Annotated in this window: 48 protein-coding genes and 1 pseudogene (1 of these 49 cut by a window edge); 3 read left to right on the top strand and 46 right to left on the bottom strand. The window is 61.9% G+C overall.

Annotated features, from left to right (window positions below; all coding sequences use genetic code 11):
• The 10 genes from GR212_RS22185 to GR212_RS22140 form a co-directional block, all read right to left on the bottom strand.
• Window positions 1–730, bottom strand: the 5' portion of a protein-coding gene (locus GR212_RS22185) for an NCS2 family permease (RefSeq protein WP_163989466.1). The gene continues 623 nt to the left of window position 1, outside the view; only the first 730 of its 1353 coding nucleotides appear in the window; the start codon lies at window positions 728–730; its stop codon lies off the left edge, out of view.
• Window positions 731–777: 47 nt separating this feature from the next.
• Complete coding sequence (locus GR212_RS22180; RefSeq protein ID WP_163989464.1) at window positions 778–2556, bottom strand: adenine deaminase; 1779 nt, start codon at window positions 2554–2556, stop codon at window positions 778–780.
• Complete coding sequence (locus GR212_RS22175) at window positions 2546–3544, bottom strand: LacI family DNA-binding transcriptional regulator (protein WP_163989462.1); 999 nt, start codon at window positions 3542–3544, stop codon at window positions 2546–2548. The genes GR212_RS22180 and GR212_RS22175 overlap by 11 nt, the downstream gene beginning before the upstream one ends.
• 181 nt (window positions 3545–3725) lie before the next feature.
• Entirely contained in the window at window positions 3726–4301 is a 576-nt protein-coding gene (locus GR212_RS22170) for a LutC/YkgG family protein (protein WP_163989460.1), read from the bottom strand.
• A complete protein-coding gene (locus GR212_RS22165) occupies window positions 4298–5878 on the bottom strand; it encodes a lactate utilization protein B (protein ID WP_163989458.1) in 1581 nt (526 codons plus the stop codon). Before GR212_RS22165 ends, GR212_RS22170 begins: the two co-directional genes overlap by 4 nt.
• Window positions 5875–6621 carry a (Fe-S)-binding protein gene (locus tag GR212_RS22160; RefSeq protein WP_163989456.1) on the bottom strand — a complete coding sequence of 249 codons (747 nt, stop codon included), beginning with the start codon at window positions 6619–6621 and terminating at the stop codon, window positions 5875–5877. Before GR212_RS22160 ends, GR212_RS22165 begins: the two co-directional genes overlap by 4 nt.
• A gap of 10 nt (window positions 6622–6631) precedes the next feature.
• Window positions 6632–8353 carry a ubiquinone-dependent pyruvate dehydrogenase gene (poxB, locus tag GR212_RS22155; protein ID WP_163989454.1) on the bottom strand — a complete coding sequence of 574 codons (1722 nt, stop codon included), beginning with the start codon at window positions 8351–8353 and terminating at the stop codon, window positions 6632–6634.
• A gap of 284 nt (window positions 8354–8637) precedes the next feature.
• Window positions 8638–9648 (bottom strand): zinc-binding alcohol dehydrogenase family protein, encoded by a 1011-nt coding sequence (locus GR212_RS22150; RefSeq protein WP_163989453.1) that lies wholly within the window; start codon window positions 9646–9648, stop codon window positions 8638–8640.
• Window positions 9649–10131: 483 nt separating this feature from the next.
• Window positions 10132–12231 (bottom strand): carboxy terminal-processing peptidase, encoded by a 2100-nt coding sequence (locus GR212_RS22145; RefSeq protein ID WP_163989451.1) that lies wholly within the window; start codon window positions 12229–12231, stop codon window positions 10132–10134.
• A 356-nt stretch (window positions 12232–12587) separates the two neighbouring features.
• Window positions 12588–14042 carry an MFS transporter gene (locus tag GR212_RS22140; RefSeq protein WP_163989449.1) on the bottom strand — a complete coding sequence of 485 codons (1455 nt, stop codon included), beginning with the start codon at window positions 14040–14042 and terminating at the stop codon, window positions 12588–12590.
• Window positions 14043–14154: 112 nt separating this feature from the next.
• Between GR212_RS22140 and GR212_RS22135 the strand changes: the two genes are divergently transcribed.
• Window positions 14155–15030, top strand: a complete 876-nt coding sequence (locus GR212_RS22135) for a helix-turn-helix transcriptional regulator (protein ID WP_163989447.1) — start codon at window positions 14155–14157, stop codon at window positions 15028–15030.
• A gap of 118 nt (window positions 15031–15148) precedes the next feature.
• Here the strand turns inward: GR212_RS22135 and GR212_RS22130 are convergent, their stop codons facing one another.
• The 9 genes from GR212_RS22130 to GR212_RS22090 all read right to left on the bottom strand — a co-directional run bounded on the left by GR212_RS22130 (window position 15149) and on the right by GR212_RS22090 (window position 26959).
• Window positions 15149–15889 carry a hypothetical protein gene (locus GR212_RS22130; protein WP_348643503.1) on the bottom strand — a complete coding sequence of 247 codons (741 nt, stop codon included), beginning with the start codon at window positions 15887–15889 and terminating at the stop codon, window positions 15149–15151.
• Window positions 15890–15981: 92 nt separating this feature from the next.
• Window positions 15982–16992 (bottom strand): helix-turn-helix domain-containing protein, encoded by a 1011-nt coding sequence (locus GR212_RS22125; RefSeq protein WP_204326705.1) that lies wholly within the window; start codon window positions 16990–16992, stop codon window positions 15982–15984.
• Window positions 16993–17014: 22 nt separating this feature from the next.
• A complete protein-coding gene (locus GR212_RS22120; RefSeq protein WP_163989445.1) occupies window positions 17015–17950 on the bottom strand; it encodes a 3-hydroxyacyl-CoA dehydrogenase NAD-binding domain-containing protein in 936 nt (311 codons plus the stop codon).
• A gap of 25 nt (window positions 17951–17975) precedes the next feature.
• Window positions 17976–19172, bottom strand: a complete 1197-nt coding sequence (locus tag GR212_RS22115) for an acyl-CoA dehydrogenase family protein (protein ID WP_163989443.1) — start codon at window positions 19170–19172, stop codon at window positions 17976–17978.
• Window positions 19169–19951, bottom strand: a complete 783-nt coding sequence (locus GR212_RS22110) for an acetoacetate decarboxylase (RefSeq protein WP_163989441.1) — start codon at window positions 19949–19951, stop codon at window positions 19169–19171. Before GR212_RS22110 ends, GR212_RS22115 begins: the two co-directional genes overlap by 4 nt.
• Window positions 19952–19973: 22 nt before the next feature.
• Window positions 19974–21194, bottom strand: a complete 1221-nt coding sequence (locus tag GR212_RS22105; protein WP_163989439.1) for a CaiB/BaiF CoA transferase family protein — start codon at window positions 21192–21194, stop codon at window positions 19974–19976.
• Between the two features lie 100 nt (window positions 21195–21294).
• Window positions 21295–22098 (bottom strand): enoyl-CoA hydratase/isomerase family protein, encoded by an 804-nt coding sequence (locus GR212_RS22100; RefSeq protein WP_163989437.1) that lies wholly within the window; start codon window positions 22096–22098, stop codon window positions 21295–21297.
• A gap of 304 nt (window positions 22099–22402) precedes the next feature.
• Window positions 22403–25408 carry an AAA family ATPase gene (locus tag GR212_RS22095; RefSeq protein ID WP_163989435.1) on the bottom strand — a complete coding sequence of 1002 codons (3006 nt, stop codon included), beginning with the start codon at window positions 25406–25408 and terminating at the stop codon, window positions 22403–22405.
• A 15-nt stretch (window positions 25409–25423) separates the two neighbouring features.
• Window positions 25424–26959 carry a helix-turn-helix transcriptional regulator gene (locus GR212_RS22090; RefSeq protein ID WP_163989433.1) on the bottom strand — a complete coding sequence of 512 codons (1536 nt, stop codon included), beginning with the start codon at window positions 26957–26959 and terminating at the stop codon, window positions 25424–25426.
• Window positions 26960–27509: 550 nt separating this feature from the next.
• Between GR212_RS22090 and GR212_RS22085 the strand changes: the two genes are divergently transcribed.
• A complete protein-coding gene (locus GR212_RS22085; RefSeq protein WP_163989431.1) occupies window positions 27510–27917 on the top strand; it encodes a MucR family transcriptional regulator in 408 nt (135 codons plus the stop codon).
• Between the two features lie 28 nt (window positions 27918–27945).
• On the opposite strand, the gene cyoD is transcribed toward GR212_RS22085, so the two are convergent.
• The 18 genes and pseudogenes from cyoD to GR212_RS22000 all read right to left on the bottom strand — a co-directional run bounded on the left by cyoD (window position 27946) and on the right by GR212_RS22000 (window position 47249).
• Entirely contained in the window at window positions 27946–28335 is a 390-nt protein-coding gene (cyoD, locus tag GR212_RS22080; protein ID WP_163989428.1) for a cytochrome o ubiquinol oxidase subunit IV, read from the bottom strand.
• On the bottom strand, window positions 28332–29042 hold the full coding sequence (gene cyoC / locus GR212_RS37185) for a cytochrome o ubiquinol oxidase subunit III (RefSeq protein ID WP_348643507.1): 711 nt from the start codon (window positions 29040–29042) through the stop codon (window positions 28332–28334). The genes cyoD and cyoC overlap by 4 nt, the downstream gene beginning before the upstream one ends.
• Window positions 29037–31007 (bottom strand): annotated as a pseudogene (cyoB, locus tag GR212_RS22075) (cytochrome o ubiquinol oxidase subunit I); the annotation flags it as partial. The pseudogene cyoB and the gene cyoC, both read right to left, overlap by 6 nt.
• A gap of 3 nt (window positions 31008–31010) precedes the next feature.
• A complete protein-coding gene (gene cyoA, locus GR212_RS22070) occupies window positions 31011–31904 on the bottom strand; it encodes a ubiquinol oxidase subunit II (RefSeq protein ID WP_163989425.1) in 894 nt (297 codons plus the stop codon).
• A 530-nt stretch (window positions 31905–32434) separates the two neighbouring features.
• On the bottom strand, window positions 32435–34741 hold the full coding sequence (locus GR212_RS22065) for an FdhF/YdeP family oxidoreductase (RefSeq protein WP_163989673.1): 2307 nt from the start codon (window positions 34739–34741) through the stop codon (window positions 32435–32437).
• Between the two features lie 90 nt (window positions 34742–34831).
• Window positions 34832–36469 (bottom strand): Na+/H+ antiporter, encoded by a 1638-nt coding sequence (locus GR212_RS22060; RefSeq protein WP_163989423.1) that lies wholly within the window; start codon window positions 36467–36469, stop codon window positions 34832–34834.
• Between the two features lie 119 nt (window positions 36470–36588).
• Window positions 36589–37266, bottom strand: coding sequence for an NrsF family protein (locus GR212_RS22055; protein WP_204326704.1), 678 nt, complete (start codon window positions 37264–37266; stop codon window positions 36589–36591).
• Window positions 37266–37868 carry a sigma-70 family RNA polymerase sigma factor gene (locus GR212_RS22050; protein ID WP_163989419.1) on the bottom strand — a complete coding sequence of 201 codons (603 nt, stop codon included), beginning with the start codon at window positions 37866–37868 and terminating at the stop codon, window positions 37266–37268. The genes GR212_RS22055 and GR212_RS22050 overlap by 1 nt, the downstream gene beginning before the upstream one ends.
• Window positions 37865–38377 (bottom strand): DoxX family protein, encoded by a 513-nt coding sequence (locus tag GR212_RS22045; RefSeq protein ID WP_163989417.1) that lies wholly within the window; start codon window positions 38375–38377, stop codon window positions 37865–37867. Before GR212_RS22045 ends, GR212_RS22050 begins: the two co-directional genes overlap by 4 nt.
• Window positions 38374–39186, bottom strand: coding sequence for an HvfC/BufC N-terminal domain-containing protein (locus GR212_RS22040; RefSeq protein WP_348643502.1), 813 nt, complete (start codon window positions 39184–39186; stop codon window positions 38374–38376). The genes GR212_RS22045 and GR212_RS22040 overlap by 4 nt, the downstream gene beginning before the upstream one ends.
• On the bottom strand, window positions 39186–40163 hold the full coding sequence (locus GR212_RS22035; protein WP_163989415.1) for a hypothetical protein: 978 nt from the start codon (window positions 40161–40163) through the stop codon (window positions 39186–39188). Before GR212_RS22035 ends, GR212_RS22040 begins: the two co-directional genes overlap by 1 nt.
• Before the next feature lie 42 nt (window positions 40164–40205).
• Complete coding sequence (bufB, locus tag GR212_RS22030) at window positions 40206–41093, bottom strand: MNIO family bufferin maturase (protein ID WP_163989413.1); 888 nt, start codon at window positions 41091–41093, stop codon at window positions 40206–40208.
• Between the two features lie 64 nt (window positions 41094–41157).
• A complete protein-coding gene (locus GR212_RS22025; RefSeq protein ID WP_163989411.1) occupies window positions 41158–41490 on the bottom strand; it encodes a BufA1 family periplasmic bufferin-type metallophore in 333 nt (110 codons plus the stop codon).
• Window positions 41491–41646: 156 nt separating this feature from the next.
• Window positions 41647–42138, bottom strand: coding sequence for a putative quinol monooxygenase (locus GR212_RS22020; RefSeq protein WP_163989409.1), 492 nt, complete (start codon window positions 42136–42138; stop codon window positions 41647–41649).
• Between the two features lie 216 nt (window positions 42139–42354).
• Window positions 42355–43530, bottom strand: a complete 1176-nt coding sequence (locus GR212_RS22015) for an ABC transporter permease (RefSeq protein ID WP_163989408.1) — start codon at window positions 43528–43530, stop codon at window positions 42355–42357.
• Window positions 43527–44744: an ABC transporter permease gene (locus tag GR212_RS22010; RefSeq protein WP_163989407.1), complete on the bottom strand. Its 1218-nt coding sequence runs from the start codon at window positions 44742–44744 to the stop codon at window positions 43527–43529. The genes GR212_RS22015 and GR212_RS22010 overlap by 4 nt, the downstream gene beginning before the upstream one ends.
• A 1-nt stretch (window position 44745) precedes the next feature.
• On the bottom strand, window positions 44746–45726 hold the full coding sequence (locus GR212_RS22005) for an HlyD family secretion protein (protein ID WP_163989405.1): 981 nt from the start codon (window positions 45724–45726) through the stop codon (window positions 44746–44748).
• A 113-nt stretch (window positions 45727–45839) separates the two neighbouring features.
• Complete coding sequence (locus tag GR212_RS22000; RefSeq protein WP_163989403.1) at window positions 45840–47249, bottom strand: adenylate/guanylate cyclase domain-containing protein; 1410 nt, start codon at window positions 47247–47249, stop codon at window positions 45840–45842.
• Window positions 47250–47395: 146 nt separating this feature from the next.
• On the opposite strand from GR212_RS22000, the gene GR212_RS21995 reads away from it, so the two are divergent.
• Window positions 47396–47887 (top strand): SRPBCC family protein, encoded by a 492-nt coding sequence (locus GR212_RS21995; RefSeq protein ID WP_163989401.1) that lies wholly within the window; start codon window positions 47396–47398, stop codon window positions 47885–47887.
• 60 nt (window positions 47888–47947) lie between these two features.
• On the opposite strand, the gene GR212_RS21990 is transcribed toward GR212_RS21995, so the two are convergent.
• From GR212_RS21990 to GR212_RS21950, 9 genes are all read right to left on the bottom strand, one after another.
• On the bottom strand, window positions 47948–48892 hold the full coding sequence (locus tag GR212_RS21990; RefSeq protein WP_163989399.1) for a helix-turn-helix domain-containing protein: 945 nt from the start codon (window positions 48890–48892) through the stop codon (window positions 47948–47950).
• Between the two features lie 425 nt (window positions 48893–49317).
• Window positions 49318–49803 carry a hypothetical protein gene (locus GR212_RS21985; RefSeq protein ID WP_163989397.1) on the bottom strand — a complete coding sequence of 162 codons (486 nt, stop codon included), beginning with the start codon at window positions 49801–49803 and terminating at the stop codon, window positions 49318–49320.
• A gap of 126 nt (window positions 49804–49929) precedes the next feature.
• Complete coding sequence (locus GR212_RS21980) at window positions 49930–50760, bottom strand: alpha/beta fold hydrolase (protein WP_204326713.1); 831 nt, start codon at window positions 50758–50760, stop codon at window positions 49930–49932.
• Window positions 50761–50944: 184 nt separating this feature from the next.
• On the bottom strand, window positions 50945–52543 hold the full coding sequence (locus GR212_RS21975; protein ID WP_163989395.1) for an MFS transporter: 1599 nt from the start codon (window positions 52541–52543) through the stop codon (window positions 50945–50947).
• A gap of 70 nt (window positions 52544–52613) precedes the next feature.
• A complete protein-coding gene (locus tag GR212_RS21970) occupies window positions 52614–54068 on the bottom strand; it encodes an alginate export family protein (RefSeq protein ID WP_163989393.1) in 1455 nt (484 codons plus the stop codon).
• A gap of 5 nt (window positions 54069–54073) precedes the next feature.
• A complete protein-coding gene (locus GR212_RS21965; protein WP_246725868.1) occupies window positions 54074–54973 on the bottom strand; it encodes a glyoxalase in 900 nt (299 codons plus the stop codon).
• 3 nt (window positions 54974–54976) lie between these two features.
• Complete coding sequence (locus GR212_RS21960) at window positions 54977–55423, bottom strand: DoxX family protein (RefSeq protein WP_163989392.1); 447 nt, start codon at window positions 55421–55423, stop codon at window positions 54977–54979.
• 10 nt (window positions 55424–55433) lie between these two features.
• Window positions 55434–57323 (bottom strand): amidohydrolase, encoded by a 1890-nt coding sequence (locus GR212_RS21955; protein ID WP_163989390.1) that lies wholly within the window; start codon window positions 57321–57323, stop codon window positions 55434–55436.
• Complete coding sequence (locus GR212_RS21950; protein WP_163989387.1) at window positions 57320–57598, bottom strand: XapX domain-containing protein; 279 nt, start codon at window positions 57596–57598, stop codon at window positions 57320–57322. Before GR212_RS21950 ends, GR212_RS21955 begins: the two co-directional genes overlap by 4 nt.
• Window positions 57599–57671: the final 73 nt, after the last annotated feature.

Raw genomic sequence — 57671 nt, 5'->3', positions numbered from 1 at the left:
TTTCCGCAATGCCGTGCGGTGCGCCGAACAGCGTCTCCGGCACCTTGGTAATTCCAAGCGGAATGCCGAGCAGCGTGCTGCCGAGAATGGCCCACAGGATCGGTCCGGGTACCTTGCGGCCGCGCAGAAACACCGCCAGGAAAATGCCGAAAATGGCGACGATTGCCTGTGAGGAGTTGATCGAACCGAGCATGAGCGCGTGGCTGCGGGCATTGACGTCGACCAGGCCGGCATTCTTGAAGCCGAGAAGCGCTATGAACAATCCGATAGCGGCCCCCAGGCCGAGCTTGATCTGCGCCGGAACCATGCGGGCGATGACCTGTCGCACGCCCAATACCGTCAATAGAACGAAGATGACGCTCGACCAGAAGGAAATGGCGAGACCGGTCTGCCAGGGGATGTGCTCCACAGCCGCCATTGTCGGACCCACCAGAACCGATCCCCCGATGCCCGGGCCGACCACGAAGGGCATGTTGGCATAGAGCGCCATGAACAGGGTTGCGCCGATGATGACCAGAATGGTTGCCGTCGTCGCGGCGGCGCGGTCGATGCCTCCTGCCGAAAGCAGGGACGGGATCACGACGAGAAGATATGCAGACGCAAGGAAGGAGGTGATGCCGGCAATGATCTCCGTCTTCGTATCGGTATTGCGTTCGCGCATGCGAAAATAGGTCTTCCACCGCGCTTCAGACGCGTCGCCCGGCTGCCCGACATTCATATTTGTGGCCATTGCATCTATCTCCTAAATCGGCAAACGCTGCCGCGCGGCGAGTGACATTAGTTTTGGCTTGCAGCCAGAAGCGGTCTGATTTCCTGAGTGGTTCCGTCGGTCAGTCCGAGATCGGTGACGTGCGGGCCGGGATTGCATGCAAGGCTGGCTCCGACGACTGCCTTGAACGTGCGAACCGGAGGCATCCAGTCGGCGATCGCATCGGCCGCCGCGCGCAACCTGGCGAAATCGTCGGCGACCTCGTGTGCCGGAGCATCCGAAAGCAACCCGCAGACGGGTAGCGCCAGCACCGCCGTGACCTTGCCGTCGGCTGCTGTCGCCATGCCGCCGCCTGCGTCGATGACGGCGTTGGCTGCGGCGGCCATGTCTTCCGGATCGCGGCCGAAGATGGTCAGGTTGTGGCTGTCATGCGATATCGTCGTCGCCAAGGCACCGCGCCAATGGCCCCAGTCTTCCAGGATGCCGATGACCGGCGAGGGGTCTTTTCTGCCATGGCGGTGGATGACCGCCATCAAAAGCATGCTGTCGGGCAGGACGAGCTTGTCGTCCTCGACCTTGACGGTCGCTTCTCCCCATTTCGTGAAGCGGGGGCTGACGACGGTATTGACGCGCGCCTTGGCCATGCCCGGTATTTCGATGCTAAAGTCGGCCGCAGAGAGCTTTCCAAGCTTTACGGTGTCGCGGTACGCATCCGTGGAGACGCGATCGGTGGTTCCGATGAGACTGCCGTCTCTGGCAACCTTGGCTCCCGAGGCATAGACACGGTCGACCACGATTTTGTCGAGATCGGACAGGATGACGATATCGGCGCGGCGGCCGGGCGCGATCAGCCCCAGATCGTAGCGGTTCAGCCACATGGCGGCGTTGAGCGTGGCGGCCCGAATGGCGTCGACCGGGTTCATGCCATAACCGATAAGACGCCGGAGAACGGACGACATCGCTCCATCGCGCACAAGGTCGTCGGGGAAGACGTCGTCGGTGCAGATCGTCAGTGTTTGCGGCAGATGCGGCAGTGTCTTCAGCGCCTCGATCACGCCGGGCAGGACATAGTCGTGGGAGCCGCGAAGCTCGACGGTGAGGCCGGCCCGTAATTTCGCGAGCAGGTCTTCGCCTGAGGTGATCTCGTGATCCGATTGAATCCCGGCAGAGGCAAAAGCCTGCAATTCCTCGCCTTCAAGGCCGCGGGCGTGGCCGCAGACACGCTTGCCGCTGGCAAGTCCGGCCTCGACGATGCCGCGCATCGGCTCGCTTCGCTCAAGCACACCGCGCATGTTCATCACTTCGGCAACGCCGGCAATCTCCGGCCAGCTCAGCATGGTCGTCATCTCGCCAGCCCTGAATTCCGCGCCGGCGAGTTCAAGGCCGGGCGCCGAAGGCACGCAGGAGGGGGCCAGGGTCAGAAAGCGTAGCGGCAGGCTTCGGGTTTCTTCCAGCGCCCACCGAATGCCGTCGAGGCCGGCGACGTTGCCGATTTCATGCGGATCCCAGCAGACTGTTGTCGTTCCCTGGGGGACGGCGGTTTCCGCATACCGTCTCGGCGTCACCATCGAGCTTTCGACGTGCATATGCGTGTCGATAAATCCGGGAGCGATGAAGCGCCCCGTGGCATCGATCGTCTCTCTGGCATCCGTCCTGCCTGCCGGCGCATGCACGCTGGCTATCAGGGGGCCGACAAGGCCGATATCGGCCGCTCTCATCTCCGAGGTCGCGACATCGACAAGCGTTCCGCCGACGATGAGCACATCGAACGGTTCGAGGCCGCGCGCGGCCCGGACGGCACGATCGCGCAGTTCGGAGGAGTTGAGATCATGGGGTTCATTCGGCATGTAAGCCTCCCTTAGCGAGAGCCGATGGGCGCGCGGTTGATTGCCTCACAACGAGGTCTGTCGGGAAAATTCTGCTGGTGTCGGATTCGCCGACCACGAAGGAGAGCGCATGGTTTGCCACCGATTCGAGATCCTGCCGGACGGTGGTCAGAGGAGGCGAGACGATTTGCGCCCACATCAGATCGTCGAAACCGGTGAGCGATATGTCTGCCGGTATGCTGAAACCCCTGTTTTGGGCAGCGATGGCAAAGCCGACGGCGAGGGCGTCGTAGGCGGCTGCACAGGCCGTGAAGCGATGGAGATCGAGCTCGCGGCCGAGGATGCCGCCTGCTTCGAAGGTTGCGTCGCTATATTTCAAGGCCGGCTCGATCCCGGCCGGCCGGAAGACCTCGCACATGCCTTCGACGCGCTCGCGCGCCACCTGCGAATTCTCCGGGCCGGCGAGGACAAGAAGCCTGTCGTGACCAAGCTCGATCAGATGGCGCGCGATCATGCGCCCGCCCTCGCGATGGTCGCTGGCTGCAATGTTGCCGGCGGTGACGGCGCTGTCGATGACGGCAACCGGGACTGAAACGCTCTCCGGCGCAATCGTCGTGCCGCGCGTCGGTATGACGATCAGGGCATCGACGCCGCGGGCGATCATGTTTCGGATTTCGAAATCCTGCTGTTGGGGATCGCTCTGGCTGTCGCCGATCAGGACCGCAAGGCCCCGCTGCTTGGCCGCGCGCTCGATGGCCTGGGCAAAGGCAGGAAACAACGGCTGTCCGATGTTCGGGACCAGCAGCCCGACGGTATTGCTTTTGCCGGTGCGCAGGGCGCGCGCCGTATGATCCGGCACATAGCCCAGCATATCCGCTTCCCGGCGAATCTGCGCGGCCAGGGTCGACGACACCCGCCCCTTGCCGCGCAGGGCATTGGAAACGGTTGCGGTGGACACACCCAGCTTGTCTGCAATTTCGCGAATGGAAGAAGGGCGGGTCTGGCTCATTAGACGATGCGCTCGGATTGGATTGATTAATCGATTAATCAATATTGCGTGCTTTTGCAAGCGGATCTTTTCGGTTCCGCAAACAAGGGCGCGGCCGTTGCGATACCGCCGGCCGCCTTGTTTACCCATCAGCGATGAGAAGAGACGGGAGCGCCATAAGCCGGCATGACAGCTATGTTGTTCAGACCAGCAGGACCGTCAGCGAGCGCACGCCCTGGGCACCGTGGATCAAAACGCCTTCGATATCGGCAGTTGCCGAAGGTCCGGTGTGGAAACTGGCATAGCGGTGATGCCTGAATTCCTCCCGCAGGTAGGCATCCTGAACGGTCGGGACGATATCCGATGGCGACAGCAGGACGATAAGATGTTGGGCGAGATAGGCGACCGCGTTGCACAGGAGCTTCTCATCCGCCAAAAGCACCGAGCCGGTCTCGGCTATGCCGAAGCTCGCGCGAACGATGGCGACATCGACATCGGCAAGATCGCGCGGGTGAGCGACGCTCGCGAGATCGCGGTTGCCGAGAAATTCCGGAACCGCCGACGCGATGACCGCCGCGCCGGGAAATTTGTCGCCGAGAACGGAGGCGATATCGGTCCGTCCGTCGCTAAGGCCGCCCATCGCCTCGAGGTTTTTCAGGAAGACGGCGACAAGATCGCCGCTCTCCGCAAGCGGAAAGTGCGGCAGTTCGGGAAGCGGGTGGTCGCCTTGCGGCCGGTTCGTACGCACCGCCGTCAGGATGGCGTCTCGTGCACTCATTCTCCCTCCTCCTTGCCGCCGTCGGTCCGTTTGAACCATTGGTGGAAGGTCTCCTTCGGCGCATCGGGCATATCACGGCCGCGTGCCGTCCAGCTGTTGAGCGGATTGGCGAGTGCGAAGTTGGGGAGCGTCCGGAGCGCCGAGTCGGCCGTCGCAATCGCGGTTCGATAGAGCTGCGGATGCGACAGGACCGTACCTGCCGCCTTCATCAGCGCCTGCTTGGTCCAGCCGATATCGTGGCTTTCGGAAAGCGCCTTGCGCCAGGCGAAGATCTGCTCGTGAATATTGATCTTGACCGGACAGACATTGCTGCAGGATCCATTCAGCGTCGATGCGAAGGGAAGTGTCGAGTAGCGCTTCCGATCGAAGGTCGGGTCGAGAATGAGGCCGATCGGCCCCGAATAGGTGGCCCCATAGGAGAGCCCGCCCGAGCGGCGATAGACCGGACAGGTGTTCATGCAGGCGCCGCAGCGGATGCATTTCAGGCTTTGCCAGAATTCCGGCTCGGCGAGCCGCGCCGAGCGGCCGTTGTCGACCAGTACGATATGCATCTCGCCGCCCACGCGCGGGGCACGGAAATGCGACGTGTACTGCGTCATCGGCGATCCGAGGGCGGAGCGCGAAAGAAGCCGGATGAAGACGCCGAGATCGGCAATGCGCGGGATCAGCTTTTCGATGCCGATCGAGGCGATATGGAGCGGCGGCACGTTTGACGACAGGTCGGCATTTCCCTCGTTGGTGCAGACCACGAAGCTGCCGGTTTCGGCGACGGCGAAGTTGGCACCGGTCATGCCCGCATCGGCTTCAAGGATGAGGGGCCGGGTCTTCTCGCGCTGTTGCTCTGCCAGGTAATGGACATCGTCGTTGCCGGCATCCGTGCCCAATGTTCTTGCAAACACGTCGGCGACATCGGTCCGCAACTTATGCACGGCAGGCACGACGATATGGCTCGGCGCCTCGTCGTCGAGCTGCTGGATGCGCTCGCCCAGATCGGTTTCGATCACTTCGATGCCGACCCCCGCCATATAGTGCCGGAACCCGGTTTCCTCGGTGAGCATCGATTTCGACTTTATGAGCCGCTTGGCTCCGTGATCGGAGAGAATGCCATGGACGATGCGATTATGCTCGGCGCCATCCTGCGCCCAATGGACATGGACGCCATTGGCCAGCGCCTGGGCTTCGAATTGCTCAAGATAGTCGCCGAGATGAGAAAGCGTGTGCTGCTTGATGGAAGAGGCGAGGTCGCGAAGCTCCTCCCATTCCGGGATGGCACTCATCTGCCTGTCGCGCTTCTGGCGTAGATCCCACAGCCGCTCGTCATGCATCTTCTCATGCCGCTCGGCGTTGATGAAGCGCTGCGCTGCTTCGTCATGGTCGACAGGATGCCGGTGGCTCGGTCTGGCGCCGCGCGGCTGTATTTCCGGCGGCGCTCGCAGCGGTCGGGAGGAGGCTTCTCCGTGATTCAGCCGGCTGCCGTCCGGCCCTCTTGCACCATCATCCTCATTGGCGTGCAGTTCCTCGTGAAGAAGTGCCGGAAGTCCATCCTTCCCGCGGCGGGATTCGATCGGCGTGCTCATACCGGGTCTCCGTTCAGCACCTGAGCGATATGACGGAACTTCAGCGGCAGGCCGAGCCGTCCGGCGCAGCCCTTCTGATGCAGCATGCAGGAACTGTCGGCCGAGACCACGTATTCGGCGCCGGCCGCCGTATGGTCGCGGACCTTGTCCTGCCCCATCTTCACCGAGACCGCGGGTTCGAACACGCTGAAGGTGCCGCCGAAACCGCAGCATTCGTCCGGACGAGCCTTTTCGACGAGTTCGACGCCTTTGACGAGCCGCAGCAGATCGAGCGGTTTGGAATAATGCACGGTGTCCCGGCGCTCCGACATGCTGGCGTGGAAGATCCCCCGAAGCGCATTGCAATTGTTGTGATAGCTCACCTTGTGCGGGAACTCGGCCCAGGGGAGGGCATCGACCTTGAGGATATCGTGCAGGAACTCCACGAGGTCATAGGTCCGCTCGCGCACCTGACGCGTTTCCTCGGTCTGCTCCGCGGCGGTCATATGACATCGTATCTGATGGGTGCAACTGCCTGAGGGCACGACGATATAATCGTAGCCGGCGAAATTGCGCACGAACAGTTCCTCGGTTGCCTTCGCTTCGGCATGACAGCCGGAATTGACCATGGGCTGACCGCAGCAGGTCTGGTCGAACGGGTATTCCGGATCGATGCCGAAACGTCGCAAAAGCCTGAGCGTGGCGATGCCGACCTCGGGTTCGAAAGCATCCATGTAGCAAGGGACGAAAAGAGCGACACGCATGACAAACACCTCAATGCAGGAGGTTGACCGTTGCGAGCTCGACCACCTCGTCGCCACGCCCGGAGAGGATGGCGCGCAGCATGTAGAGGCTGAAGCCCTTCGCTTGCGCCGCCTGGATGCGCGGCGGCACGGAAAGCTCGTGCCGTGCCGTCACGACGTCGACAAGCGCCGGTCCGTCATGGGCGAGCGCCTCGATGAGGGCCGGCTCCAGCGCCTCTGAATCCTCCACCCGAATGCCCTTCAATCCGATCGCCTCCGCAACCTCCGCGAAGTTTGGATTTTGAAGTTCAACGTTCGTGCCGGGATGACCGGATGCCTTCATCTCCATCTCGACGAAGCCGAGCGTGCCATTGTTGATGACGACGATCTTGACCGGCAGCTTCAGCTGAATGGTCGTCAGAAGCTCTCCCATCAACATGGCAAGGCCGCCGTCGCCCGACAGCGATATGACCTGCCGCCCGGGGAACGCAGCCTGCGCGCCGAGGGATTGCGGCATGGCATTGGCCATCGAGCCGTGATTGAAGGAGCCGAGCAGACGCCTGCGGCCGTTCATGTGAAGATAGCGTGCCGCCCAGATCACCGGCGTTCCGACATCGGCCGTGAAGATCGCGTCATCCGCCGCGACCTTGTCCAGCACGGCCGCGACATATTGCGGATGCAGCGGCTCACCGGCCGGGCGAGGCTTGGCAAGCTCATCCAATCCCTTGCGAGCGGATGCGTAATGCCGGACCGCATTGTCCAGGAACGAACGGTCGCGCCCTTCCTCGATCGTCGGGATCAGTGCCGTCGCGAAGACCCCGGCGTCGGCGACGACGGCAAGATCGAGCGGCGTGCGCCGGCCCAGCGCCGCCGGATCGACATCCACCTGGATGATCTTGGCGTGCTCCGGATAGAAATCACGATAGGGGAAATCCGTCCCGAGCATGAGCAGCGCGTCGCATTCCTTCAGCGCATGATAGCCCGACGAAAAGCCGATCAGCCCCGTCATCCCCACATCGAATGGATTGTCCCATTCGACATGTTCCTTTCCACGGAAGGCATGGACGACCGGTGCGGCCAGTCGGTCGGCCAGCGCGACGACGGCATCGTGCGCGCCGGCGCAGCCGGAACCTGCAAGGATGGCGACGCGACCCGCGCTGGAAAGGATCGCCGCTGCTTTTTCGATATCTCCCGGCACGGGCGCCGGAGCGGCGGCCGAGGGCGGCGCAAAGGCCGGCACATTGCCGGGCACCTCGAGCAGGGACACGTCCCCGGGCAACACGATGACGGCGACGCCTTTCTTGCCAATCGCCGTGCGCATGGCGCGGTGCAGAAGCTCCGGCATCTGCCGCGGGTTGGTTACCATCTCGCAGAAATGGCTGCACTCGCGAAACAGCTCCGTCGGATGGGTTTCCTGGAAATAGCCAAGGCCAATTTCGCTGGAGGGGATGTGGCTGGCGATGGCAAGCACGGGGACGTGGTTGCGATGGCAGTCGAACAGCCCGTTGATCAGATGAAGATTGCCAGGACCGCAGCTCCCCGCGCAGACGCCGAGCTGTCCCGTCACGGCGGCGTCCGCTCCGGCAGCGAAGGCGCCCGCTTCCTCATGGCGGACATGCATGAAGGCGATGCGGCCGTCCTTTGCAAGCTGCCAGTTGACGGCGTTCAGGCTGTCGCCCGTCACGCCCCAAATTCGTTCAACGCCGGCATCGGCGAGGGTCTGCACCAGAAGTTCTGCGATTGTCTTTGGCATGGCGTCACCGTTCAATAGATCTGTATCGATTTTTGAAATTCACCTTGAGCCTGGCCAGGTGAGCCACCCGGCACGGCGATGGCAAAACAGTCTACGCGTCGTCGCACAGCATTCTGTGCTTCGACCAACGTGTCACAAAATTAGCTCGGCGTCATGTTCAGGCCCGATCTTTTCGAGTTCTGTTGCCGAGGGTCACCACGGCAGAAAGGCGGAATGGATAGCGCCTCCGCGAAAATGCGATGCCGGCGTGCAGCATTGCTGAACCCCGACATGGCTCGGCAACCTCAAGACCATCCTTCAAGCACGATCTTGCCGCGCGCCGTGCCGGCTTCGACACGCGCATGGGCCTCGCGCAGTGTCGCAGCCGAGATGGGCGACAATCGCTCCGTCATGGTGCTGACCACCCTGCCGGCATCCACCAGCGCCGCCACTTCGTTCAGCAGGCGGTGCTGTTCGATCATGTCGGCGGTCTGATACATGGCTCGGCCGAACATGAATTCCCAATGGACGGACAGCATTTTCGACTTGAGTTCGACGATATCGAGCATGTCCGGATCATCGATGCAGGCAATGCGCCCCTGTGGACCGATGAGCCTTCCGATCTCCGGAAGATGCTCCTTCGTATGGGTGGTCGAAAAGACAAACCCCGGCGCCCCGACGCCGAGGGCCGCATAAGCCTTGTCGAGCGGCTGGCGATAGTCGATGACATGGTGGGCGCCGAGCGAGCGGGCGCGTGCCTCCCCTTCCGGAAGCGAGGCGGTCGTGACGATGGTCAACTCGGTCATGGCCTTGGCCAACTGGATCGCGATCGAGCCGACGCCGCCGCTGCCAACGATAAGGATGGCATTGGCGCCGGGGACCGGTCTGTGAACGTCCAGCCGATCGAAGAGAGCCTCCCAGGCCGTGATGGATGTGAGGGGCAGTGCTGCTGCGGCGGCCCAATCGAGCGACGCCGGCTTTCGGCCGGCAAGGCGTTCGTCGACCGCGTGCAGCTCGGCGTTGGTGCCCGGCCGGGTAATGTCTCCGGCGTAAAACACCTCGTCGCCGGGCTTGAAGAGAGTTGCCTCCGGCCCGACGGCCTCGACGATGCCTGCGGCGTCGTAGCCGAGGATCTTGGCACCCCCATCCTTCGGCTCCACGCCCATGCGGACTTTCGTATCGACCGGATTGACCGATATCGCATGGACGCGCACGAGGAGATCGTGCGGCTGCAAAGAAGGGGGCGGTATTGTCAGGTCGACGAGAGAATCCGAGTTCCGGATCGGTCCAGCGCGATAGTAACCGACGGCCTTCATGCGGTTCTCCTGCAAAAAGCGATGGTGATCTGCGTCCGTTGCCGGCAATCATCGATCAGTTTCGGATGACTGCAGCTGGAACGGCCGTGCTCGGAAAGTCCCAAGCCGGTCAGTAGCTTTTTGCGGCATGCCGTTGATAGCAGCGTCTTGCGATTTATTGTTTCTGCTTGCTCCGGCGATCCGTGCGACGGGAAGGGGGATTCCGGGCAGGTTTGCGTCCGTGCCAACAGAGAGACAGCGGCCGACGCTGCGCGTCTTTACTATGACGGCAGGCAATCACCCCGAATCTGTCGTATTGTGGTTATCCCCGAACCATATGAGCGGCGAGGCCGCTCCGGTCAGCGATGGCAGGCTGGTAAGCCCACCTGGCGGCGTAGCGGCAAGCTCCGGCGCCGTCCGGGTACGACTATAGGGTTGGGATGCCGCATCGCGACCCCTTCGAGACTACCGGCCAAAACGGGCGCAACGTCGCCGGATTCCGGATTATTGTGCCGCCGTCTTCTTGGGGGCGCTTGCCTGCAGATCCGCTTCGTCGGCCAGAATGGCGGCTGCCTCGTTCAGCAGCACGTCTTTCGCATTCTTGCGCGCTTTCTCCAGGGCGATATCGGCGCTCAGGCTACGCTCGTTGGCCTGAAGACCGTCGTCTTCACCGGTGTCGACGCCATCGTTGATCTGGTTTCGCGATTTGAGCCGATCGGCCTGCTCCGCCAGTTCCTTGCGGCGCTCCGCTTCGTTGAGCGAAATGGCCTTCTTCTCGCGCTGCTCCTTCAGGACCGCAATGTCTTCCACAAAGCGCTGGAAATCCGGATCCTTTTGCACACGAGCGTCGTGACGGCTCTGCAACTGCGGCAGCAATGCCTTTATGTCGCCGGCAGGCTCATAATTGGCAGGCTTCACCTGTGTCCACGGCAAGGCGTTGTCGTAGCTCGATTCTCCGAAAGTCGCGAGATCGGAAAGGCCCGGCAGGCTGATATCCGGGGTCACGCCGCGCAACTGCGTCGTGCCGCCGTCGACACGGAAGAACTGGGCGACCGTCAACTTCAGCTCGCCGAATTTCGGCTTGAGATTGTGAGCCACCTGATCAAGGTTGACGACGGTCTGCACCGTGCCCTTGCCGAAGCTGGGTTCTCCGACGATCACGCCTCGGCCATAGTCCTGTATGGCAGCTGCGAAAATTTCGGAAGCCGACGCCGAGCCGCGGTTGATGAGCACGCCGACGGGGCCGGTCCAGGCCGGTGCGGAGAGATCGTCGCTCTCCACCTCCACGGCACCACCTGCATCGCGTTGCTGCACCACCGGGCCCTTGCCGACAAACAGGCCCGTCAGATCGATCGCTTCGGACAGCGATCCGCCGCCATTGTTGCGCAGGTCGATCAACACGCCGTCGACCTTGTCCTGCTTCAGTTCGCCGAGGAGCTTGGCGACGTCGCGGCTGGCGCTGCGGTAATCCTTGTCGCCTTTTCGCCGCGCGTCGAAATCCTCATAGAAAGCCGGCAGGGTAATCACCCCGATCTTGCGCGTGGCGTCGCCATCCTTCACCGAAAGGACCGTCTTCTTGGCAGCCTGCTTCTCCAGGCTGATCTTGTCGCGCACCAGGCTGATGAGGCTATGCTTGCCATCCGGCCCCGCATCCGCCGGCAAGATGTCCAGCCGCACCACCGACCCCTTCGCGCCGCGGATCATCTGCACGATTTCGTCGAGGCGCGTCCCCACGACTTCCTTGATCGGGCCGCTCTCGCCCTGACCGACGCCGATGATGCGGTCGCCGACGGCAAGCTTGCCAGACAGCTGCGCCGGGCCGCCGGCCACGAGCTCGCGGATCGTCGTGTAGTCGTCTCTCTCCTGCAGCACCGCGCCGATGCCAACCAGCGAGAGCTTCATCGAGATATCGAATTCAGCCGAGGCGGTGGCGCCGAAATAATCGGAATGCGGATCGACCGACGTTGTGTAGGCGTCCATGAACGACTGGAACACATCGTCGCTCTTGTACTTGTAGGCGCGCTCGAGCGAGTTTTGATAACGCTTGTCGAGCGTATCGCGAATGGAGGCATCGTCCTTGCCCGCCAGCTTCAGGCGCAGCCAGTCGTTCTTGACGCGCTTGCGCCACAGATCGTTGCTTTCCGCTACAGACTGGGGCCAGGGGCCCTTGTCGCGCACCAGCGGATAGTCCTCCTGGACGCTGAAGTCGAACTTCTGCTTGAGCAGGCTGCGCGCGTAGCTCATGCGATCGACGACACGCTGCTCATAAAGGTTGAAAATGGCAAACGGGATATTCAGGTCTTCCTGCTCGATGGCGTCATCGATCTTGGTGCTGCCGGCCATGAACTTGTCGATATCGGCCTGCAGGAAGAGGACACGGTCCGGATCCAGAGACTTGATGAACCGATCCATGATCTTCACCGAAAGGGCATCGTCCAGGGGAACCGGCTTGTAGTGAAAGCGCGTCAGAAATTGCGATGTCAGGTGAGCAGCTTGCGCCTGCTGCGGCAGCGGTGTCAAAACTGGCGGTGAGCCGGCGTCCAGAGCATATGCCGAGGGAGCAATTGCCAGGAACATCCAGAGGAAACCATATTTCATACGCATCAAGCTCTGACCCGATTCTCAACGTTAACTGTTCAATCTATAATCTAGGTGGAACAATTATGGTTTTTTGGCAACCAGACAGATGCATTCCTTGAGGAAAGATTTCCGGAAGGGGCAGCGTTGGCCGGGCGCGAAGCGATGGCTTCGATGCACCGGTGCTCGGCTTCGAAGCCGAAAAACATCATAGAAATCACCCGCATCGTTCCGTCGCGCAAGCGCGGGGCCGGATCGGTGCGGCTGCAAGATCCTTTGCTCCTGCAGCCGGGATGGCGGTCTTCAAAAAGACGCTACCGAGCGACTTTTGCCACTCGGCAGGTCCCGATCCTGCGCATGACGGGAAGCGCCGATCGGCGGGATCAATCCGGCGCCACGATCAGCGTCTCATCGATTTCGACGTTCTCTTCCGGACGGCCACGCTGGCGGACCAGGCGCACAAGCGTGGCCAGCAGCAGGATGGCCATCAGCCCGAGTTCCACGGTGATGGCCGTGACTCCGGCCGCAAGATAGAGGCCCGAATATTGCAGGACCTGGGCGAACACGGCACCCAGGATCGCCGGTCCGAGGCCCAGTGAAACCTGCTGCATGGTCGCGAGCATGGCGCTGCCTGCGCCGGCATGTTCGTGCGGCACGTCCGCAAGCCCCAAGCGGTAGAAGCAGTTGACGATCAGCGCCTGGCCGAACCCGATCAGGATGGTGGACGGGATGAGGTTGATGACGCCCGGCTGCGGCCAGACCATCTTCAGCGTCACGATGAGCAGCACGAGCCCGGTCATCTGGATCAGGCAGCCCGTCACCAGCATGGCCTCGCGGCGGATGCCGGCAAGCCGGCGCGTGGCGAAGACGGCGGAGACGAAATAGGAGCCGCCGAGCGCGATCAGGGCATTGCCCGATTGCAGCGGCGTCAGGCCGGCGCCGGCCTGCAGCGTCAGGGCCAGGATGAACATGAAGCCGCTCCAGCAGGTGAAGAAGATGATCGCGATCAGCCCGCCGAAACGCATGCTGGAAATGCGGGTCAGCGAGGGCGGCAGGATCGGGAAGGCGCCGCGCGCCTCCTTTGCCCGCTGGATGCGCCAGAGGAGCGCCATCAGCGGCAGGATCGGCACGAAGCCGAGAAGGCACAGCCAGTTCCAATGCAGGGACGGGCCAAGCGCCGTCGGGAGCAGCACTGAAAGCGTCAGGAGCGCCAGCGTCACCATACCGGACCAGTCAACCGGGACTTTGCCGTGGCCACGCGTCTCGGGAACGTAGCGCCACATGCTCAAGAGAATCAGGATGCAGATCGGCAGGTTGATGAGGAAGATGCTGCGCCAGCCGGAGCCGGCGATATCGGCGGAGATCAGGAAGCCGCCGAGAACCTGGCCGACAATGAAGGCAATGCCGCCGATCGCGCCATAGAGCGCAACGGCACGCGCATGGTCGCGCCCGGTCAGGCTGACATGGATGGTCGCCAGCACCTGCGGCACCATCAATGCCGCCGCGATCCCCTGCAATGCGCGGGCAACGATGAGGAAGGTGACGGATGTGGCCACCCCGCACAGCAGAGACGCAAGGCAAAACATCAGGACCGCCAGGCCGAACATGCGCCTCCGGCCGAAATTGTCGCCGAGACGCGCGCCCATTGCCAGGCAGACGGCAAAGGCGACGCCATAGGCGGCAACGAAGAGTTCGAGTTCCGTCTCGCCGGCGTGCAGCGAGGTGGAGATGGCGGCAAGGCCGACATTGATGATGGAAAAATCGAGCTGCAGCAGCAATTGCCCGGCAAGCAGAATCATCAGGCCGACTTGGCCGAGCCGGATTGGTGCGGATGACATGGGGACCTCAGAGCATTTCCGAAATAAGTTTCACACCCTTCTACACCCATGATAAACTGGTACAAGACATCTATTTAGACTGGTATAAAAAGTGATAGGCTGGAGAGAGGACATGCACGGCACGCCCGATATCGTCACCAACCACTCGCCATCGCGGGCGCAGGAACTCGGCGAGATGTTGCGCCGACGGCGGGAAACGCTGGATCCCAAGCGACTCGGCCTTGGCCGCGCTGGTCGGGTTCGTACACCGGGATTGCGACGGGAAGAAGTGGCGGCGCGTGCCGATATCGGCATCACCTGGTACACGAAGCTTGAACAGGGCCGGCCGATCCGCGTCTCGCCGCGCGTCCTTCTCTCCGTCGCCCAGGTTCTCGAATTCAATGAGGTCGAGACGGAACACCTGTTCAAGCTGGCCAGCCTGCCGGCCCCGCTGCGACCTGAGAATTCGCGCGTCTGCGAGCCGCTCACCGCGGCAAGCCAGCAAATTCTCGACCAGCTCTGTCCCTATCCCGCCCTGATCCAGACGAAGCGCTACAACATACGCGGCTTCAACGAAGCCTACCGCCGCCTGGTCGGCGTCGATCTACATGCGGTTCCACCCGAGGACCGGAACTGTATCTACCTGTCTCTCGTCAACCCCGCCTGGCGCGCAAGCCAGGCCGATCCCGACGAGATGCTGGCAAACATGGCCGCCTTGTTCCGTGCCTCCATGGCCGAGCATCTCGACGATCCGGCCTGGGAGCGGCAGCTCGAGCGCTACATGAGCGCCTCGGACCAGTTCCGCATCGTCTGGGATCGCTACCAGCTCAAAGGCATAGAGAATATCGTGAAGCGGTTCCGTCTGGCGGACGGCACGATCCTTGCTCTGCAATCCAACAACTGGTGGGCAAGCCCCAGCAACGACGACCGGATGATCGTCTACACGCCGACCGACGAAGCCGGCGCGGAGCGTCTGAAGGCCATGATGAAACGCCAGCGGATCTGTTGAAAGGCCGAGACGGGCTCGGCCTCCTCGGTAAAGCTTAGGGCGTGGCGCTCATGACGCCCGGAGGCCAGCCACGATGTCGTGATCGTCGATGCCAGTATTTATGTGAAACGAGAGCTGTTCAATCCGGCCGGGCGCGAACCACGCGCGCCGCGCGCCGCTGCCGGGTTTCTTCGAGCGCGCATTGAAAGTTCGCGTCGGTCTGGGCGTGGCGGGCGAGATCGTCGAGGAACTCGGCGACGGCTTGAACGGTTTCGACCACAACATATCGCAGCCCTGCTCCGGCATCGATGGAATCACGGCCGATATTGACCCCGAAACCACCCGCTACCTTGCGAAACCATGCTGACCGCCAGCCGCGGAAGGCGGCCGGATCCGATCGAAATTCATCAAGCAGGGTCTTTTGCCGATCGATCCGGGCAAGGAAAATCGCAACCACATCCGTCGCTTTCGCTTGCGGCTTTTCAGCCATCTTGGCCGACCATTTCTGGAAGAACAGGGGCGCGGTTGGCGGGGTTTCCGCCTCGTCCTCATCAATCACGCTTGTCGCAGGCAGATCCGGGACCGGTGCATCGGGCTGCGGCGCAGGCGAACCGAACGATGGTTCCCGCTCTTCCGCCAAATTCTGCTGCAGTTCGAAGGTCAGGTTGCCCCAGATCGATTTCGGTTGCTCGGGAGCTTTTGTTCTCTTCCGGCGGGTTGTTTTGATTTCGACGATGAAGGGCTTGGGCTGTTTAGGCATGGGTTCCGGGGCGTGGTGTCGACGGTGAGTTGCTGCTTGCGGGTGATCACCGAGGAATGCCAGAGGGGACTGGCGCCCGAGATCGCTGAATATTGATTGCTTATGGTTAACGCAGTGCACGCCTACACGAAACGGCTACGCCGGGCAATGCCAAGATTCCATGCAAGCCGGCGGCGCCGGAAACATGGTCTATCGCCATTTCACCATGGACCTTATCGTCTCGGCTGCAGTCTAAGTCCCATATTTCGCGCATAGGCCGCCGGCGTGCATCCCATATGGCGATGAAACCGCCGGGTAAAGTGGCTCTGATCGGCAAAGCCGACCGTCAGCGCGACATCGACAAGGGAAAGCCGGCCCTGTTGAATAAGCCCCTTTGCCCGTTCGATGCGCATTCGTTCGACATAGCTCATCGGCGTTTCGCCGAGGCTGTTTTTGAACAGGCGCGCGAAGTGGAAGCGGCTGACGCCCGCTATCGCGGCCAGTTCGAGCAATCCGATCGTCGATTGCATGTTGTCTTCGATGTAGCTCATGATCTTGCCGATCGTCCTTGCGGTCAGCGAAGGCGGACCGGTGTCGATCGCGGCATCGAAGGCATTGTAGTTGCGCAGGAGATGGACGACGACCGCGCACGACACGGCATCGACGATCAGGCGTTGCGCCGGATGCGGCGGCTTGCCGAGTTCGTCCGCGAACAGCCGGGCGAAGCACTCGATATTCGTATCCCTGGCGCCGAAATTGTTCAGAAGCTCGATGTCGCCGCCGACCTCTTCCGCTGCCCGCGCGATCAGTTCCGTCGGGATACGAATGCGTGTCGAGGCCGGGAAGTCGCCTTCCCAGCTTGCTTCATGACCGGCGGGCATCAGAACCGACATTCCGATCGAAAGGCGGCCGTCATGGACCCTGCCAGCGCGTTTCTGGATGAGGCGTCCGCCGACCGTCGTGCAATAGGCGAGCACATGATGGTCGTATGCGGGCACATTCTTCATGTTCACCTGCATGCGCTCGTAGGTGTCGATCGTCGCACCCGACCAGCCGCGGTTGCGGCTCGTCGCGAGGGGGGCTTCCGTTACCCTGTCGATAACCGAAGCAATCGTTATCCTGTCCGCCGACACCGGCCGCGCCGCTTCGCCATGCTCCGCTTCCGGCCGAACATCATCCAGGCTCTGGGCCATCAGGCGGGCAGCGACATGCAACCTGTCGCTTTCCACCCTTTCGTTCGTCAAATGGCAGCGCATCCCTCTGCACTCAGTCTTCGCTGCGTCGCAGGGAAAGCAGGCCGGCAAGCACATCGTCCCGATAGGTCTCGAGCTCGCCGATCGAGCGGGCCTGCACCATCTCGTGAACGCCATCGATGACCTTCGCACGCACCTCCGGCGTCAGCTCCGGCTGGCCGAGAACGCCCCACCAAGCGGTCATCGGTCCGGTGAACTGCTCGAAGAAATGCTCGATCCCGCCATGGCCGCCGCCGAGATGGTAGAGCAGGCTCGGCCCCATGATGCCCCAGCGCAGGCCGGGGCCCCAGCTGACAGCGGCATCCGCATCGGCGACGCTGACGACATCCTGGGAGATCAGATAGACAATCTCGCGATAAAGGGCCGCCTGCAGCCGGTTCGCGACATGGCCGGGTACTTCCTTGCGGAGACGGATCGTCCGCTTGCCGAGGCCGCGATAAAATGCCGTCGCGCGCGCAATCGTCTCCTCGGAGGTGGCTGCCCCGCCGACGATTTCGACGAGCGGGATGAGATGGGGCGGATTGAAGGGATGGCCGATGACGCAACGCTCGGGATGCCGTTCGCAGGCCGACTGGATGGTGCTCGCCGTCAATCCCGACGAACTCGATGCGATCACGACATCGGCGGGAAGGATCTCGTCGAGATGGTGATAGAGTTCCTTCTTGAATTCGATCCGTTCCGGGCCGTTCTCCTGGATGAAGTCGGCCCCGGCGACCGCGTCGTCGAGTACCGCGGTGAATTGCAGTTTCGACGGGACTGCGCCGGGCGCCAGGCCTGATTGCTCCAGCGCCGGCCATGCGGCCTCGACGAAGTCCCGAAGCCGCTTCTCCGCATCGGGCGCGATGTCGGTTGCGATCACGTCCAGCCCTTTGGCGAGAAACAACGCCGCCCAGCTGGCGCCGATGACACCGGTGCCGATGATGGCGACACGACGAATCTCTTTGCTCATGGTCTTTGGTCCTTCGGATCTGCGGTTAAACAAATGCACTGAAGCCGCTGACCGCCTTGCCGACGATCAGCGAGTTCATTTCGCGCGTACCTTCATAGGAATAGAGCGCCTCGGAATCGGCGAAGAAGCGTGCGACGTTGTAGTCGAGCACGATGCCGTTGCCGCCGAGAATTTCTCGCGCCCAGGCGACGGTCTCCCGCATTCGCACGGTGCAGAATGCCTTTGCCAACGAGGCATGCTGGTCCAGCAGCTTGCCCTGGTCCTGCAACTGCGCGAGCCGGACGACCATGCATTGCGAGGCGGTGATGTTGCCGAGCATTTTCGCCAGCAGGTCCTGGATCAGCTGGAATGAGGCGATGGGCTTGCCGAACTGCTCGCGGGTCTGGGCATAGTGCAGCGCATGTTCATAGGCGCCCATGCTGCAACCCACGGCCTCCCACGCGACATATTGCCGTGTCAGCTTCAGAACTCGCGCCGTATCCCGGAACGAGCGGTCGCCCTGCAGGCGGTTCTCTTCGGGCACGCGGCAATTATCGAGCGTGATGACGCCGTTCTGCACGACGCGCAGCGCAATCTTGTGCTCGATCTTCTCGACCGAGAAACCAGGCGTCGTCTTGTTCTCGACGACGAATCCCTTGACCTGGTCGTCGTCGACATCGCGGGCCCAGATAATCGACAGGTCGCACCAGGGCGCATTGCCGATCCAGCGTTTCTGGCCGTTGAGAACCCAGGTGTCGCCCTCGCGCTTGGCCGTCGTCAGAAGCCCGCCGCCGGTGCCGGAGCCGACGAGTGGTTCCGTCAGGCCGAAGCAGCCGATCTGCTCCATGCGGGCCATGGCAGGCAGCCAGCGCTGTTTCTGCTCTTCCGAGCCGCCGAGATAGATCGACCCCATGGCAAGACCGCTGTGAACGCCATAGAAGGTGGCGATCGAGGAATCGACGCGAGCGATTTCCATGGCGACGAAACCATCGAGCAACGTGCTGCCGCCAGGGCAGCCATAGCCCTCAAATCCGATCCCGACGATGCCGAGGTCGCGGATCCCGGGAATGAGTTCGAAGGGGAAAGCGTCCTCGGCCCAGTATTTGTTGATGACGGGCGCAACCGTCGTCTCCATGAAGGAGCGGACACCTTTCAGGAGCGTCTGCTCGGCATCGCTCAGCAGCTCATGGATCATGTAGAAGTCGCTGTCGCAGGCAGGAAGCGGCTTTCGATCGGCGGTCATGACGGTCTCCCGGAGGCATGTGATGAGGAAAGGGTTGGCTGCGGTGCCAGGTAATCGTGGACGACCTCGCCGCCGGCGATGGTCAAATCGGTGAGGATATGTATCGCGGAGACGACTTCGAGGACGGGCAGCTTGGCGACGGGCGCAAAGCAGTGCGGATGCAGTTCGAGGGAGGCGGGACCGGTCCAGGCGCCCTTCACGGTGACGTCGGAGACGTGGTATTTGACCAGCTCGCAAATGCGGGCCGAACCATCGACATGCGGCAGGATCTTGAGCAGAAAGCCGGGTGCGGCAAGCGTCTTTTCGACCGCCTTGGGATCGAGAGCGTTGTACTTGTACGCCATCGTCGCGGTAGCGACGCGCACGCCGTTGTAGTCGAGCGTTCCCACCAGCGCGTCGTTGCGGACTTCCAGTTTCGGCTGGGCCAGGACTTTCGGAAATCCCAGCAGTTCGCGGCCGGAGGCGATACCGGCTTCGCTATCGAGATACATGGCATGGGTGTAGCCGCCGGCTGCTCCCTGGAAGCTGACGGGGATGACCTGACCGGACTCCGTATAAGAGCCGAGGCCGCTTGAATCGGGCATCTTGATGAATTCATACTTGACGATCGGCTCGACCGGCATCAGCGGCGCGGGAACGATCTTGGCGAGCGCGTCGGGATCGGTCCGATACGCGATGATGATGAATTCGCGATCGACAAACCGGAAGGGCGGCTTCGGATAGGCCGGGCTTGCGATCGGCATCGCATAGGCGGAATTGCGGACTTCGTCTTCTGTCATGGTGTTCTCCGGCGGTCTCGGGTCAATCCTGGAAGCGCGCCACAGCGCCGGTTTCGTTGAGGTGCTCGATGTCGGTGTCGTTGAAACCCAGTTCTTTCAGGATTTCGGCGGCATGTTCGCTGAGTGCCGGGGCCGGCCGTGGCTTGACCTTCTCGGTTCCAAGAATCTGGATCGGGCTGCTGACGGTGCGCGTGGTCGACTTGCCCGGTATGTCGAGCGGTACGACGATGTCATTGGCGGCTAGCTGCGGATCGTTGATGATCTCATGGGCGACCTGCACCACGCCGAAGATGACGCGGTTGGCAGTCAGCACGTCTTTCCAGTCCGCCAATGGCCGGCTCGCGAAGACGGGGTCGAGGATATCGACCAGCGCGGCGGCATTTTCGGCGCGCTTGTTGTCGGCAAAACGCGGATCGTCGAGCAGGTCCTGTTTGCCGATCGCCTTGGCGAAGCTCGGCCAGTCCTTCCTCTGCGCGGCGACGAGCAGGATCCACCGCCCATCGGAGGTCTGGTATGGATTGAGCAGCGCGTTGGGCGGGTTCTTGCGATCATGCTGCGGGAAGAAGTGCGCGCCGTTCAGGCCGCCCTCGACCCATGCGGCCGCCGCCCAGATGCCGTTTGCGATCAATGAGGTCGAGACGTGGCTGCCTTTGCCTGTCGTGGAGCGGACATAGAGCGCGGTGACGATTGCGGCATACAGCGTTGTTGCCGTCGCATGATCGCCGATGCCCGGGATGGGCAGCGTCGGCGGGCTGCCGGCGTCGTGGGTTACTTCCATCAACCCGGATCGCGCCCAGTAAGCCGTCACGTCGAAGCCGGGCGTATCCGCTTCCGGACCTTCGGAACCGTAGCCGGTGATATCGGCATAGATCAGCCTTGGATTGAGCGGTGAAAGCATCTCGTAGGTGACGCCGAGGGCCGCCTTCACCCGCGGCGGGAAATTGACCACGATGACATCGGCCCAGCGCACAAGCCGTTCGAGAACCTCTCTGGATTCGCCGGCTTTAAGATTGATCGCGATGCTGCGCTTGTTCCGGTTGGTGAGCTGCCACGCGTAGTTGACGTCGCTGACCGGATTGGGGGGCGTTTGCGAGAAATAGCGGTAGACGTCCCCGGTTTCCGGCGGCTCCACCTTGATGACGTCGGCGCCGAAATCAGCGAGGATCGTGGTCGCGGCCGGCCCGGCGATGTAGCTCGCAAGATCGAGGACCTTCAGTCCGGAGAAGATGTAACTGCCGTTCATGAGCTTCATTCCTGTATGCGGGCCTGTATGCGGGAAAGATCGATGGTCGCGGCGGCACCGGGAGCCGTTCCGGGGAAGTGGGAGGAGCTGCCCGAGAACATCATCGTCCCTCGAACTTTGGCTGGCGTTTTTCCAGGAAGGCGGCGACGCCCTCCTTCTTGTCCTCGGTGGCGGCGCATAGCGCAAAAAGCTTGCCCTCGAGCGCCAAGCCCTCCTGCAGCGAGCCATCGAGGCCGCGATTGACCGCTTCGATGGCAAAGCCGATGGCAAGCGCCGAGTTTCTGGTGATGTCCGCCAGCAGGGCCTCCGCCCTTGCGATCAGTTCGGCAGGTTCGACGACGGCGTTGACGAGGCCGATCCGATGAGCCTCCTCCGCCGGGATCATCGCGCCGGTGAGGATGAGCTGCATCGCGCGGCCTTTGCCGATCAGGCGAGCCAGCCGCTGCGTTCCGCCGAAACCGGGAATAAGGCCCAGCCTGATTTCGGGCTGGCCGAATTGCGCGTGGGCCGTGGCGATACGGAGCGTGCAGGCCATCGCCGTTTCGCAGCCGCCGCCGAGCGCCAGGCCGTTTACGGCGGCGATCACCGGCTTGCCGAGGTCTTCGATGAGGTTGAGCAGCTCCTGGCCGGCGCGCGTCTGGCGCTCGGCGTCGATGGGGGTCGCCTTGGCCAGTTCGGTGATGTCGGCGCCGGCGATGAAAGCTCGATCGCCGGCGCCGGTGAGGATGACGCCGCGGACCTCGGCGTCATCTCGGGCATCTTCGAACGCCTTTTTCAGCTCCCGGATCGTCCTTTGGCTGAGGGCGTTCATTACTTCGGGACGGTTCAACGTCACGTAGGCGGTCGTATCCCGCTTCTCGTAGAGGATGGTTTCGAAAGGTGCCGGAGGAGAAATTTGCGTCATCGGATCGAACATTCCTCATTTTTGACGACGCACCCGATAGCCTTGGGCGTGCCGTCAGGAGATCGGGGCCTGGGCCGCTGTCGCGAATCTCGCGCGAAGGCGGCAGCCCTGACTAATTTCAGTGGATGAGCGCGGAAAACTTCCGTCCCTTGGGCACTCGGTCGATGTCAATGTGCCCCTTGCGGCCCCTCAACTCTATCCCCCGGTTGGGGGTGAAGGCGCCACGTTTTGGGGGATGGGGAAGATGAAGCCCTTTGCCTGCGGAGGCACGGCCGACCGCAGGCAGCCGGGCCTCCTGCGGGCTTTATTCCACCAGCGCCAACCGTGCGGAAGCGCTCAATTCGGTGGATTTCGCGGCGTTTTCCGCATCGTCGAGCGCCGCATAGGCGGCGGCGGCAGTCTCATGCACCTGCCATGTCGCAAGCGGCGTTTCAAAACCTTTGCTGACGTCAAGTGCGGAGGCGACGTGACGCAGGCTTTCGGCCGGCGCGCCACGGGCAATGGCGACCCGCGCCAGCGCGTCCCAGGCCAAAGCGCGCCAAGTTCGCTCGTCTGTCTGCTCCGCCAAGCCCACCAGCTCCTCGGCATGCTCCTGTGCCGCAACAACGTTGCCTTCGGCAAGCGAGAGGTTTACCCAGCCGAATTCCATCGCAAGCCGCCAATACCAGTCCAGCAGGACGGCCTGCCTGTTCATTTCGTCTTCGGCCGCGGTCAGATAGCCACGAGCGGCGGCATGATGTCCAACTGCGATTTCGGCAAGCGCGCACAAAACAAGCGATAGCCGGCGCTCGATCGGCAGCATGTCGGCGATGGCGGGATCGGCGACCTGTTGTTCCCTGACGGCGTCGGCGATGACGCGGCATGTGTCGAAGACGGCGTCCACCTTGCCGGTGAAGAGATAGACGAGCGCACGATAGACTTTCAGGCCGCGCGACTCGCTATGGTTGCCGTTTGCCTCGTATCTAGCGACCGCCTCGTCGAAGGCTGCGAGCGAACCGGCGAAATCGCCGAGAAACAGCAGGCAGACCGGCACCCCGATATCATGCATCCAGAGCGCGCGCGGAATATCCGGCTCGTCGCGGTAATTGGCATGATCGATGATGTATTGATAGTCGACGCGCAGGCTTTGACAGACTTCCCGGTAGCGTGACGCAAAGACACCGATCATGCCGAAATCGATCATCGCGCGCGCGGTGGTAAGGCTTTCGCCCTCGGCTCTCAGGAACGCAACCGTCTCCTCGCAAAGACGCACATCCTCACCGTTCCAGCCGTCTATCCAGATGCGGCGGATCAGGACGTTGAGCCGGGTGAGCGCGCGTACCGTCGGGCTCTGCTGGCGCGCGCTCAACGCCTCGATGTCTTTGAGAAGACGAAGGCATAACGCCTTGTCCCGCCAGCTTGCGACCTGCGCCTGGCGCAGCAGGCAGCGCGCCTGCATATCGACGTCTCCCAGCTCTGTTGCCCGCCTGAGCAACGCGGCATGGGCCTCTGCGGCACGACGATCATGGGTTGCGACATAGATGGCCGCACGGCGATCCAGAAATTCGATTTCCGTCGCGGCCTTTATTTCCGCAGGCAGGCCCGCCGTCAGATCGTCGGCGCGATCAAGCATCGCCAGCGCGTCGCTGTAGGCGAAGCGGCGGATGGCGATGCGCAACGCTATGCGGAAATATGTCAGAGCCTTCTGCCACTCGGCTGCTCTCGCGAAATGACCGGCAAGCTCTCCCGCAACCGGATCCCGCTCATCCGGCGGGTAGACGGCTTCCAGCCGGCTGCCGATCGCCGCATGAAGCCGCGAAAGGCGGGCAGGACCCAACAGGTCATAGAGAACCTGGCGGTAGATGTCATGCCGGAAGCGATATTGCCGCAACTGCCGGCCGCCCGGCAGCAGGCGCAAGCCGTCGTGCTGAATGAACAACATGCGGCGGCAGAGGCTTTCGCATGCATCCTCGAAGGCATAGAAATCGAGATCCGTGGCGGCCACGGCGACCGACGCGCAGAATTGAAGGCCAGTGACGCTCGCAGCCTCCAGGATTTGTCTCTCGGTCTCGGGAAGCCATTCGAAGCGCGTTTCGATCAGCCGGCCAAGCGTCGGCGGCGTCTCGCGCTTGATGCTTTCGGCCGGCGTCTGCAGATGCCAGGAGCCATCCGGCCTTCGTGCCACGAGACCACGTTCTGCAAGATGATCGAGCGTGGCCTGCATGAACAGCGGATTGCCGCCGGACCATTCCCGAAGGAGATGTGCGAATGCCTTCGAGGCGTTCGCGTGCGGATCGTCACCGATAAATGCCGCGACCGCGCTTTCGGTCAGTGGTTGCAAGGCGATTTCCGAACCGTAGCGGTTCAACACGAGATCATGCACCAGGCCGCGCAACGGATGGCGGCCGTCCACGTCTTCGGGCCTGTACGTGGCGATGATCAGCAGCCTTGCCGAAGACCGCCGGCGCGATATGGCGGAGAGAAAATCGAGCGTCGCGTAATCGGACCAATGAATGTTTTCGAGGACAAGGATGATGGTGCGCTGCGAGGCGAGACGCTCCAGCAATTCGCAACCTTCGCGCAACATGCGTTCCCGCCCGGAGACGGCCAGGAGCGGCTGCAGGGCAAGGCGCTGTTCGTGGGAAACATGCGCCGGCATCTGCACCGCCCAGCTCGGCGCAAGCGTTATCAGCGAGCGCAGGACGGTTGTTCCAAGCGCTCCCGTGCAGAGCCCCGCAAGCGCTTCCAATATCGGATAGTAGGGTTCGGTTCCGGCAAGTCCTTCGACGCACTGTCCGAAGCCCACGACGGGACTGGAGGATACGGAAAGCTGCGCAAGGAATTTCCGCACGACCGTCGATTTCCCGAGGCCTGGCTCGCCGCTGAGAAACACGAGCTGCAAACTGCCGGATTGTGCTTGCCGAAATCTGGACATCAGGGCTTCAAGCGGCGTGTCGCGCCCGACAAACAATGGATCGCCCGACTGCGAAGCCTCCAGAGGAAATGCCGAAACGTCGCCGATGGAGCCGATGAAGCGATATCCGCGACCGCGCACGGTTTCGATGAAACGCGGCTTCTCCGAGCGATCGTGGAGTGCGTTGCGGATGGCCAGGATATGGGTTTTTACCACCTCGGGCTGGACATGCACGCCCTGCCATAGCGCATCGAGCAATTCGTCGGAGCCGATCGCGCGTCCTTTGTTGGCCAGAAGATATCGCAATAGCTGGAATGTCTTCGGCGGCAGGTCCAGGCGCTCGTTTTCGCCCGGCACATCGGTGCGCCACAAGCACTCATTCGAAAGATCGATCCGGAAGGACGGCAGATCGGCCATGCGGCGCAGCTCCCCTCATTGCGTAGAGACTATAAGTAAACCGAGTGCGTCGGCCCGTGCTACGGCTTCGGCCCGTGTTTTTACCGCGAGCTTCGAAAAAATTCGCTTGATATGCGATTTTACGGTTTCCGGCGCAATTTTCAGCGACTGTGCAATCCGTTTGTTGGATAAACCCTGACTGACGAGCCTGAGAATGTCCTGCTCGCGCGTGCTGAGGCAATCGTAGCTCTTGGGTTTTGATTTTGATTTCGAGGGGACAGGCGCAACAGTGTCGCCATGGCTGATGAGGCCGCCGGCATAGACCAGGATGTCTGCCGCATCGCCTCCCGGCTTCAGCGCGTTTTCATAGACGCGCCGCACGATCCCGCCGACTGCCGTTCCTTCATCAATGAAGATCTGGAAGAGGCCGAGAATAGCGCCGAGCCGCAGGGCTCTGAGAACCAGAGTTTCGGCTTGCGCGGGACGGCCGAGCATTTCGAGCGCGGCGGCCTTCTGCAATCCCAATCGCAAGGCCAGAAGAAGGTCGTGGCGTTGAATGGCTTCCGCATGCAGTCGTTGCAGCTCGGCGAGCGCCGCCGCCGCCTGTTCCGCTGCGAGATCCAGACGAACATGGGCGATATCCCGATGGCGCCTGATGGTGATGGCGGGTTCGCTTCCCCGCGGTTCGAACCCGGCTGCAAAGCGATCAAGCCGGGCGGCGTACAGCTCTGCTTCCTTGGCACGCCCGGCGCGCAGAAGCAGGTTCAGGCGCTCCTCGAAACAGGCCGCGATCAGCCGGCTCCACCCGCGCTTCTGGCCGATGGTTTCTGCCTGTCGCAGGAGCAGCAGAGCGAAATCGTATTGTTCTCTTTGCGCGGCAATGCGGGAGAGAATGAAGTGGGTTCGCCAGACGCTGTCGAGCAGGCCTGTCGCCTTGATCGTCTCCAGCCGGCGGAGGAGCAGTTCCTCGGCCTCCTCCAGAAGCCCCTCTTCGTAAAGCGCCTGCGCCGCGACGCTTGCGGCCAGTGCGGCAAGCGCAGGCTCCGGCCTGTCGAGCCGCTCCGCAAGACCGAGCGCCTCCATTGCCGTCCGACGGGCGGCCGACAAGCGCAGTTGCTGCAGCTCGATCGCCGCGTCGACGATCAGAGACAGAATGTCCGCCGGCATGCGATGTCCCGCAAGCGCCGTATTCCGCCCGCCCCAGACGGACGCATCGACATGGCCGAGATGCCCGAGTTGCCAATGCGCGAACCGGCAGAGTGCCGCTGCGGCGGCGTTGTCGGTATGTGATGCGTTCTTTCCAAGAAGGGCGGAGGCGGTGGCGAAGGCAGCATGGCAACTGTCTTGCATGGCAAGCGCCATCGTCCGAAGCAGACCGACGTCCTTCCTGAACACATCGGCTTTGCCCGGGCGCAGATGGACGAGCGCGCGCTCGATCCTGGCGATCAGCTCGAGCCCTTCATCGATGCGCAACTGCGAAAGCAGACGTCGTGCGCGCCAGATGCTGCGCCCGATATGGATCGACGGCACGGTTTCCGTTTCCGTGTCGGGCCGGCCAAGTTGTTTCACCATGAAGAAGACCTGGTCGCTGTCGGCTACGGCGGGGTCTTCGTCCGCGGATCGTCGTTCGGCTGAAGGCGTCGGATGCTGCCGCAATGTACCATGGTCTTTCCGAGAGCCGGGAGCTTGCTGCCGAATGGATGAGAGATCGATCTCACTATCCAGTCTGGTCGAGCCGCCGCCGTCTCTCATATCGTGGTCGTGGGTCACAGCGGATGCGAACTCCGGCTGCCGTGAATCTATCGAAACGGCAGACTAGCACCGGCCACGCCCCCCGGTCGTGATGCCAAGGTAATGGTCGGGTAATGTTTCGGTGTTCTTCCGGTAATCATGGCATGCCATGCAGCCGTGACGCGCTTCCGGTCGCTTCTCCCCCTATGTTTTTGCCGGGATTCCCCCGGAAGGGGGATTGAGAATGACGGCGTCCGGAGACACCATCGATATAACGGGAGAGTGTTCATGCCAAGCAGACATATTGCCGGCATGGCGTAGAGCGGCGCAGCCTGCCACCGTGGTTCATATTCGTCCCCAAGTTCGCATTCCACCACATGGAGAGCCGCCGATGGCGAAGGGAAGCGATCTGACGGAGCTGACAACATGGATCGTGGCGAGTTTCGTCGCCAACAACCGGATAACGACTGAGGAAATACCTGCCTTGATAGCATCCACGCATGCGGCGCTGCTGCGTGTGCAGGGGGAGGACGAATTGCGGCCGCTTCAACCGTCCCCAGCCGTTGCGATCGAGGAATCCGTCACATACGATCACATCGTCTGCCTGAACGACGGCCGCAAGCTGAAGTCCCTGAAGCGCTACATCAAGCGCAAATATGCGCTGACGCCCGAGAAATACCGGGAGATGTGGCATCTTCCAGACGATTATCCGATGGTTGCTCCGGCTTACAGCGAATACCGATCGCGAATTGCCAAGGGCAAGCGCGCGATCGGCGATGATGCCGGTCATGCCGGCTGATGTAAGGCGGAAATGGCTTGGGCCGGCTTCAGAACGGCATGGCGATCGGTTGGTCCATCGGCATCATGTTCTGGCTCACATTCGCCATGATCCATAGCGATCCGGCGAGGATCAGGAACACGATCAGGATGCCGAACGCCAGCGCAAGGACGTTATTGGTATTATCCGGCCCGGTCGTGATGTGCAGGAAGAAGACCAGTTGCACCCCCATCTGGGCGATCGCGAGGACGAACAGTCCGATCGGGATGCCGGGGCCCCAGAGCACGCCCGCCGACGCCACCCAGAAGGAAATGCCTGTCAGCGCCAGAGACAGCACGAGCCCGATGGCATAGGTGGTGAAGCCGGAGAGAAAGCTATCGCTTTCCTCGCCGGGGGCGGCATCACCGTGGGGCAGGGGAGAGGAGTGAGGATCGCTCATGACAATGTTCCGAACAGATAGACGACGGTGAAAACGGCCACCCAGATGATATCCAGCGCGTGCCAGAACAGGCTGAAACACATCAGGCGGCGCAGAATATTGGGCTGGAAGCCCCGAACCGAGAGCTGCACCGTCAGGATGGTCAGCCACACGAGGCCGGAGGCGACGTGGAGGCCATGGCAGCCGACGATGGCGAAGAAGCTGGACAGGAAAGCGGATCGCCCAGGGCCGGCGCCCTGCGCAATCAAGTCGCTGAACTCATGGAGCTCGATTCCGAGGAAGATGAGACCGAGGAGCCCGGTGACCACGAGGAAGATCCGGGTGAGCCCGGCATGACCCCTTCGGGAGGCAAGCGTGGCGAGGCCGCAGGTGAAGCTCGACAGCACAAGACAGACGGTTTCGACGCCGACCGTGGAGACGCGGAACAGCTCCATGCCGCCCGGTCCGCCGTTCGTCGCCTTGTGCAGGACGGCATAGGCGGCGAACAGGGCCGAGAACATGATGATGTCGGATAAGAGGAAGAGCCAGAAACCGAAGCCGGCGACGATGCGCTTGTCGGTGGGCGCCCATGGCGGTTGAGTACCGTCATCGTCCGCACCGCCCCTATGGCCCAGGCGATTGGGATCGGCCTTGCTGGTGCCGGCCGCAACCTCGAGGGACGTTGCAATCTGCCTGTTGTCGGCCCTGAGGAGAGCTTGCGTACGCACTTCCCGCCGCTCGCGATCAAGCCGGGCAACGTCCGTCGCGGAAATCATGTGCTCCGCCTCCCGCCGCCACGAGAATTCGACAACTGCCGCGAAGCTGCCCACCAGCCCCACCACGGCCAGCCACCAGATATGCCATATGAGAGCAAAGCCCGCGATGGAGGCGAAGAAGGCGACGATAATGCCGATCGGCGTGTTCATCGGCAGATAGATCGGCCGATAATCGGGTTCCGCGGTCAGCTGCTGCTGCGCGATCGCCCGTTGCTTGATCCCCCAATAGGCTTCCTCGCCATGGACATTCGGCAGCACTGCGAAGTTGAACGCCGGCGGCGGGGATGTGGTCGCCCATTCGAGCGACCGGCCGTCCCAGGGATCGCCCGCCTCATCGCGCAGGCTCTGTCTGTTGCGAATGGATACCACGAGCTGGGCCACCTGGCACAGCACGCCGCAGAGGATCAGCAGCGCGCCGGCCAGCGCAACCACCATGTAAGGCTGCCAGGTCGGATCATCATAGTACTGCATGCGCCGCGTCGCGCCCATGAGACCGAGCATATAGAGCGGCATGAAGGCGAGATAGAAGCCGATAAGCCAGCACCAGAAGGCAGCCTTGCCGAGGCCATCATGGAGGCGAAACCCGAAGGCCTTCGGAAACCAGTAGTTATATGCGGCGAAGATACCGAACACGACGCCGCCGATAATGACATTGTGAAAATGGGCGATGAGAAACAGAGAGTTATGCAGCTGGAAGTCCACCGGCGGGACTGCAAGCAGAACACCGGTCATGCCGCCGATGACGAAGGTGACCATGAAGCCGATCGACCAGAGCATCGGCACCTCGAACCGCACCCGACCGCCATACATCGTAAACAGCCAGTTGAAGATTTTCGCGCCGGTAGGAACCGCGATAATCATCGTCATGATACCGAAGAAGCCGTTCACATCGGCGCTGGCGCCCATGGTGAAGAAATGATGCAGCCATACCATGCAGGACAGGATGCAGATGGCCATCGTGGCGATCACCATGGTCCGATAGCCGAACAGCGGTTTGCCGGAGAAGGTGGAAACGACTTCGGAATAGACGCCGAAGGCGGGAAGGATGAGGATGTAGACCTCGGGATGCCCCCAAATCCAGATGAGATTCACGAACATCATGGCGCTGCCGCCGCCGTCATTGGTGAAGAAATGGAAGCCCAGATACCGATCCAACGTCAGCATCGCCAGAGTGGCGGTGAGGACCGGAAACACGGCGATGATGACGAGATTCGCGGCCAGCGCCGTCCAGCAGAAAACGGGCATCCGCGTGAGCGTCATGCCGGGCGCACGCAGCTTCAGGATCGTCGTCACCAGGTTTATGCCCGACATCAGCGTTCCGATGCCGGCGATCTGGACGGACCAGAGATAATAGTCGACGCCGACGTCGGGAGAAAACTGAAGCTCGCTCAACGGAGGATAGACGAGCCATCCGGTCCTTGCGAAATTGCCGATGAAGAGACTGACATTGATCAGCAGCGCGCCCGTCGCCGTCAGCCAGAAGCTTGCGGAATTCAGCGTCGGGAACGCGACGTCGCGGATGCCGAGCTGGAGCGGGACGACGAAATTCATCAGGCCCACCACCAGCGGCATGGCCACGAAGAAGATCATGATCGCCCCATGGGCGGAGAAGATCTGGTTATAGTGATCCGGTGGCAGATACCCTTCGCCAGGGCCTGTCGCCACGGCCATGTGGGATCGCATGAGCAGAGCATCGGAGAAGCCGCGCAGCAGCATGATCAGCCCGAGCAGGCAATACATGACGCCGATGCGCTTGTGGTCGACGGATGTGATCCATTCCTCCCAGAGATAGGGAAGATATCCTTTCAAGACGATCCATGCGAGCACGGACACGATGACGAGGATGACAACCAGCGAGGTGAACAGCGGAAGCGGTTCGGTGAAGGGAATAGCGTTCCAGGTGAGTCTGCCGAACATGCGTCACTTACCTCTGCATAGGGGGTCTATTGCGGCCATAAAGGCGGTATCGTTGTCGGAGCGCGGGGTCGTGGATGCCGAAAGCTTCATTCCGACGATGGCGTCGAAAAGGCCGGGGTCGATGCCATCGTAGACGGTCGGCGCCACGCGCTGGCTCGGCCTGGCAAGTTCAAGATAGCTTTCGGCATTCAGGGGATGGTTCTTGCCGCGCGCGGCCGAGGCCCAGGCTTCGAACTCCTGCTGCGGAACGGCATCGACAGTAAAGCGCATCGCCGAGAAGCCGTCGCCGCTGAACTGCGCGGACAGTCCGCGAAACTGGCCCGGATGGTCCGCAAGCAGGTTGAGCCGTGTCGTCATTCCCGGCATGGTGTAGATCTGGCTGCCGAGCTGGGGAACGAAGAAATTGTTCATGACGGTGGCCGACGTCAATTTCAGGGAGATCGGCGTGCCCGCCGGCACCACCATGTGGTTGACGCTTGCCACACCCTGTTCGGGGTAGAGAAAGAGCCACTTCCAATCGAGAGAGACGACTTCGATCGTCAGCGTCTTTGCATCGGCCCGGATCGGTCTCGGCGGATCGAGGTCGTGGCTGCCGATCCAGGCGATGCCTCCCAGCAGCAGGATCACCATTGCGGGTATCGACCAGACGACGATCTCTATCTTGCCCGAATAGCTCCAGTCCGGGGCATAGCGTGCCGCCGAATTGGAGGCCCGGTACCACCAGGCGACGCCGAGCGTTGCGACGATGACCGGTATGACGATGGCAAGCATGATGCCGACCGAGTTGAGAAGGATGGTCTTCTCGGCGGCCGTTATCGGACCATGCGGGTCGAGGACGCCACCTCGCGTACAGCCTGTCGCCAGCAGACAGGCGGCGACCCATGCAGCACGGGCCATCGAACGGCCAATCGTCCGCAGCCCGTCGTTCGAACGCTCATGGCCATACGGCGATAATCTGCGCCATGACCGTGGAACACTATTCTTGGCAAGATGACGTCTGGATGGCGTTGGCAAGAATATCCCTCCGGTCATGCGCTAGGACACACATCTTTCCCGAGGCGGATTCCCATCCGTCAGAAGGCCTCGCCGGAAATATTGTTGAGCCAGAACTGATGTTCGCCACCAGGGCGACCGCATAATGGGTATGTCCCGTCGCGATGGATTGATAGAAGTTTCATGCGCCGAATTGATCCTGATTGCGCTTGTCGCACATGACCGTGATCCCGCGTGGAAGAATACCGAAGTTACCTCCGGCCGTTTGGTAAGGAAAATCTTACCGGCTTGCGAAGTCAGTGCGGGATCATACGCAGAAGCCCGCCAGATGGCGGGCTTCCGGTAACGGTGTGAGCAGGCTTGGTCCCTAGGGACAGCCCACCGTCGTGTCCTCGAGCGCTATGCCGGCCAATCGGCGAGGCGCGTTTCCGGTCCTATTGATCGGCGGATTTGACGACGCGGACCGGCACCCCCTTGTAGGCAGGTGTGCCCGACTTCCTGTCATAGTGGCTGAGAGCCACCACGACGTTCAGTTCTGGATAGTAGCCAGCGATCGCACCGGAAGGAATGTCGTATTCGACGGCCGTGAAACCGCGCGCCGATTTTTGCGGCATGGCAATATCCGCCGGTTCGGCGAGGGCGTGGAGGTCGATCCTGTCACCTTCCGCAAGCCCCCTTGCGGCAAGGTCGTCGCGGTTCATGAGGACGATGTCGCGGCGCCCGAACACGCCGCGATAGCGATCGTCGAGGCTGTAGACCGTCGTATTGTATTGATCGTGGCTGCGGATCGTCATCAGGACGAGTGCATCGGGTGCGCGCAGCCGGGGGTCTTCATCGATGCCTTGGCAGGTAAGGAAGGTAGCCTTGCCGTCTGCCGTATTCCAGTGCCGCTGCGAGGCGGCGACCGTCAGGCGGAAACCGCCCTTGACGCGCACGCGCGCATTGAAATCCCGAAAGTCCGGAAACACGATCTCGATCTTGTCGCGAATGCGGTCATAATTCGCGACAAGTCCCTCCCAGTCTATTCCGTGGCGCGTGCCCAGCGTTGCCCTGGCGATGCCGGCAATGATGGCAGGCTCCGAGCGCAGCGCCTCGCTGGGTGGCTTCAGGAAGCCGCGCGAGGCATGAACCATGGACATGGAGTCCTCGACCGTCACGACCTGCGGTCCTTCTTTCTGGATGTCCAGGTCGGTGCGGCCCAGGACCGGGAGAATGAGCGAGGTCCTGGCGGTCATCAGATGCGACCTGTTGAGCTTGGTCGAGAGATGGACCGCGAGTTCGAGCTTGCGCATGCCGGCGAAGGTCGCCTCCGGATCGGCCATCGCCACGGCGAAATTGCCGCCGAGCGCAATAAACGCTTTCGAGCGGCCATCTATGATTGCTTCCACGGCTTCGACGGCATTGTGCCCCTTTGCATCGGATGGGCGAAAGCCGAAGGCTTTCTCCATTCCGTCCAGCAGCGCCTTGTTCGGAATTTCCGTAATGCCGACCGTACGGTCGCCCTGGACGTTGGAATGGCCGCGGATCGGTGCGATCCCTGCTCCCTGCCGGCCGATATTGCCTCGCAGAAGCAGGAGATTGGCAAGCTGCTGCACATTGCTGGTGCCTGTGCGGTGCTGTGTGAGGCCCATGCCATAGCAGGCGATGACGTTCTTGGCGCCGAGATAGACGTCGACGGCGCTTTCGATCGCTTGCCGCGTCAGGCCGGAGATCTTGAGGATCGGCTCCCAATCGGTCGCCTCGGCATCCGCCTTCAACTCTTCGATACCGACGGTATGCTCGGCGATGAAAGCGCGGTCGAGTAGGCCTTCCCGGCCTGCCGCGATATCCGCGGCATCCCGCTCGAAGATCGATTTCATCATTCCCTTCAGCACGGCGAGATCGCCGCCCGCCCGAACCTGATGATAGGCCGAAGCAATCGGCGTCGATGAGAACGTCACCATTTCGATCGGATTTTGCGGCGCCGCAAATCGTTCGAGCGCGCGTTCCTTCAGCGGATTGAAGACGACGATCGGTACGCCGCGCCGGGCTGCATCGTGCAGCGTCGTCATCATCCGCGGATGATTGGTCCCCGGATTGTGCCCGAAGCTGAAGATGGCATCGGCATGGTCGAAATCCTCGAGCGTCACGGTCGCCTTGCCGACGCCGATCGATTCCGGCAGGCCGACGCTGGTTGCCTCGTGGCACATGTTCGAGCAGTCGGGAAAATTATTCGTCCCGTAAGCCCGCACGAAAAGCTGATAGAGGAAGGCCGCCTCGTTCGAGGCGCGTCCGGACGTATAGAACTCCGCCATGTTCGGATCGGGCAATGCGTTCAGCTCCTGCCCGATCAAGGCGAAGGCCTCATCCCATTCGATGGGGCGGTAGTGATCCGTTTCGGCCTCGTAGACCATCGGATGGGTGAGGCGCCCCTGATCTTCCAGCTGATGGTCCGACCATGTCCAGAGCTCGGACACGGAATGCTGCTCGAAGAATTCGGGCGGAACCCGTTTTGCCGTGGATTCCCAGGTGATCGCCTTGGCGCCGTTCTCGCAGAATTCGAAGGAAGACGTATGCTTCGGGTCAGGCCATGCACAGCCCGGGCAATCGAAGCCCTCCGGCTGGTTCGCCCTCAGCAGCATGGCGGAACCCTGGGCCACGACCTGTTGATGTTTCAACGTCTTGGCAACGGCTCGCAGAGCGCCCCATCCACCAGCCGGTTCGTTGTAGGTCCTTATGCCCTCGGGGCGGTCTTTTTCCATTGCCATGGCCTCGCTTCTGGTGATGATCCCACCGTTTAAAGGGGATACTGTTTTCGACGGCCGCGCCGGCACGATGCGCCGGAGATGCCGTCACAGAGTGCTGAACCGCGATTCGAGCAGGTCGACTTCGCGGATCAGCTGGCTAGTAAGCTCTTCAGGCAGATTGTTGTCGTGGGCGACCCGATAAAGCTCGGCCCGCTCGGCGCGTATGGCGATCAGGTGCAATTCGCGCTCGATCTCGCTCATGCTTCGCGCGAGGTCGGTATTCGTGCCCGTCTTGATGCGGTTCTCCAGCCTTTGCCGATAGAGCTCCATGACGCGGGCGGCGATCTCCATTTGAAGATCCACGGGCCGCTGGCTGGGCGGCATGTTCTGCAGGCGCTGTTCGATCGCCTCGATTGCCGCGCGGGCGGCGGCAATGCGCGCATCGTCTTCCTCGCGTTGGCGCATCGGTTCCGGCAGCGCCGTCACGCCGGCCAGGACATATGGCAGGCCCAGATTTGCGGCGATCAGAGATACGACGATCACACCGGCGGCGAGGAAGATCGCCAGATCGCGGGCAGGGAAGGGTGAGCCGTCGTTCAACGTCAGAGGCAATGCGAACACGCCGGCCAGCGTGACCGCGCCTCTCACCCCGGCCAGCGAGGCCGCCGCGACCACGCGCCAGGTGGGCGTCTGAAAACGCTCGTCACTGTCCTGCCTGCGAAGAAGCATCAGGCCGAGCGTGCCCCACACCCAGAGCGCCCGCAGCACCAGGAGGGCCAGAACGATAGCGAGAACATAGCCGATCAGCCAGAGTTGCCCGGCATGGTCGGTCTCCTGCACGACGTCGGCGGCTCCGGAAACGATCGTCGGCAACTGCTCTCCAAGCAGCACGAAAATGACGCCGTTGCCCGCAAATTGCAGCGCGTTCCACACGGCGGTGCGCTGGAGGCGCGTCGTGGCCGACGCACGTCCCGCCAGCTCCTCGTAGCTCATGACGATGCCGGAGGCGACCGCGGCGAGAATGCCAGACGCTTCGACGCGTTCGGCAAGGATATATGCGCCGAACGGGATCAGCAGGCTGATCAGAATCTGCGACCCGGTCTCCTCGCCGAAGCGCCGCGATGCCCAATCCTTACCCCGCGTCGCCAGAAAGGCGACGAGCGTGCCGATGCAGATGCCGCCGGTGGCGACCCACAGAAACGCGCCGAAAGCCTGGGTGATGGAAAAATAACCGGTTGCGGCGGCGGCGATGGCAAAACGCATGCACACCAGGCCGGAAGCATCGTTCAGCAGCGATTCCCCTTCCAGAATGTGAACCAGCCGTTTGGCAACGGGTACGCGGGCGACGATGGCCGATACCGCGACGGCGTCCGTCGGCGAAATAGCCGAGGCAAGCGCGAAGGCGACCGCAAGAGGCATGGCCGGAATCATCCAGTGAATGAAGTATCCGGCCCCGATGACCGTGAAGATCACCAGCCCGAATGCAAGCGCGGCAATGGTTCCCTTGTCGCGCAGCAGGCCATCCTTCGGGGTCCGCCAGCCGTCGAGAAACAGCAGCGGCGCCAGGAAGAGCAGGAAGGTGCTGGGATCGAGATGAACTTGGAAATCGAAAACGGAGGCAATCAAGGCGCCGAGGGCGATCTGCACGAACGGCAGCGGCAGGACGAAGGGTGACATGCGCGCCAGAATGCTGCTCGCCACAACGGACGCAATAAGAAGCAAACTGACGGTAAAGGCGTCCAAAGCTCACTCCGTTGATGAAAGACGGTCTCTGCGGATGGCCCGCAGCCACGCATCGCAATTGCGCGCATCGCTGGGAAATCCGAAGAAGTATCTTATGGGCAGGGGGGCGGACATTGTCGTCATCGCTGCCGGTGCCTCGAAAAAACAACGCGCCCGGCATTGCGTCGAGAAATGCTGCGACCGTAGACGGCCGCCGCCAGGACCAGCAGAACCGCCGTTCCCAAATTCCAGCCGAGCACCATGATCGTCGCATCCAGCGGATGAAACATCGAAAGCGCCGAGGAGGCGATACCGGCGACTGCCAGGCTGCCCATCAGCGCCGCCGAAACTGGTCGCAGCAGCACCACATGGCGCAACATGACCACCATCAGCAGGGACAGCGGCACGCTCGTGACAATGAGCGTTAGCAAGCAACCGGAAGCAGCCTCCACGGTCACGGCGCCGGGCGGAAGCGCCACCCATCCGGCAAGACACTGGTAGCCGATATTCGACATCCACAGCAGAAGGGGAGGAAGTGGCAAGAACAGCCAGAGGCGAGACTTGTCGGGAAGGCTTGTCATGAAGGCTGCGATCGCCGCGAGAATGCCGGTTACCAGAGAGGACAGCACACCGATCATGAAGCCGGTCTCCGCCATCCGCTCCGCAAACCGGGGCCGAACACCGTGCAGGGCGATGAGCAGGCCCATGAGAGCAGCAGCCACGCATAACCAGAGGGCCGCCCTCAACAACGGCGGCCGAAGCGGCCTGACCGGTGCGATATTGTCTGCGAGAGAGCGGATGAGATCGGCGGTCTCCATCAATGTCCACCACGATCCAGCAGCACCTTGCGAAGGCTCTTCAAGGCGCGGTGGGTGGCCACCTTCAGCGAGGGGATGGACATGCCGCTCTCCGTTGCAGCCTCCCTCAGCGACATTTCCTTCAGTTTGAGCATGCTTATGGCCTGCCGCTGCGCAGGAGGAAGATTGCCGATCGCACCTTCAAGAGGAAGCCTGTTCGCAGTCTCTTCGATATTCTCCGTCGTTGCAACGGCATCGTGTTCCTGCGTCAGCGGAAATTCGTGGGCGCGCTGGCGGCATTGACGGCGCAGCCGGTCGAATGCGCGGCGATTGGCGATGCCCACGAGCCAGGGTCCGAATGGCCGGGATGGGTCATAGGTTTCTCGTACCGAGTGTATGGTCAGCAGAATGTCCTGCACGGTGTCCTCGACATCCCGTGGATCCCGATGATACTTGCCGGCAAGCGAGCGTAGATAGGGCGTGATCTCCTGCAACAGGCGCAAGTATGAGGCCGCATCGCCGCCTTGGGCGCGCGCCATGAGCATGGTCCAGTCGAATCCGTTGTATCTGTCCGAACGCTCGGCCACGATCAGTTTCGGCCTATCGTCAAGCTCCTCGCTCATGTAGTCCCGCCCTGAACGGTCGAGCGCGAGAAGAAGCGATAGATCAGGTAGTCAAGCGAAAGCACGCCGGGGCCAAGCGCCATGATGGCAAGTGCTATCGCGGCCCAGTAGAGGTGAAAATTCACCCATCCGTCCGGAAACACCAGCTGTATGACACCTGTCATGATGAGCAGCGCGAGAGCTGCGAAGCGCGTGGCAAAGCCGGCGAAAAGAAGTATCGGCAAGGTGATCTCGGCAAGCCCGACCAGATAGGCGACAACATCGGGGGCAGGGAAGCCATAGAGATTGCCGAGAATGTGAAGCTTGAACTGCTCCTCGAACAGATACTGCGTACCGATCGAAAGCGACAGAAAGCCATCCCATCGGGTCAAGCCGGAGCGAAGGAAGGGGAGTGCAAGTGCGATCCGCAGGATCGGCGGAGCGACCGACGAGCCGATGAGACCGATCAGGGCCGCGATGCGAAGGATCAAGCCGCGCAGGCCGCCGGGCGAATATTGAAAGGCCGTCATGATGCTTGCCTCGGCTGGCTGTGTTGAGCAGTTGCGATGTCGAAGGCGATGAAGGCGTGCGCGGTCATCAAACCGGAAAGGCAGCTTGACAGATCGAATCCTCTTTCGTCCGTCATGGCTCGCTTCATGGCCTCCATCATCGTAAATCCCTCGGCCAGGGCCTCGATGAAATCGGCGCCGCCGGGCGGGAGCGATCTGATCTCGACGTTTGTGCCGGAGCGAAGGACGAAGGCATCCTCGCCGCCCGCTTCCATGTCGACTTCCCGAGGCATCGCATCGCCGATGTTCATCTGCCAGATCGTCAGCGCGGGAAAGGCCGAACGCACGATCCGCCAGGAGGGATGAAGCGTGACGCGGAGCTCTGGAAAATCCATTGCGCTGATCTTAGCAAAGGCCGCCGCTTCCAATGGTGCGATGTCAGCCGAATGATAGGCCTCGACCCATGCGCGTTCGATCCGCGCGACGTCGCTCAGATAGGGAAGGCTCGTCACCGGCTCGAAACTTTGGAGGAAGGTCGGAAACCCCTTTCCGTAGTCGAGCATGATGGGTGAGCTTGGCGGCTCGATGGCGACATAGATTCGGCCCATGGCGAGGAAGAATTCCTCGCCTACGATGCGGGCAACCGCCGGAAAGGCGTCCTTCAGCGTCGCTGTGAGGCCGACGACGACGTTGTTGCGATAGACATTGAACCGCTTCCGGCTCGGACGGCCATCCGGGCCGACCAGCCCTTCCGGCACGGATCGCTCCGGATCGAGCAGGGCGCAGGCGAAAGCATGTTGCCTTTCGCCCAGGGACGGCATTTCGGGCATCAGCCATCCCCTCTTGAAACGACGTTCGTCCAGAGGCGACGCAGGCTTTCCAGGCCACCGGCCGTCGAGCTCCACAGCGTCGCGTCACCGACCAGCAGATCGCCGCCGAAAACGCCGGGCCGCGATTGCAGCAAGGCGTCGAAGGTGGATCGTCCGTCGCGTGTGAAAGGATGCGGCGGAGCGGCAAGGTCGATGGATTGGCGAACAAGCACATCCATCTTCCCTGCGGCATCTCCAATGCTCACGAAGTGCGGCAGGTGGGGATGAAGATTGAACGTCGGCACGTCCGAAAGCAGTCCTAGCCGGTCCAGGTCATGCTCGACCTTGATCGGGCTGGGCGATCCATCCGGCTCGGACGCCGGATGCAGCCCGAAGCGGTTTTCGATTGGCAGGCCAAGTCCCGCAAGCAGGGTCCGCGCGAAGCCGCCAAAACGCTGTTGGGGAGGAATGGTGCGATCGCCATGATGGAGGAAATGCTCCGTCTGGATCTCCGTCCGCTCCTCCTGCGCCACATCGTCCACGTCGCCGATGTCGTGATGCGGGCAGACGAAGAGCAGATTGCCGGGTTTTGCCAGGAAGGATCGAACCGCCTCGATCTCCTCGGCGCCTGCCTGCTGATGGGTTCGCAGCGAATCGAAGCTGATGATGATGAGCGTATCGATCGCCTCGAGCGTCTTGTCGTCGATCCGCACGACACTTCCCGCGTCGCCGCCGCGTTCGATCTCCAGTACGGCCTGACCGGTCGTGGCCGCCGCGTGCTCGACAAAGGCGACAAAGTTCTTTTTGAGGATTTGATCGAGGAAGCCTGCAATGCCCTGATCGAATTGTGCGGGGTCGGACAGTTCCTCGAAATGCGGGTAGAGGATCCTGCGGCTTTCGAAGAGCGCCGGAAAGCGGTTCTCGATGATTTCCAGGGGAGCGGCAGTTTCGCTTGCCCGATCCCAGGCGTAGTAGACGCCAATCCTGTGGCTGGTCATGTGTAAACCCTCGCGAATGATAATGGTCTGGATCGGCCTGAACTACTCGGCTGCAGCCTGGCGGTTTGCACTGGCTGCTTCCTGCATCAGCAGCTCCGCGCGCGCAGCCTCCGCCGCAAGCACGGGCCAATCCGGAAGATCTGTGTCCCACTCGATCAACGTCGGGAGCGGGCCGGCGCGGCTGACGACATGCGAATACAGGTCCCAAACGAGATCGTCGACGCGCCGGTCATGAGTGTCGATGAGCAGGGGCCGATCGTCATCGTCGGCCTCCGTTGCGTGCCCCGCCAGATGAATTTCCCGGACGTGCGCAAGCGGGAAGGAATTGACGTAGTCGAGAGCGTTCCAAAGCTGGTTCGTGCACGAGACATGGACGTTGTTGACATCGAGCAGCAGGCCGCAGCCGGTGCGCCGGACGACCTCGGCAATGAAATCGACTTCGGAATAGGTGCTTTCAGAGAAAGCAAGATAGGTGGACGGATTTTCGAGCAGCATCTGGCGGCCGAGGGCTTCCTGGACCTCGTCGATATGGTCGGCGACGCGGCCGAGCGTCTCCGCCGTATAGGGCACCGGCAAAAGATCGTTCAGAAAGCCCGCGTCGTGCGTCGACCAGGCGAGATGCTCGGAAAACAGCGAAGGCTTGTATCGGTCGATCAGGGTCTTCAGCCGCCGGAGATGATCCTTGTCCAGCGGCCGGTCGGCGCCGATGGAAAGACCGACGCCATGGAGCGAGAGGGGATAGCGCTCCCGGATTGCCGCAAGATACCGGTGCGGCGGCCCGCCTGCTCCCATGTAATTTTCGGCATGGACCTCGAAGAAGCCGATGTCAGGCAAGGTCTCGATGATGTGGCGGTAATGTTCCGCCTTGAGTCCGACGCCGGCGCGTGCCGGCATGTCGAGTTTAAAGAGGGAACCAGAGGGTTTTTGCATGGATCCATACCTGATTGCAGATACGATGCGACCGGCCGCGCCGAAACGCGGCCGGTCTTCCGGATCAAGCCTTGGGGGTAAGGCTGCCCGGGCCGTTTGGCGTGGACATCGTCGTGCAGGTGCCCTTGGGAACGAGCTTGAAGGCATTGCCCTGGTAGTCGGCAGTGCTCGTGCCTGCGCAGGTGGTGCCGGCGCCGGCGTAGCAATCGTTCTGACCCTTCAGGGCCGTGCCGAAGCAGGGCTCGACCTTGCCCGACTTTACGAGGGCGGTGTGTTCGGCCTGGATCTTCTTTTGCGCTGCCGTGAATTCCTCGGCGCTTGCCGGAGCGGTGGAAAGAGCACCGATGGCGCTGGCAAAAGCACCGACGACAAGCGTAGACAACATGCGATTAGACATTGCTATTCTCCGATTTATGAGGATGGTCCAGAAGACTGCTCGGTCGCCTGGGGCGGCGATATCCGCCTAATGTGAAGTTCGGTCCGGCGCCTGAAAGGTTACCTCTCGATAGAAGGGCAGCGAAATTTCGAGCAACGGACATCGCTGATAAATTCCTTAGTCGGCTATTGTCTTTTGTGCGCTCACCGTGGAGGGATGAATGCTCGGCGCATCCGCCAGAAGGGGAGGAACCGTGGCGAAGATCAGCTTTGCGGCCTCGCCGTTGAAATGAGCGTCCCGGCTTTTCTGATCGGCGAAGAGATCGACCAGAAAAACCGTGTCCGGATCCGCCTCCGAGCGCAGCACGAGCCAGGTCGTCGTACCTGTCTCCCCTTCGACGTGGGGTAACGCGTTCGAAATCAGACGCGCGACCTCCTCGCCGTATCCCGCCTTTGCCTTGAATGAAACAACCGCAGCCGGTGTCGCCATATCCTCCCGCCTTTCTTTTCGTTGCTGATGCGATGGAAACGAAATCGAAGCCAAAGCGGCCGCGATCAATCCGTTCGATTGAGCGGCTTTCCACGGCATTAACTGCCAAACTTGACAGGCTGTATTGAACGGCGTTGCCCGGCGTGGTTTCCGATTGCTGTCGGAACGTGAGGCGGCCATCTCGCGCGATCGCCGATTTCCGACGCGGCAATTCGATCGTCTTCCCATCTGTCGAGGACATGGTTCAAGGCAGGCGGCGGCATGGTAGACGCGTCAAAACACGGCTTGCCGATCAGCTCCGCGAACTGCGACAAAAGCCAAAGGTGCTCCCCGGCAATGCCTGGAAAAGCGATAGGGCAAAACGGCCCCGGGGATTCCGGGTGGAGCTGGTAGTCTCTAAGACGCCTCGGGCAGGGGATCGGTTTCCTGTCCCTTCCGCGAGCGATAGGATTCCAACAGTATCGCGATACCTGCGTAGACCGCCGCGAGTATCCACAACGTCGCGAGCGGCAGACGCATGATCGACAGCGGTGCTCCAAGCTGTGAGACTTCGACGATGCCATTGATCGCGGTGGTGCTCGGCAGCAGAATCGTCAGCGTCTTCAGAGGTTCCGGAATGGCTTCCGTCGGCCAGGAGAAGCCCGCCAGGAACAGGAAGGGCAGGCCGGCTGCCGCAAACACCAGCTGAACCGCGAGCGGACTGCGGATCAGGCGCGAGATCGCAATGCCGAGGGCGCCTACCGCCAACACGAAAGGCAGCGAAATCATGATGACCGCCCAAAGCGAGCCGAGGCGCGGGATGCCGTAGAGATAGGGAAGAACGATGAGATAGAAAGGCACGACGAAGGCTTCCACCACGAGATAGGCAAGCATCTTGCCGAGCACGAGCGAGACCGGTCCCGCCGATGCGCTGGCCCGATCCGCAGCGAGGCGGCCGTCTCGTATCGTACCCAGCAGGCCGACGCCGATCAGCAAAGTCTGCTGCAGGATCAGGACGAATGCCGCGGGCAGGATGTAGGTCGCATATCCGCCTTGAGGATTGAAAAGCGCGACTGCCGTCAGCGGCATCGGATTGGAGGCGGCAACGGCCAGCGCCGGGTCCACGTTCATGGCGATCAGCCTTGCCGTTTCCACTTCCGCGCCGAAGGTCTTGGCGACAGCGGTCACCGCTCCGGAGATACGCTGGTAAATGAGGAAATAGCTGGCATCCGCATAAAGGGCGAGCGGCGATTGCCGCCCATGCAGCAGATCGCGCTCGAAATGCTGGGGAATGACGACAATCCCGAAGAGCTGGCGCCGATAGACCTCGCGTTCGGCGCTTGCCTCGTCCGGCAGCACGGCTGCGACGGCAACGTCGCTCGAAGCATCGATCAGCCGGGCGAGCTGCCGGCTGCTGTCGGTGCCGTCGAGGTCGACCAGGGCGATCGGTACGTCGCGCAGCGCCTCGTTGCGATAGGGCTGGGGATAGTAAAGCGCATAGATGAGGGGACCGAGGATGAGCACGCTCAACACCGGCCGCAGTGCCAGCACGCGCTTAAGTTCGATGCGCAAGACCGCAAGCAAGCTTTTCATGGAGCAACCTTCCGTGCGGCGAGATCCGGCATTGGTTGCGCCGCATTACGGGAACGCATGATCTCCAGTCTCAGCGCCGTCAGGCCGGCCAGCGCCACGACGAAGATTGCAAGCACCAGAATCGGCCGCCAGGAAAGATCGGCAGGCGTGCCGCGGATCGTCTGGTCGATGCGCGCCATGAGATACCAGGTGCCGGGAATGAGTTGACCCCAGTGATAGGCAAAGACATTCATGCCGAGGCGCGGAAACCCGATGCCCATATATCCGAAGGACGGTGCGAAAATCAGCGTGCCGATGCTGATCGCGCTTGCCATCGGCCGGAGCAGCAGGGCCAGAAGCACGCCAAAAAACTGGTTCGCCAGGATGAAGAGCACGCCGGCAATGAGCAGTATCCAGTTCTGGCCACGCAACGGCATCCCCAGCAGGCCGAACAGCACGGCATCGGAGATGCCGAGCACGACGAGGAACAGCAGCGTATATGGCAGAACCTTGCCGGCGATGGCCGGCCACAATCCGCCGCCGAGCCGCCTGAGAATGCGGAAGCGATGGCGGGTTTCGGCATCGAGCCCGATCGTATAGGACATGGTGGTGACGATCACCACCTGCAACACGCTCGGCAGCAACGCCGCCAGCAGGAAATGCGCGTAGTTCAGCGTTGGATTGAACAAGGGATTCACCTGCACCGGTATCGGTGCCAGATCGGCTTCGGCAACGTCGACCGGCTGCCCCTCGGCCGTGCGCAGCGCCAGCCGGATGCCGGCCTCGACCGACGGCACTGCGGCGCTGACGCCGCGCAGAGTGAGATTTCCGGTTGTCAGCGTCTGCGTGTTGTAGAAGAAAACGACTTCCGGTCTGCGCCCGGCAAAGACGTCGCGCTCGAGATTGCGCGGCAGGAACAGCAATCCGTGCACCTTGCCTGCGAGAATGAGCGCGCGACCCTCGGTAAGATCGGCGACGCGCACGGCCACCGCCGTATCGGGCGTGGCATCGACGGTCCGAATAATCTGCCGCGAAAGATTGCTGCCATCCTGGTCGAGCACCGCAATGGGCAGTCGCGTCGCAAGTCCGGCGCTGAACACCACCGCCAGCAGCCCCATCAGCAGCAGCGGCAGTCCTGTCGCAAGGAAGAACAGGAAAGGCCGCCGGTAGAAGAGGCCGAACTCGCGTCGAAACACCAGCACGAAACCGGGGCGCAGGCGGCCACGCGGCATCATCTTAACGCTCCTCGAAGGGCCAGGAGGCGATGACGCTCATGCCCGGGCGCAATCCTTCCGGCAGGACGACCGGTTCGGCCCGCACCTCGAAGGTGCGAAGATCAAAGTCGCCGGTGGCGCGCGTTGCCCGCCAGGTGGCATATTGTCCCTGAGCGTTGATGACGGTCACCTTGACCTGCAGCTTGTCCTGCTTGAGCGCCGGCACGGAGACGTTGAAGACATCGCCAACTTTCAGGCCGTTCAGCAAATCCTCACGAAGATTGAAGGTGAACCACGGGTGGTCGATGTCGATGATCGAAAACAGCGGAGCGCCGGCCGAGAAGTTTTCGCCGAGCTCGGCCACGCGTGTCGTGACCTGGCCGGAGATCGGAGCGCGGATCGTCAGTTCGCTCACATCCACCTGCTGCTGGTTCAGGGATGCCCTGGCCTGTTCGACCCTTGTGGCCGCGAGGGCCTTTTCTTCCTTGCTGGCGCCGGCGACGACCAGCCGCAAATTGGCTTCCGCCGCTTCCTTCTGGCGGATTGCCGCCTCGAGATTGCGGGCGGTCTGATCGACGAGTGCCTGTGTGGAAGCCCCGGTGCTGATCAGCTTCGCCTGGCGGTTGGTCTCTTCCTGATAGAGCGTGACATCGGCATCGGCCGCTGCCAGCTGCGCTTTCGAAGCATCGATGGTTTCCGGACGGGTGCTGTTGACGCGGATGAGATCGGCCTGAGACACGGCCAATGCAGCGTCCGCCATATGCAGCGATGCCGTCAGCTGCGGGCTTTCCAGCTCGGCGATCACGTCACCCTGCTTGACCACGTCGCCCACATCGGCATTGAGCTTTGCCACGCGCCCTGGAACGCGCGGGCTGATATCGACGCGGTTCGTCGACACCTCGCCCTGCACGACCAGCGGCGGCGGCCGGGTTGCAAACCACAAGAGAACACACAGGGCTACAACAAGGCCCAGCCCTACTATTGCACGGATCGCCGTCTTCATCGCCCTTTGACAAACCTCTTCATGTTTTCTGCATCTCTCAGCGTCGATGGTACCTGATCGGAAATAAGTCTTCGCGCCTTCTTGGGGTCACGAGGACGGCCTGCTTTTTCCATTCAGGAAGGAACGCTATAAACTCGTATTTCTCTGTCTATTCCCCGCAGATTGGCCAGGAAACTGCTGGGGGCGGCACCCTGCCGCCTGATAAAATCATGGGCTTCCGCATCATCCGCCGAGGACGAGGTGACGAGGATCGCGTCGGGAGATGCGATGTTTTCGACACGGGAGGCGATATTGACCGTCTGGCCGAAATAGTCCTGGCGGTCGTTCATCGACACCGCGAGGCAGGGGCCGCTGTGAATCCCGATCTTGAGAAGCAGCTCCTGGCGGTTGTTCCGGCGGTTCAGCCTGTTGACGGCCTCTCTGATTTCAAGCGCGGCGGCAATGCCTTGCACGGGATTGGGAAACGTTGCCATGATCGCGTCGCCGATGGTTTTCACAATGGCGCCGCCTTTTCTGGAAACGATCTCTTCCGCGATCTGAAAGTGAGAGCGCACGAGGTCGAATGCGGCAAGATCGCCGATCCGCTCATAGAGCTCCGTCGATCCCTTCAGGTCCGTGAACAGGAAGGTCAGATTGGTGATCTTGAAACGTTGATTGACGTCGAGAACGTTGGTTCGGTAAAGATCGCGAAACGTCTGGTGCGTCAGAAGGCGCTTGGCGGTCAGAACGGGGATGTGACGCTCGACCATGTGTTTGAGCGCTTCCCCCACGCTCCATAGAATGGGCATCACTCTTCGGGACGTATTGTTTTCAAGGACGAGATTCAGCACGCCGGGCGCCAGCCGATGCATCGCGGTCTGCAGGCGCGTATCATCGATGTGAACCGTTATTTGCTGCGGATCCGCCGAAGGCGCGCCCGTCACCTCCAGCGACTGCGAACTATGGGTCACGGGATCGAAGAGGACGGCCAATCCCTCGCTCATCTGGATTTGACGGACGACACGCTCACCGGGCGCGACTTCCACCGCATCAAGCACTGCCTCCCTGGCGACATCGCTCAGATCGTCCGGAAGATCGCTGCCCGAACTCCAGAAGACCTGCCGGACATAGGGCCACAAGGACAGGCTTTCGGGGCTATGGGCTTCGATCTTTCGAACGCGGTGATCGACGGTGAACGTGATTTCCACGCTCTCATCCAGATTGGGCTCGCAGTTTACCGCGCACAGCGCGCAGCGATAGCGGGCCTGGTTGATTGCCCGGAGCGATTCGCATGCCTGAAGGACGCCGCCGCAGCTGGCGCAAACCACATTCCAGGAAAGCTCGAAAAGACCGAGCTGCGTCGCATGGAGAAATGCTGCCACGCACTCGCGTTCATCGAGCTTGTGTGACAGGGCGAAGGCGAGAGGATTTATCCGATTGAGCCGCGTATCCGGGGCTTCGCGGATCAGCTGCTCTATCGCGGCGGCGACACCATCGTCAACGTACTGGCGTATTGCCAGAATGCGATCGGTAATATCCAGCATCAGCTATTCCGCACACTAAAGATAAGGGCAGAATAAGCTGGCTGCCGCGAGGACGCGAGCCGTTTAATTTTTATTTTTTGTGTAACCTTTCGATTGTCGGAAGCGAACATAAAGCGATAGGGATCAGGAGAGAGGTCATAGGGGCGGTGGAGAGCTTTGTCTGGGAAACGAGCATTGCAGCCTCTGCCGACGACGTATTTTCACTGCTCGCCGACTTGCGGGCCTATGATCGATGGCTGCCGAATTCGACGGCCTATCACGGGACGCTTCAAATCTCCGACGAACCGATCAAGGTAGGCACGACCTATGTCGAACCTGGACCGTTCGGCACGCGCCACGGAACGGTCACGTCCCTGATCCGGCCAGGGGAACTCGATTTCGAGCAGCCGATGACCATGAAACCGCGTTTTATGGGCACCATCGGCATCCAGCTTTTTCACAGGATTGCGGTTGAAGGCGAGACGGTCAGGCTCATGCGCCGTCTCGAACTGTCATTCCACGGTCCCGTCAGGTTTCTCAAGTCGCCGATCATCCGGGCATTTATGAAGGAGAACGATCGGATGATGAAAGCATTGAAGGCGTTCGCAGAAGGAGAGCGGCGGCCGCCTTCTTTCGCGAACCCTGCATCAGGGGCCTGACCGCGGGCAGTTCGCGAGACTGAAGATTCAGCGTGTTCTCACGGCGATGATGCTCGGATGCTAGTTGGGAAGGCGCCGCTTGAATCGTCTTCCGTGCTCGCGCGCAAAAGCGGCAGGCGTGCTGCCGATCAGGCGGCGAAACCGCCTGGTGAAATGACTTTGATCGGCAAATCCGGTTATGAGGGCGACTTCCGCAAGCGAGACATCCGTTTCCGAGATGAGCGATTGTGCCTTGTTGATCCGGCATTGCTCGACGAAGGTCATCGCGGTCATGCCGGTGCTCTGCTTGAAAATGCGCGCGAAATGAAAGCGGCTGACATTGACGATCTCCGCCAATTCGCCAAGGCCGATCATCCGGTCGAGATTGTCTTGAATGTAATCCGCGAGGCGATCCACCTCCATTTTGCTCAAGCGGGGCAGCCTGTCAGGCTCTATTGCCTCGAAAGCATTGTATTTTCGCAGGAGGTGTGCCGCAAGCGCGGCGGAAACATGATCGATAATAAGGGCTTGCGCCGGATGAGGCTTTTGCTGAAGTTCCGACAGGAGAACGAGCGCCATATGCTCGATCAGGGTGTCGCGCGTCTCGAAAATGTTCCGGATTTCGATTTGGGGGACGCTGTGCCTGCCGAATTGTTCTCCAGCGGCCGCCACCAGCGCGGTTGGAATTCTAAGTCTCGCCGATGTCGCCGTCGGCCCTTCCCATGTCGATTCACATCCTGCGGGCATGAGCAGCGATATGCCTGCGGACATGATGCCCTCGTGCACGGCACCGTCTCGTCGTTGGATCAGCCGCGCTCTTCCCGAGGGACAATAGCAGATCAGATGATGATCGAGAGCCGGATAGGTCTGCGAGCAATCCGGACGCGGACGGTAGAGATCGACGGTCACGCCATCCCATCCCCGGCCCCGGGTGGTCGCGATTGGCCGTCGCGTCTTGATATCGATGATTTCCTCGATGGAAACGAGTTTTCGGGGCGGGTTCTGGATGTTTTGCAATTCAGTCATCGTGGCCCAATCACGTTTATGGTGACCCTAGACGCATAGTGTTTGCACGCTGTTGGCTCGATGATTCGACCTTGCGACAAGGCGACGATCCCTAAGCCATGGAGAATGCGAAAAAGATGACGGCGCGGCCAGCATAACTCCGAGTTTGGATTTAATCGAGTGGGATTGCAGCGTGAAGTGGAAATTCCTGGGAGGGATTGGCTCTTCACCGGACCTCCGAACCGCCCTACCTCATTGTTTTCACGAAGCTTCGGTCGAAAAAATAATGCGCAATTTTTCGGGAATTGCTCCCCTCGGTCGATGGGGCAAGGAGATCCATTGATTCTTGCGTCACGTATCGCCGGCCAGCGTCCGCCAACACCAATGCTTCGAGCGAGCGTGAGCTTTGCCCGAGGAGCCGGCGGATAGCTATTCCTGACCTGGCCTCATCCGAAGCTGCGGTTTTTCGTGCCCCTTACGATGAATATGCCCGCGACAATGGCCAATATCAGCAGCGCGACCTGGCTTGCGACAACGGGCGGCTCATTGCCGGTCGGGGCAATGGCGTTCAGCGGCGGGATTTTCTGGAAGACCTGCGCGATCAAGACGAGACAGTTGAAATAGAGGAGAAGCAGACATCCGATCACGTAGGAAAGCCGCCAAATGCCGGTCATCTGTGTCCGGTAGCGTGCATAGACAGTCGCTATGAAGATCAGCACACACAGGATGCCCACCGCTATGGCCGGCGTAACGCCGTTGAAGGGAAACATGAACCCGGTGATGAGCGTGATCGCCACGGACCATAAGAACCAGCGTGCCGCACGAAGAACCGGCGTGTCGGTGATGAAGCCAACCACGACATAGATGCCGCTTGCGATGGCAACGAGGCTGACAAGCGTGTGAAAGACGGTCAGAACCAGAATAGCAGACATTGGAAACCTCTCCCCAAAGGTAATGGACCAGTCGCTGCCAACGTTCCCGAGGCCGCGATTTCGCTACTATAAGACCCTTCGGCCGGAAGAGCCATTCACCCGGCCGAAGGCGATCTCGCGGGAAGACTACGCCTTGATGAACTCGAGCAGATCGGCATTGATGACGTCGGCGTGGGTGGTTGCCATGCCGTGCGGGAAGCCCTTGTAGGTCTTCAGCGTGCCGTGCTTGAGAAGCTTGATCGACAGCAGCGCCGAATCCGCGATCGGAACGATCTGGTCGTCCTCGCCGTGCAGCACCAGCGTCGGCACGTCGATCTTCTGCAGATCCTCGGTGAAGTCCGTTTCCGAAAAGGCCTTGATGCAATCGTAGTGCGCCTTGGCGCCGCCCATCATGCCCTGGCGCCACCAATTCTGGATCACGCCCTGGCTGACCTTCGCATCCGGCCGGTTGAAGCCGTAGAACGGCCCGCTGGGCACGTCGAGGAAGAATTGCGCCCGATTGGCAACGAGGGCCGCGCGGAAGCCGTCGAAGACTTCGATCGGCAGGCCGCCCGGGTTCTTGTCCGACTTGACCATGATCGGCGGCACGGCGCCGATCAGGACTGCCTTGGCGACGCGGCCCTTCCTGGCGCGGGCAACATAATGGGCAACCTCGCCGCCGCCCGTCGAATGGCCGATGTGCACCGCATTCTTGAGGTCGAGATGCTCGGCAAGCTCGGCAACGTCGGCAGCGTAGGTATCCATCTCGTTGCCGGTCGCCGTCTGGCTGGAGCGGCCGTGACCGCGGCGGTCATGCGCGATGACGCGATAGCCCTTCTCCAGGAAGAACATCATCTGGGCGTCCCAGTCGTCGGCGCTCAACGGCCAGCCGTGATGGAAGACGATCGGCTGCGCATCGCGCGAGCCCCAGTCCTTGTAAAAGATCTGAGTGCCGTCTTTGGTGGTGATGAACGACATAGTGTTGGCTCCCTTGGTAGAATGTTGCTCGGTGGTGGATTTCGCGCCGGCCGGGTCTGTCGGCAGTATCAATGCTGTGGTCAGCGCCGCGCCGGTCAGCAGGGTTTCGCGGCGGCTCATTTCGAGATGAAACTTGGAACGCTCAGGCATGAGGGGATCCTTCAATTCTGATGGCTTGTTTCGGTCATTTGCGGGCAGAAATGAAATGGCGAACCAGTGGCGGGTCGCTTCCCCGGTGATAGGAAAGGACACCCTGCTGGATATCGGCATCGGCTTTCGAGACGCGGCGATGCTGGCGGATGTGCTCGGCCCAGGATTCGACCATGAACCATTCGATGAAAATCTGCGGATCGGCGGCGTCTTCGGTGATGCCCCAGCTATAGGCGCCGTCGCGCTGCCGTTCGCGCGACAGGTCGGAGACGGCCGCGACGAAAGCCTCGCGATCGGCGGGATCGATGCGATACTCGATCAGAATGAGGACCGGTCCGCGATCGTTCTCGATGGGTGCCGCCGTCAGGGGCTCGGGCCAGTGATTGGAGGGAACGAGATCCTGCTCGCCCTTGGGGATCTTCAGGCGATGCAGCCCCGCCCCGGCGATTAGAAGCCCAATGCCGGCGACCAGCAGGGTCCATGGCAGGCCGATCGCCTCGGCAACCAGACCCCAGAGGAGGCTGCCGGCGGCCATCGCGCCGTTGAAGACGGTGAGATAGACGGCGAGCGAGCGCCCGCGCACCCAGTTCGGCAGGACGGCTTGCGCGGCTCCGTTGAGCGTCGTCAGCGCAGCGAGCCAGGCGGCCCCAAGCACCAGGAGGATGAGGACGGCGGCCCATTGGGGCGGAGCGAAAGCCAGGCCCGCCATGACGGCGGCCGTAAGTACCGAGGCGCCAAGCATAAGGCCGTCGGCATCATAACGGTCCCGCAATTTCGGCATGATCAGAGCGCCGCAGATGGCCCCCACGCCGACCGCACCAAGAAGAATGCCGTAAAAACCGGCCGAGCCTGCGAGCAGGTTTCTCGCCAGAAGGGGAAGCAGGGCCCATACGGCGCTGGCGAAGACGAAAAAAACACCGGCGCGCGCAAGGATGACGTGAAGGTCGCGGCTGGCCTTGGCGTAGCGGAGGCCGGCGCGAAACGCGCCTGCAAAGCGTTCGCTGAAGGGGTCTTCGGGCGCCGCCGGACGTTTCCACCACCATAGCGCGGCTATGACGAAGGCATAGCTGATGACATCGACGCCGTAGGTAATGGACGCCCCGAAATAGGCAAGCAGCACACCGCCGACGGCGGGACCTATGGCGCGGGAAATATTGACCCCCAGCGAATTGAGGGCGACGGCGCTCTTGATATCGGTCTTGCCGACGAGCTCCGGAACGATTGCCTGCCAGGTCGGCGCCATCAACGCCGCTCCGATGCCGCCGATGAACGTCAGCGTCACCAGCGACGTGATCGATTGAAGCCCCGTCGCCGAAAGGACAAGGAGGCAAACGCTGGCAGCTGCGAGCACCAGCTGGATGACGATGAGAAAGTGGCGACGATCCAGAATATCCGACAGGACGCCGGCGGGTATGGCAAGCAGGAAAACCGGCAATGCGGCGGCGGCCTGCATCATGGCGACGGCCGCAGGAGCGGCCGAGAGATCGGTGACGAGCCACGAACTTGCGACGTCGCGCACGAAGCTGCCCGTATTGCCGACGATCGTCGCGACCCAGAGAACGAAGAACACGCGGTTCCTCAGCGGCGCAAAGCTGTCCTGCTGCCTGGATGGCGTTGCCGGTGGCTCGGTCATCGCTTGTCTCCGCCTCTGCAAGTGTGGAAACCCTTCCCCTGTCGTCTGTCCTCGATCGAAACGATGGCCCTCACCATGCGAATGCCATCTGCAAACCAACGTAATTCCCGTCGTGCCCACCTGCGCGGCGAATGGCATCTCCCGCTTCGAAGTGGACGGCTTCGATGGCGCCCGTGAGATTGGGGGTGAACGCGTAGTCGAGCCTGATCTGGCCGTAGGCGCCCGACCATGCGCCGCCGTGGCCGGCGGTTCCAGACAGTGGCTGGTTGGGCTGGACATAGATCGCGTCGGCGGTCGTCTGGCGCCATTGCAGGCCGATCGCGCCGGTCAGCGTCATCTTGTCGGTCGGCTTCACCGTGATCGACGGCTTGAGATGGATCAGGTTGGCATAGCCGGTATAGCCGGCAAGCGAGAAATAGTAGCCGTTCGGGAACAGCGGGTTGAAGGTGCCGACGGTATTGTCGCCGGGGTGATCGTCGCCTGAGGCCATGTCGAACTGCAATCCGATCCTCGGCGTCCAGCCGACATCCTCGAATGTGTAGCCGGCGCGCGCGCCAAGCGCCCAGGCACGGATATCCTTGTCGCCGATATCGCCGAGCTGCCCCATGGCTTCGGTGTCCCAGTCGAAGCCTTTGCTCGACCCGGCAAAGCGGGTGTCGAACACATGACGGTTCTCGCGGCCGCCGCCATCGAGATAATGGGCGTTTTCGCGTTGATAGAGGGAATAGTAGGCCGACAGCTCGTTGGTTCCGAGCACCTGGCGCTCGATGCGCACGGTGCTAAAGCGGAAGTCGCCGTTCGAGGTATCGTCGAAGGGATCGTCGTCGCGGTACTGAACCGGCTGGCTGACGAAGCCGATGAAGCGCCACGGGCCGGTTTCCCAGTCGGCCCAGACGGCATCGAAGGACTGGCGCACGTTCGGCCCGTCGCGCGAAGAGACGAAACGCTGCAGGTCGAAGGCGAAGTCCTGGCGGCCGATGCGCGCCTTGAAGGTGCCGGCATCGAAATCGTGGCTGTAGGCCAGGAAGGCCAGCCTCAGGTCGAGCTGGTCGGCGTCGGCCGGCCCGACGTCCTTCTTGCCGAAGGCGCGATCGTCCTCGAACTGGGTAAAGACCTGCCAGTCCTCGAAGAGATGCAGGTCGATGTGGAACTGAACGCGCTGGATGAGATAGCTGTCGCGCTCCACGCCGCCGATGCCGAAGCCGGGCGCGCTGTTGCTCTCGAAACGCTCCCTGACATTGGCGCCGAAGGAGACGTAAGTGCCGGGATCTGCGGCCGACAGCGGAAGATACTTCAGCCTGTCCAACGGCTGTGTCGCAAGCGCCGGATCGGCCAGCACGGACCAGTCTTCCTGCCAGCGGTTGGACTTGATCGCCGGCCGTTTCGGCTTGGCCGGCGGGTCGTCGGCAAAGGCAGCGCCCGTTGTCGCGCAAAGAATGGCGACCGCCGCGAGGGAGAGAAAGCTCTGTGCGCGCAGGTCGGCCTTGTGGGTCGAGACGCGTGGCAGGACCTCGTGCGGTCGCATCGCGATCACGGCGCCGCGGCAGCGTGGATTTCGGCGACGTAACCGCCGGGAAATTCGACCATGGCCGCCTGCCGCTTGTCGGAGGTAAAGGCGTTCACCAGGACGGTTGCGCCATTGGCCTTGGCCTTGTCGAGTGTCGCCGCAAGGTCCGCAACCTCATATCCCGTCGTCTCGTGGCCATAGGGGAACGGCAGATGGCCGTCGGTGGCGAGCACCGTCATCCTGCCGTAGACGGACTCGATGCGCAGGCGGCGGAAAGTGTCGTTCGGCCGGCCGATCTCGACGCCCGGAGCTTGTCTGTCGTCGGCGACGACCTTGCCCTTCGAGAAGGTGAGGAAGGCCTTGACGAACTTGTCCACGGCATCGGGAGAGACGTAGACACGGTTTTCGGGGATCTTGTCGAAGGCGGTGTAGGAGGGCTTGGTCGTGTGCCAGTAGAGCTGCATGTTGACGCCGCCCGGCCATTGGATGACGGCATCGCGGCCGATCGGATCGGGAAAGGCGTCGACGACCAACGAGGCGCCGGCGGCGCGGGCAGCGGCGATCGCCTGGTCCAGGTCGGTGACGAGATAGCCGGTGCGCTCGGCGCCGAACGGAAAGGGGATCGGTGTCTTGAAGCCGAAGAGCGAGACGGTGCCGACCGGCGTCTGCAGCAGCTGCGACGTGGTGCTGCTGGGGGTCGGCGTCACGGTCGCGACGACCTGCTTGGTGCTTGCGCCGCCGAAGGTAGCAACGAAGCTGCTGGCGAATGCATCCACCTTGTCCGGATCGACATAGACGTGGGAGGTATCGTATTGCGACCCGACGCCGACCTGCGGATGCGCCGCGCGGGCAAGGGCCGCGCCGGCGGGCGTCAGGGCAAGGGCAGTCAGAAGACCGATCGTATAAGCGTAACGGGAAAACATGTTCTAGGCCTCCATGGTCTTTGCAGTATCCTGATCCAGATCAAGCCAGGCGACCAGCAGAAAGCCGCCGACGAGACCGAGATGTTCGAAAAATGAATTGGCCGCCATGAAGCGTTCCATCCCCGGGGGCAATTCCCAGAAGCGGAGCGCCAGGAAGGTGGCGAGCAGCGTGAAGCCGGCAAGGCCGAGTGCGCCGAGCCAGCGGAAAAAGCCGGTGAGGATCATCACCGAGGCGCCAAGCTCAAGCGCTATGACGAGCACGGCGAAGAGCGGGGCTGGCGACAGGCCGAAATGCGCCATCTCGCCGAGTGCTTCGTTGAAATCCGTGAGCTTGTCGAGACCGCCTTGCAGATAGGCGGCGCAAAGGCCGAGATAGGCCAGGAAGCGCATCCAGGCCGCCCCGAAAAGGGGGCGGGCGATGGCGGCGAGTTTCGTTTCGAGGCTGTGCATGGGTCTTGCCTCAAACGGCCCAGCAGGAGCACCCGAGCGCCCCGAAGAAGCCCTTGAGGTCCTTGATGGGAAGCTTCGATGCCCAGGCATTGGCGTGGGCATGGCCATGCAGGTTGCAGTCGTTGGCGCAGCCGCAGGAGGCGATCATGCGTGGATTGAGGGAATGCTTGCCGGCATGGTCCGGCTCGCCCCAGGCGGCATAGCCCTTGAAGCTGCGAACCGGCGACCAGTCCGGCATGGCGGGCGGCACGGGGTTGTCGTCGAGGCTGGCGAAGGGGCCGGCGCCATAGACGATCCTGCCGCCGACCATGGTGAGCTCGGAGGTGAGGAAGGAGATCTCGTCCTCGGCGCAGGCGAAGAAATCCTTGTCCGGCACGATGAGGTCGGCCAGTTGCCCTGCCTCGATGCGCCCCTTCTTGCCTTCCTCGTTGGAGAACCAGGTGACCTTCTCCGTCCACATCCTGAGCGCCGTCTCGCGGTCGAGGCAATTGGCGCGGGGATAGAGCTGCATCCCGCCCACCGTCTTGCCGGTGACCATCCACGACAGCGAGACCCATGGATTGTAGGAGGCGACGCGGGTGGCGTCGGTGCCGGCGGACACATGCACGCCCTTTTCCAGCATGCGGGCGATCGGCGGGGTGGCTTCGGCGGCCCCATGGCCATAGCGCTCGACGAAATACTCGCCCTGATAGGCCATGCGATGCTGGGTGGCGATGCCGCCGCCAAGCGCGGCGATGCGGTCGATCGACTGGTCGGAGATCGTCTCGGCGTGGTCGAAGAACCAGTTCAGCCCTTCGAGCGGAATATCCTGGTTGACCTTCTCGAAGACGTCGAGGGCACGCGAGATCGTTTCGTCATAGGTGGCGTGCAGGCGCCAGGGCCAGCGGTTCTCGGCGAGAACCCGCACGACCTCTTCCAGCTCGCCCTCCATCTCCGGCGGCATGTCGGGACGCGGCTGGCGGAAGTCCTCGAAATCGGCCGCCGAGAACACCAGCATCTCGCCGGCGCCGTTGTGGCGGAAGTAATCGTTGCCTTGCTTGTATTTGACCGAAGACGTCCAGTTGAGAAAATCTTCCTTTTCCTGCTTCGGCTTCTGGGTGAAGAGGTTGTAGGCGAGACGCACCGTCAGCTGGTTCTCGTCCGACAGCTTCTGGATAACGGCATAGTCGTCGGGGTAGTTCTGGAAGCCGCCGCCGGCATCGATGACGCCGGTGACGCCCAAGCGGTTCAACTCGCGCATGAAGTGACGGGTGGAATTGACCTGATAGTCGAAGGGCAGTTTCGGTCCCTTGGCAAGCGTGGCATAGAGGATGCCGGCATTCGGCTTGGCCAGCAGCAGGCCGGTCGGGTTGCCGGCCGCATCGCGGGTGATCTCGCCGCCCGGAGGCTGCGGCGTGTCCCTGGTATAGCCGACGGCGCGCAACGCTGCGGCATTGAGCAGGGCGCGGTCGTAGAGATGGAGCAGGAACACCGGCGTGTCCGGGGCGATCGCGTTGATCTCGTCGATGGTCGGCAGGCGCTTCTCGGCGAACTGGTGCTCGGTGAAGCCGCCGACGACGCGCACCCATTGCGGCGGCGGGGTGACGGCCACCTGGCGCTTCAGCATGTCCATGGCGTCCGCCAGCGACCGCACGCCGTCCCAGCGCAGTTCCATGTTGAAGTTCAGGCCGCCGCGCACGACATGGGTGTGGTTGTCGATCAGGCCCGGCAGCACGCGCTTGCCCTTGAGGTCGACGATTTTCGTGCCGGGACCGGCGTGCGCCATGATCTCGACGTCATGCCCGATCTCAAGGAACTTGCCGTCCTTGATCGCAACCGCGCTTGCCACAGGCTTTGAACGGTCGAGCGTGGTGATCAGGCCGTGATGCAGGATGATGTCGGCTGCGTCATGTGCAGTCATGAACGTTTCTCCTCGCTCGCTTCCGTCTGGGCAGAGGCCTGCCGGCCCGGGAGCTGTCCGAAAATATGCGCTATGGCATAGGACTTCTCGCATGCCGCCGCGAAGGCCGTTCCCGACAGCAATTGCTTACCGACCGGCACAATCTGCTCGCCGATGAGGATGCCGAGAAGGCCGATAAGGGCAATGAGCGGCGGCGCTGGCGAGCGGACATTCAGCAGATTGTAGATGACCCCGACGAGAAGGCCGGCTCCGAAGGAAAATAGGTAGACTTTCATGATTAGCTCCTTTCACGCTGCGCTGTGAAAGCCGCCCGGCCATTGAAATCCGGACTTGCACGGTCGTTGAAGG

The sequence above is a fragment of the Martinezella lusitana genome (genome assembly GCF_010668395.1).
GTDB classification, from domain to species: domain Bacteria; phylum Pseudomonadota; class Alphaproteobacteria; order Rhizobiales; family Rhizobiaceae; genus Rhizobium; species Rhizobium lusitanum_A.
This window is presented reverse-complemented; position numbering and strand designations above follow the sequence as displayed.

Coding starts and splice junctions, on each gene's coding strand:
- GR212_RS22180 (WP_163989464.1), bottom strand. CDS start 2,556: ATGCCGAATGAACCCCATGATCTCAACTCCTCCGAACTGCGCGATCGT.
- GR212_RS22175 (WP_163989462.1), bottom strand. CDS start 3,544: ATGAGCCAGACCCGCCCTTCTTCCATTCGCGAAATTGCAGACAAGCTG.
- GR212_RS22170 (WP_163989460.1), bottom strand. CDS start 4,301: ATGAGTGCACGAGACGCCATCCTGACGGCGGTGCGTACGAACCGGCCG.
- GR212_RS22165 (WP_163989458.1), bottom strand. CDS start 5,878: ATGAGCACGCCGATCGAATCCCGCCGCGGGAAGGATGGACTTCCGGCA.
- GR212_RS22160 (WP_163989456.1), bottom strand. CDS start 6,621: ATGCGTGTCGCTCTTTTCGTCCCTTGCTACATGGATGCTTTCGAACCC.
- poxB (WP_163989454.1), bottom strand. CDS start 8,353: ATGCCAAAGACAATCGCAGAACTTCTGGTGCAGACCCTCGCCGATGCC.
- GR212_RS22150 (WP_163989453.1), bottom strand. CDS start 9,648: ATGAAGGCCGTCGGTTACTATCGCGCTGGACCGATCCGGAACTCGGAT.
- GR212_RS22145 (WP_163989451.1), bottom strand. CDS start 12,231: ATGCGTATGAAATATGGTTTCCTCTGGATGTTCCTGGCAATTGCTCCC.
- GR212_RS22140 (WP_163989449.1), bottom strand. CDS start 14,042: ATGTCATCCGCACCAATCCGGCTCGGCCAAGTCGGCCTGATGATTCTG.
- GR212_RS22135 (WP_163989447.1), top strand. CDS start 14,155: ATGCACGGCACGCCCGATATCGTCACCAACCACTCGCCATCGCGGGCG.
- GR212_RS22120 (WP_163989445.1), bottom strand. CDS start 17,950: ATGAGCAAAGAGATTCGTCGTGTCGCCATCATCGGCACCGGTGTCATC.
- GR212_RS22115 (WP_163989443.1), bottom strand. CDS start 19,172: ATGACCGCCGATCGAAAGCCGCTTCCTGCCTGCGACAGCGACTTCTAC.
- GR212_RS22110 (WP_163989441.1), bottom strand. CDS start 19,951: ATGACAGAAGACGAAGTCCGCAATTCCGCCTATGCGATGCCGATCGCA.
- GR212_RS22105 (WP_163989439.1), bottom strand. CDS start 21,194: ATGAACGGCAGTTACATCTTCTCCGGACTGAAGGTCCTCGATCTTGCG.
- GR212_RS22100 (WP_163989437.1), bottom strand. CDS start 22,098: ATGACGCAAATTTCTCCTCCGGCACCTTTCGAAACCATCCTCTACGAG.
- GR212_RS22095 (WP_163989435.1), bottom strand. CDS start 25,408: ATGGCCGATCTGCCGTCCTTCCGGATCGATCTTTCGAATGAGTGCTTG.
- GR212_RS22090 (WP_163989433.1), bottom strand. CDS start 26,959: ATGGTGAAACAACTTGGCCGGCCCGACACGGAAACGGAAACCGTGCCG.
- GR212_RS22085 (WP_163989431.1), top strand. CDS start 27,510: ATGGCGAAGGGAAGCGATCTGACGGAGCTGACAACATGGATCGTGGCG.
- cyoD (WP_163989428.1), bottom strand. CDS start 28,335: ATGAGCGATCCTCACTCCTCTCCCCTGCCCCACGGTGATGCCGCCCCC.
- cyoA (WP_163989425.1), bottom strand. CDS start 31,904: ATGGCCCGTGCTGCATGGGTCGCCGCCTGTCTGCTGGCGACAGGCTGT.
- GR212_RS22065 (WP_163989673.1), bottom strand. CDS start 34,741: ATGGAAAAAGACCGCCCCGAGGGCATAAGGACCTACAACGAACCGGCT.
- GR212_RS22055 (WP_204326704.1), bottom strand. CDS start 37,266: ATGGAGACCGCCGATCTCATCCGCTCTCTCGCAGACAATATCGCACCG.
- GR212_RS22050 (WP_163989419.1), bottom strand. CDS start 37,868: ATGAGCGAGGAGCTTGACGATAGGCCGAAACTGATCGTGGCCGAGCGT.
- GR212_RS22045 (WP_163989417.1), bottom strand. CDS start 38,377: ATGACGGCCTTTCAATATTCGCCCGGCGGCCTGCGCGGCTTGATCCTT.
- GR212_RS22040 (WP_348643502.1), bottom strand. CDS start 39,186: ATGCCCGAAATGCCGTCCCTGGGCGAAAGGCAACATGCTTTCGCCTGC.
- GR212_RS22035 (WP_163989415.1), bottom strand. CDS start 40,163: ATGACCAGCCACAGGATTGGCGTCTACTACGCCTGGGATCGGGCAAGC.
- bufB (WP_163989413.1), bottom strand. CDS start 41,093: ATGCAAAAACCCTCTGGTTCCCTCTTTAAACTCGACATGCCGGCACGC.
- GR212_RS22025 (WP_163989411.1), bottom strand. CDS start 41,490: ATGTCTAATCGCATGTTGTCTACGCTTGTCGTCGGTGCTTTTGCCAGC.
- GR212_RS22020 (WP_163989409.1), bottom strand. CDS start 42,138: ATGGCCGCCTCACGTTCCGACAGCAATCGGAAACCACGCCGGGCAACG.
- GR212_RS22015 (WP_163989408.1), bottom strand. CDS start 43,530: ATGAAAAGCTTGCTTGCGGTCTTGCGCATCGAACTTAAGCGCGTGCTG.
- GR212_RS22010 (WP_163989407.1), bottom strand. CDS start 44,744: ATGATGCCGCGTGGCCGCCTGCGCCCCGGTTTCGTGCTGGTGTTTCGA.
- GR212_RS22005 (WP_163989405.1), bottom strand. CDS start 45,726: ATGAAGACGGCGATCCGTGCAATAGTAGGGCTGGGCCTTGTTGTAGCC.
- GR212_RS22000 (WP_163989403.1), bottom strand. CDS start 47,249: ATGCTGGATATTACCGATCGCATTCTGGCAATACGCCAGTACGTTGAC.
- GR212_RS21990 (WP_163989399.1), bottom strand. CDS start 48,892: ATGACTGAATTGCAAAACATCCAGAACCCGCCCCGAAAACTCGTTTCC.
- GR212_RS21985 (WP_163989397.1), bottom strand. CDS start 49,803: ATGTCTGCTATTCTGGTTCTGACCGTCTTTCACACGCTTGTCAGCCTC.
- GR212_RS21980 (WP_204326713.1), bottom strand. CDS start 50,760: ATGTCGTTCATCACCACCAAAGACGGCACTCAGATCTTTTACAAGGAC.
- GR212_RS21975 (WP_163989395.1), bottom strand. CDS start 52,543: ATGACCGAGCCACCGGCAACGCCATCCAGGCAGCAGGACAGCTTTGCG.
- GR212_RS21970 (WP_163989393.1), bottom strand. CDS start 54,068: ATGCGACCGCACGAGGTCCTGCCACGCGTCTCGACCCACAAGGCCGAC.
- GR212_RS21965 (WP_246725868.1), bottom strand. CDS start 54,973: ATGTTTTCCCGTTACGCTTATACGATCGGTCTTCTGACTGCCCTTGCC.
- GR212_RS21960 (WP_163989392.1), bottom strand. CDS start 55,423: ATGCACAGCCTCGAAACGAAACTCGCCGCCATCGCCCGCCCCCTTTTC.
- GR212_RS21955 (WP_163989390.1), bottom strand. CDS start 57,323: ATGACTGCACATGACGCAGCCGACATCATCCTGCATCACGGCCTGATC.
- GR212_RS21950 (WP_163989387.1), bottom strand. CDS start 57,598: ATGAAAGTCTACCTATTTTCCTTCGGAGCCGGCCTTCTCGTCGGGGTC.